This window comes from Arthrobacter crystallopoietes (assembly GCF_017603825.1).
GTDB classification, from domain to species: domain Bacteria; phylum Actinomycetota; class Actinomycetes; order Actinomycetales; family Micrococcaceae; genus Crystallibacter; species Crystallibacter crystallopoietes_B.
Genome location: NZ_CP072014.1, coordinates 2,336,394 through 2,392,572, shown reverse-complemented (window position 1 = coordinate 2,392,572; position 56,179 = coordinate 2,336,394). Strand labels below are relative to the sequence as shown.

Below are 56,179 nucleotides of genomic sequence, written 5' to 3'. Positions count from 1 at the left end.
TGCTGGTGCTGCTGGCCGCAACGACCACCGTGATCGTCGTTGCGGTCCGGAGCGAATGGGACGAACTCGTGGTCGCCACCACGACCGGTCTCGACGAACTGCAGGCCTTCCTGCTGACCGGACCGCTGCCCATCGACCAGGCCCAGATCAATGACGCACGCGAGGCGCTGATCGATTTTGCCACCAGCCAGCAGGTCCGCTCCGGCGCCCTAACTGGCATCTCGGCGGTCACCGAATTTATCGCGGGCGCCACGCTGATGGTGGTGGTGCTGTTCTTCTTCCTCAAGGACGGGCAGAAGATCTGGAACTTCTTCCTGCGTCCGTTCAGCGGCCGACGTGCTGCCAAGCTGCGCCGGGCTGGCTCCCGCACCCTAGAGGTCTTGGGCGGCTATGTCCGCGGCACGGCCATCATCGCGCTGGTTGATGCAACGGCCATCGGCGTAGCCCTGCTCATCCTGCAAGTGCCGCTGGCCATACCGTTGGCCATGATTGTCTTCCTGGGCGCGTTCATCCCGTTGGTGGGTGCAACGGTTGCCGGGATCCTCGCCGCCCTGGTGGCACTGGTGGCCAATGGGCCGGTAGTGGCGCTGATCGTCGTCATCATTGTGGTGGCGGTGAACCAACTGGAGGGCGACCTGCTGCAGCCGATCGTGATGGGCAACGCCCTGAAGCTGCACGCGCTGGTCATCCTGTTCGCGCTGACCGCCGGCACCATTCTCGCGGGTATTGTCGGCGCGGTGCTATCGGTGCCGCTGGCCGCCGTCATCTGGGCCATCCTGCAGGTCTGGACTGCGGAGGACCCGCGTCTTGAAGACCTGAATCCAGATCTTCCGCCCGCGGGGTCTGAACCGACGTGATCCCGGTGTGGCTGCAGGCGCTAGTTTGGGGAACGGTCGGCGGGGCCGCCTTGGTGGTTGGCTCCGCGATTTCCTGGAAGTGGCGGATTCCGGACAAGGTCGTGTCCACCATTATGGCCTTCGGCGCGGGAGTACTGATTGCCGCGCTGGCCTTTGAGCTTGTGGACGAGGCTGCCGAGACGGGCGGCCTCTGGCCCACTGTTGGCGGGTTCCTCGCAGGGGCGGTGCTGTTCGCGGCCGCCAACCTGCTGCTGGCGCGCCGGGGCGCCAAACACCGCAAACGCTCCGGCGGCCAGCAGCCCAACGAAGGCGAAAAGCCCGGCAGCGGCACGGCCATCGCCGTCGGCGCCCTGCTGGACGGGATCCCCGAATCCCTGGTCCTCGGGCTGGGCATGGTGGCCGCGGGATCCGTCAGCCCTGCCATGCTGGCCGCGGTCTTCATCTCCAACGTGCCCGAAGGCCTCTCCAGCTCGGCCGGCATGAAGAAGGCCGGTCGCAGCGCAGGCTACGTCTTCGGGGTCTGGGGCGGCATCGCCCTCCTGTGCGGGGTGGCTTCGCTGCTGGGGTTCGCGTTGCTGCAGGGGGCGCCCGAGGAACTGATCGCTTTCATCACCGCGCTGGCGGCCGGGGCGATCCTGGCGATGATCGCCGACACGATGATTCCCGAGGCCTTCGAGCAGCACCACATCCTGACCGGTCTCACGGCGTCGTTCGGCTTTGTCATCGCCTTCGCCATCCACAGCGCGGGAGGCTGAGGGCGCAGCGGCGCAGTCCTTATCAGCCGCCTTCAGGTTCTTCGCCGGCCAGCACCGGCGGAAGGCCGGCGAGCTTGCGGATGATCTGCAGGCCGGCGTCGCTTCCCGGCCAATGCCTGCCCAACGGCTCCGACCCCGCAGCACGGATGACCGAACGCAGCACAAGGCCAACCACGACGACGTCATCTGCGTAGCCTAGGACCGGGATGAAGTCGGGGACGATGTCGATCGGGGAAGCCAGATACAGCAGCAGCAGCAAGAGGCGCAGCCTTACGCCAGCCGGCAGGGTGCGGTCCTTGGCCAGCCCGTGAACGAGTCGGAGCAGATCAGGAAGCAACCGCAGTGCGTCCCGCAGGGCCACCGTTTCCGGGTTTCGCCGCGCATATCTCCACAGCAGGAACAGCAAGGCGACGTAGACCAGTAGGACTCCCCCGACGATTCCTACCAGGACTTCCCACCATTGCATGAACTCTCCCTTCGCTCGCCCAGTTGCATGATTTCACACCCTGAAGCCTGCAACCGGAGCGCTCCGTTGTGATTCCGTTACGGACAGGAATTCGCGGATTACGGAAGGGTTGCAGGTCCCAAGTGCCCCTGTCACCCAGGATCCACCAGCCGTAAGATTGTTGTTGTTGTCGGCAACGAAGCCGCCCGAAAGGAGCCATCCAAATGCGTCGAGGCTTTGGCCTGCCAACATTCCAAGGACAATCGGTATGACAGCAGTAGAAGCGTTCCCGTCAGAACACCTGCGCTGGCTCGGCTGCGCCGGAAGCTCCACGCCAGCCGCCCGGGAAGCGTCAGCAGCCGCCTCGGAGGACGACGCGCTGGCACGGACCATTGCCGAGCACGTCCACTGCGGGGAACCGATGAAGTTGGTCAGCGCGGCAGATCTGCCGATCACGGCCCCGCTCATGGTGCTAACCGCCGACACGGTGCTGCCGGAGCCCAGTGCAACAACATTCCGCACCTACCGTTGCAGCTGCGGTTTCACCCTCGACGCCGATCTCTGAGTCGCGAACCGCGAGCGCTTAGCCCACCACTCATATCCGGGGCAGGGCCCCTTCATAGCTGAAACATAGCTCCGCTTCCTACTGTGGATCCCAAGAGCACACAACGCATCGAGGGAGTGGCTGATCATGACCAGCACAGCAGACGAAGGCACCCGCAGGAACGCGGTTCCCGTTACACTCGTCATCCGGGCCTGGCAGGAAACCGGCCACAACGGTTTCCGGGCGCGCGTTATCCGTGGCCCACGCCGGGCCCGCCGTCCTGCGGTCGAAACAACCACCGATCCGGAGCAGGTAATGAAGTTGGCCCGCGAATGGCTGACCACCCTGCAGAATCCGCTGTGAGCGTCTCCATTGCCCGGTCTCTGCTAGGCAGCCGCGCCTACCGAAGCCGGCGGCATCGCGCGTCCGGAGTCGGCAGCAGCGAGGGCTGCCCCGGCGGCCAGGACACAGTCGACTACGGGAAGGCCTAGCCGCCGGTTCAGTTCCTTTCCGATGCCCATACTCGTGAATCCGGTACAGGCCAGCAGAATCACATCCGCCCCGGCATCCGCCAGCCTGCGGCCGGCGTCGAGACTTTCGAAAACTCCGGTCGGCGTTAGCAGCTCTGTACTGAAGTTGACGCTCTGCGGTGATTCAACCGCGATGAGGCGGGAGCCCAGGACGGAGGCCACGGCTTCGGGCGCCTCCAGGGTTATACCGAGGACGCCAATGCGAGCGCCCAGGGCCATTGCCGCCGCGGCACCCGCTGCCCCGGCTCCAACTACCGGCACGTCCACCGCCAGCCGAGCTTCCGCCAGGCCAGGGTCTGCAGCACAGCTGATAATTATGCCGTCGACCTCGGGAGCAAGCTCCCTGGCCAAGGCAACCACTTTGGGGGCGGCGCGGACGCAGGATTCGGCGTCGTGCACCGCCTCGGGCTGGAACGGGACGGCGCGGGAGACCACGGCAAAGGGAAAGGCCGATTGCAGGATCTGGCCGTGGATCTGAAGCAGCCGCCGAGCATCGGTGGATAAAGTGCGAATCAATCCAACACGTTTCATTCTGACTCCCTGTCCCCGGTTGCTTGTCACTTGCCATGCTGCCCGCTGGACGTTGCCGCGACATTTCGCCGAGGTAATTTTTCACGTTCTTCAGAAAAATCCAATCCGTGGTGCGGGTCACTCCGAAGACCATGTATGCGCTCCACAACGGGAGCGTTGCAACCCGCATTCTGGAGGATCCTTTCGTGAACAAGAAGATGCGTTTGATGACCATTCCCGCCCTGGCCCTCGGCGCCGTCGCCCTGGCCGGCTCCCCCGCCATGGCCCACGGCGATTCCGACCATTACCAGGCCAACCTCGGCTCCCTCAACGGCAGCAGCGCCACCGGCAGCGTCATGGTCGACGTCACCGGCAACCAGGCCCACGTCAAGATGGACGTTTCCGGATTGGCCGAAACCTTCAACGACGCCCCCTACCCGCACGTCCAGCACATCCACATCGCCGCCCAGGGCACCTGCCCCGGCCCGGAAGCAGACACCGACGGCGACGGCGTGGTCTCCACCACCGAAGGCCACCCGTTTTACGGCCACATTGGAACCACGCTGGCCACCTCGGGCGACACCAGCCCCGACGCCGGGCTGACCCTGGAGGTCGGCGGCCAGGGCGGCGCCTACACCTACGACCGCACGTTCGAACTCAACGCGGACACCATCGCCGCGCTTGAGGCGGGCACCGCCGTCGTCGTTGTCCATGGCCTGGATCCGGCAACCCTGAGCGCGGAGGCGCAGGAGAAGATGAGCGACCTCGTTCCCGGGCTGCCATTGGCCGCGACTTCGCCGGCAGCCTGCGGCACGCTCGCTGCCTCCCAGATGGGCGCAATGCCCGACGGCGCCCCGGACACGGGCGTGGAAGTCACCGAGAACAACACCACCGAAATGCTCGCCCTCGGCGGCGGCCTGGTTCTGGCCGCGGCGGCGGGCGGAACGTGGATTGTCCGCCGCAGCATGGCCAAGTCCTAGGCACGGCAGGACAGCAACCCAGCCATGACGATTGGTAGAACAGGCCGCCGCGGACCAGCACTGCTGGCCGCGGCGGCCGCCCTGCTCCTGACCGCCTGCGGCACCTCGCCGCCCTCCAGCCCAACACCAACAACCCAAACAACGACGGCGGCGCCCTCCCCCAGTTCCGCCGCTGCCTCCGGTACTTTGCCTGGTTCCAGCTCCACCTCCACCCCTGTTCCCCGTGCGGAGACAAGCGCGGCCGCACCCGAGCCCGCAGCCGCGCCGGTTTCGATGGAGATCGGGAAGATCGGTGTCTTCTCGGAACTGCTGCACCTGGGTTTGCAAGAGAATGGAACGCTGGAAGTTCCGCCGGAGGATGCCGGCGCTCCGGCCGGCTGGTACAACGGCTCCCCCGCCCCCGGGGACCCCGGACCTGCCGTGCTGCTGGGCCACGTGAACTCGCTTAGCCAGACCGCGGGTGTCTTCGCCCGGCTGCCGGAACTGGCCAAGGGCGACAGCATCCGCGTCGAGCGCGAAGACGGCACCAGCGTTGTCTTCACCGTGGACCGCGGCGAGCAGTACCAGAAGAACCAGTTCCCTACGCTCGAGGTCTACGGCAACACGGAGGGACCGGAACTGCGACTGATCACCTGCGACGGCTACAACCCGGACACCGGCATCTTCGAAGACAACTACGTGGTCTACGCGTCGCTCGCGGAGGACCAATGACTGCAGGGTGTCAGTGGCCCGTTTGTCAGGTATCTGTCAGCGGTCGTCGGCAGACGTTATGACCACGTGGCCGCGCATGGCCAGCCAATGGAAGAGCCCGCCAAGGACCGCGCCGAAAACCCAGGCAAAACCGCTAAGCTGCGCCAGTTGCGGCAGCCATACCGTCAGGATGGAGAAGACGCCGGCGATGGCGAAGGCCACCACTGCCCGCCGGTTCCAGCCGCGGGTGAAGTGGTAGATCCCCTTCGGGTCCGCGGAGTAAAGGTCGTTCAGGTTCAACCGTTGCTTCCGCACTATGTAGTAGTCGGCGATGATGATGCCGTAGAGCGGTGCGAGCACCGCTCCCAGTGTGTCAACAAACCGCGGCAGGCCGATGTTCGCGATGACGGCCACCCAGAGCGCACCTATGACAAAGCCAGCAGCCGCGGTGATCATGCCTGCCGTACGGAACGAGATCTTGGCTGGGTTGATGTTGGACAGCGAGTATGACGGCGGAATGAAGTTTGCGACGACATTGATGCCCAGCGTCGCGAGGAGGAAGGTCACCGCCGCCAAAACCGTCAACGGGACGTTGTCCACGAGCCCGACGATGTCGGCAGGATTGGTCAGCGGGTTGCCCTCGCCGTCCTGGTAGAGGAGGTAGGCGCCGGCTGTAATGAACACCGACAGGAAGGTGAAGAGCGCCAAGCTCAGCGGCAGGCCGGTGAAGTTGCCAAACCGCATGGCCCGTTCGTTGCGGACGTTGCGCGCGAAGTCACCGAAGTTAATGACGACGGCGGCGAAGTAGGCAATCATCGTGCCCACCACTCCTGCGAACGCGGCCACGGCTGCCCACCCGGTCACATCGTCGTTGGAAAAGAGTGTGCCCACAGCTTGCGGCAGACCGGACCCAACCTGCACCCAGATCGCAACCAGCAGTGCGATCATCACCACGTAGACACCTGGGCCGACAATGTTGAGGAAATTTGCAATCCGGTCGATGCCGCCCAGGAAGAGTGCAACCTGCAGCACGGAGGCGAGCACGTAGGACGCCCAGGCGACCCAATTCATGCCCAGAAACTCTGCGCCTCCAGGGCTGCCCAGGATGGCATTAAGCGCCAAGGCGATGGCGGTGGACGCGAAGTAGGTTTGCGCCCCGTACCAGAACACAGCGACAACTGCCCTGATGATCGCCGGGAACTGCGCGCCTCGCACGCCCATGGAGGCGCGCGCGAGGACAGGATAAGGAAAGCCGTATTTGACGCTGGGCCGTCCGCTGAGATCGACGAGGAGCTTCACGATGAAACCGGCAAGGAGGATGGCAGCAAAGACAAACCAGCCATTGATGCCCGCGGTAATAAACAGGCTTGCGGCCAAGGTGTACCCGGCAAGGCTTTGGATGTCGTTGGACCAGACATTGAAGATGGCAAACCAGCCCCAGGTTCGCTGCGATGCCGGCAGCGGGGCAAGATCCTCGTTGTACAGGGAAGGATCGGCGTTGCGGACCGCCAGATCGGAATCGCCCAAGTCGTTGTTCCAAGCACTCATGGCTATCACTTCCCCGCCCCGGGAACCGAGACGTAAACCGTATCGTGGAAATCTATTTCCGTAAAAAGAAACTTTATGACCTGCATCACACTTTCGTCAATGGTGGAACCGCGCGTTTTCGGAAAGGCATGGATGACCCTGGCGCCAGATTTGAGGCCCTCATCAAGACGGTCTAGAAGCGCGCGGCTATACCGCCGGGCTCCTGGCAGCACACCCCGGCCTGAGCAGTGCGCGACAAGAACCTGTCCGGCTTCCTGTTATCCGGATCTAATGAGCAGCGGCCGGATGAGCCCGGTGACGTCCGAGGGAAGGGCGGCACCGAACTCGGTCCGCATGCGGGAGCTGAATTCACGGTAGGCGCCCAGGGCGCCGGCGTGGTTGCCTTCTTCCAGATGGGCGCGCAGGACCAGCCGGATCGCATTCGCGTGCAGGGGCTCTATCCGCAGCGCTGCATGGGCCGCTTCCATGGTGCCGGGCGCATCGCCGCGTGAGAGCATGTCTTCGGCCACGGTTTCCAACGCTGCCAGGCGCTGGCGGCGCCACTGTTCCTGCTCGTAAAGGACCCAATCGTCGTACCACCCCGGCAGCAGTTCACCCCGGGCCAGCAGCTCCACCCGGCACCGACCACCTGCTGCGGTAGTACCGGACATAGCGCGGCGCAGTTCCTGCACATCGATGTGCAGATCCTCAGTGAGTTCGAGCCGACCGTTGTCCCGGGTGAGCAGGCCAGGCAGTTGGCGGGAAATGGTCCAGATCGTTTCGCGCAGGTTTCCCGATGCCTGGGTATCGGCGCTGTCCGGCCACAGGGTGCCGGCCAGGTACGGTCGGGGCCGTGGCCCGAGCAGGGCCAATGCCGCTATCAGCCGCTGCTGGCGCAGGCCCATCTTGAGGTCCAGGTCGCCGCGGTGCAGCCGCCACCCGTCGATGAGCTGCAGCCTCCATGTGTTTTCGTCCATCACGTCCCCTCAGTAATAAGCACCGGCCCCCCGGCTGCTGGAGGAGACATATCCGAAGCGACGAAAGTCGCCAGATACGGAAAAACGTATCGACAGGGGCTTGGAAAAACATCAGGAGGCAGCGGCCGGTTTCACGGATCCGTGGGGAGGCGTCCCGTCGGCGCTGAGGACCAGCCACTCTGGTACCGAGGTGGTCAAGACTCCGGAGTCCGGTGGAACGAGCCCCCAACCCCGCCGGACTTCGGCCCTTATTCCGCTTGGGTTCCTCCAGAGTCAGCATTCGGCCGCTGGATCTTGGCAGACTAGAGCGCGGCTCGATAACTTGGCGGAGTCCCAGATTCGAAGGCGCAGGTATTCCTCTTCAACACGAGGACACTCAGGGACCGGGGAATCAATTCTGGTACTCCCGGCTACGAGGGTCTTAGGGGCCGCCCAGGCTCCGCCCGAGGTCGATGTCGCCCAGGTCAAGAACGGCACCGATCAGCAGCAGGAGAAGGCTCAACCACACTCCACCCATGGCCACCTGGTCAGGTGCTCCCCAGCCGCCGCCTGATTCTCCTGAATACCCGTCGACTCCTGCCCGCAGTCGACGGCGTGCACGCCATACTGCGAAGACCGCGAACAGGACAAAGGCCACACCCCACCAGGCCCAGCCTGGCATGGCCGCCACTGCCCCTAACACGACCGCTCCCCAGCGACAGTATCGTTCTGCATGCATCCCCTCATGGTGTGCCTCCCCTTTGGCGCGTGATGTCCATCCGTAGTAACGTCATCCGCGTTATTTAACCGTTACTCCACCACCCCACGCCTCCGCGCGGACCGTGCCGCACTGCGGCCCGCGAACACCGGCCCGTCCATGTTCCCGACATGCGGCTGGAGACGAGGCGGCCCGAGTACAAGACTGCGGCTGCCGCCATCGGCATTTTCTGCGTCCTCGGCGTGCCCTTTGAACTGGAAGAGGGGCCCGCGCCGCCTTGGACGTCTATTCCGATTTTCCAATGGGGTGATTCGCAGGCGCTGGCACCTTGGCCCTATCGAAATCACAGCTTTGGGAGCGCACTTTTTGCAGGGAACCAGGCAAGCAACGGGCCTCTGGCGGTGTCTTTTCCCGGACACGCGAAATGGCCTGAAGCCAGGCCTCCCCAAGCCAACTCGCTTCAAGCCATTTCTGCCGCGGATCTCGGGTGTTCCCACCCCGGCCGCGTGTACGGCCGCCCCCAAGGAAGACGCTGCCGACGGAACCGGACCGCTCTCCCGGCCGCTTCCGACGTAACCATTCTGGCCTCCCCCCGTGGAGGAGCACCACAGCAACCATGCCCCAGTCATCGATTACTGGGGTGCATCGTGGCATCCGTTGAGGTGCTTTACTCTGCAGTCCCCGCGATAACGGTGGAAGTACGGCGAACATCACGACAATCCACGACGGCGGCAATAGCGCGGGCAATCTTGGCGCCGCCCTGGACCGACGGCTCTATGGGGTTGGCGTAGTCCCCGTCCTGATTGCAAATCAGGCGGAGGTCAATCAGTGACAGTCCGCGGGCGAAAGCTGCCCGCGTGATGCAGTCGTTGAAGAAGGCCGCGGCCGTCCTGATGATCCGGTAATCGGGCCCCGAGGCGGGAGTGTCATAGATGGTGCAGACCGCAGCGGGCAGCCCGGTAGCCGCGACTGCTTCCGCCATGGCCTCGTAATCCGAGGCGAACCGGTCCTGCGCATCACCGAACCATCGAAGAACTTCCGCGACAGAACTCGCAGGAGACTGCAGCAGGTAGGCAAAGCCCAGCGCGTCGTTTCCGCCGGCACTGATCACGAGATGGGTCGCGTCGCGCGGCAGGGAACGAAGCTGCCGCGGCACGCCTGCGATGACGTCCCCATCGATTGCCAGGAGTGTGGCCTTCCACGCTGGCGGAAGTTCCCCGCGGAGTTGATGAACGACGTCGGGACCGCCGCCGACATATGCCTTGTTGTCCAAGATGGAGTCGCCGAGCAGCACCACGTGGCCGGTTGAAGCTTGCAAGGGATTCGGTTGTTCCTAGTTGTGGCCGGCCTTGGTGGTGCCGAACATGAGGGTCTGACGGCCGATGTCGTAGTACACGGTCTCCGCAGTGGAGAGGAGATCCTGCAGGTTGTCGGCGTCGTCGGCATCAGGCATCCGCAGATCTTCGCTCATGGCGCCACTTTGCCATGAACCGGCCACGGTGAATAGAGGAGGAGCTGAATCCTCAAGCACAAACTGTCAGACCCGGAAACTAGTGTCGAAAATAGTTTCAGCAAATATGGACCATGTATAGATAGAACTGCAGGGATGATTTTGTGGCTGACATGAAGCTAGCGCAGTACGCGAAGAAGGTTGGGATTGGCTATCGTGCTGCGTGGAACCGATACAAAGCGGGGCGGATCGAGGGCGCCTGGCAGGACGAGCACGGAACCATCCACGTTCCCGATCCCGCGTCATCCCTTGCCCCTAAAGCCGCCGTCTACGCACGGTTCTCTTCACACACCCGGAAAGCGGACTTGGAGCGGCAGGCGCAGCGCATGACCTACTACGCGCCGGCACGTGGGCTTCAGGTGGTCTCGGTGACAAAGGAAGTGGCGAGCGGTGTCAACGACTCCCGCCCCAAACTGGCGAAGCTCCTAACATCTGACGATTGGGGCACCCTCGTTGTCGAGCACCGGGACCGGCTCACGCGTATCGGGTTCAATTGGTTTGAAGTTCTCCGCTCCCAGCAGGGGCGCCGCATCGACGTTGCAAATCTCGCGCAGGAGCAGACCTCAGACCTGATGGACGGCTTCTTGTCCATCATCTACTCCTTCACCGCACGCCTGTACGGGCTTCGCGGGGCCAGGAACCGCAGCACGAAGCTGATGGCCGCGCTCGAAGACGAGGGTGCCGGCAAATGACCGAAGCGACTGACCTGCCCAGGGAAGCCACGAAGGTGCGGGCTTATCCGCTCCAAGCGTTTGCCAACGCCGGCAAACTCTCACGCGTCCACGCGCTGCTGGGACCGTGGCGGCTCGCTCTCGGAGGCATGCAGTCCCAGCTATACCGGCAACTCCTCGACGGCAAACCCTTGATGAAACGGATGCCGACGAAAGTTACGGACCTGAGCTTCACGACGGAACTTTCGGCCCGGCAGGTCAAGTCCATATACAACCAGACCTTTCAGGCAATGAACTCGTGGACCGGCCTCGTTAAGAACGCCGTCCGCGAGCTCATCAGCGGCTCCCGACTCGACGACGAGACGCAGACCGTGCTCTACCGGGTGAACGCCCGCACGGCATGGTTCACGAAGGAGCTCAGCCTCCCGATACTGGTCAACACCGAAACGGGCGAAATCCGGCACAGTGACGGCAAGCCCGGCAGAGGCTGGGCCGCGGCGGAACTTCCGGTGCCTGCCGAACTACTCAAGCTCTCCCGCCATATGGTCAAGCAGGTCAGCAAGCATGCTGTTTCGTTGCCGAACCTGTCCCGGGTGAACACGATGCTCATGGACGGCACCATAGCCCAGGTGGAGTCCTCGAAGGACAGCTCATTCGATTACTGGCTCCGCATCTCCACGATGAAGAAGGGCGACGTCGCCCGCATACCGCTCAGAGCCCACCGGCATTTCCATCACGCACCGGGCGAGGTGTCCGACTTTGTGCAGCTCAACGTCCGCAAGGACGGCTCCCTTCAGTTCGTCCTTCAGAAGAAGTCTCCGGTCGCGCAGCCGCGCCCGCACGGCGTCCACCTCGGCCTCGACTGGGGCATGAAGAGCTTGTTCGCGACCAGCGACGGCCGCCTATTCGGCGTCGGCGCCATGCCGCATCTCAGGGAGCTGGACCGGCAGGCGCTGGAACTCGCCAAGAGCCTTCAGGGGCAGGGAATCCGCCTCAAGACGAATCGCCGGTACCGGAATCTCCAGCAACGTATGCGCGAATACATCACCAACGAGGTCAACCGCATCCTGAACAAGCTCGCCAAAGACGACATTCAAGGCTTGGTCGTGGAGAAACTCGACGCCATGGACGGCGGCATGAGCCGGGACATGAACCGTCTCATCACCCGCTTCGGCCGCGCCGCCGTCAAGAAAAAGCTCGCAACTTTGACCGAGGACACGGGTCTCGACGTAGTTGAGGTCAACGCCGCGTACACCTCGAAGGAATGTTCCTCCTGCGGTCTCGTCCACGACGGGAACCGCAGTGGACTGAAGTTTCATTGCCGCTTCTGCGGCAGGAAAACACACGCCGACATCGACGGTGCACGGGTCGTTTTGTCAAGACGTTCTTGGCAGGTTCAGGGCGACGCGAAGACCAAGTCACAGCGTGGGACTGTCCGCCGAAGGCTGGACGGTGCGTTTGAAGCCCGTTGGGGTTGCGCGCCGCCTACCGCAGGCTCGACGGGGAGCCGGATTCCCGGTTCCCGACGCCGCTCCGCAGTGCGGCTAGCCACGGCCCCTTCCTAGGGGCTAGTGCGAATACGTGAAAACGTGGAGAGGGTTCCATGAATTCACGAACTGTCATGGTCCTGCTCCTTAGGCTGAGTTCCGGACGGTCCCCCAAGGTGCTAAGTGTGCTTACCAGTTTCCATCATCGGCCAGCCGCTTTCAAGCCTCGTCCCGCGCGTCTTCGTGCAGCTTGATCGTGCCGGGCTCCCCGGCCCAGCTTTAGGTTCCGCAGAAGGTCCGGTAGGGGCCGAAGCTCTCCGGCGCGGCGGAGGCGTAACGCTCGAGGCCAGGGCGCTCCTCGAAAGGCGCGGACACCGCGGCCAGGAGCTGGCTGAACGGCTCCATGTCGCCGTCGCCAGCGGCGGCAAGGGCCTCCTCGACGAGGTGGTTGCGGGGAATGTAGACCGGGTTGGTCCGGTCCATGAGATCTGCGTCCGGGTCGAGGGCGCGCCAACGCTTGGTCCAGGCATCCAACGCTGCCGGACTCAATAACATGGAGCGCGCGGGCCCGTCGTCGCCGCGGGCCGCCTTTGCGAGGCTCCGGAAGAAGGACGTATAGTCCACCTGGGCTTCCTGCAGCAGGACGAAGAGCTCGTTTGTAAGGGACGAGGCGGCTTCATCGTCGAGACTGTCGGGCAGACCGAGTTTGGCTTTCATGCCGGTCAACCAGGCGGCGCTGTACTGACCGTGGAAGGCGCCAAGCGATTCCTGTGCGAGGGCGACGGCCTGCTCCTGGTCCTCGTGGAGGAGCGGCAGGAGAACCTCTGCGAGGCGGGCTAAGTTCCACTCCGCCACCAGCGGCTGGTTGCCGTAGGCGTAGCGCCCGGTTTCGTCGATCGAGCTGTAAACCGTGGCCGGGTCGAAAGCGTCCATGAAGGCACACGGCCCGTAGTCGATGGTCTCCCCCGAGATGGTCATGTTGTCCGTATTCATGACACCGTGGATGAAACCAACCAGCATCCATCGGGCCACCAGCGACGCCTGGGCAGCCACGACTGCTTGGAACAGGGCGAGGTAGGGGTTCTCGGCCTCTGCTGCAGCGGGATGGTGGCGTGCGATCGCATGATCGGCCAGACGGCGCAGCAGGTCGTCGTCGTTCATTGCCCGAACGTATTGGAAGTTGCCCACGCGCAGGTGGCTGCTTGCCACGCGGGTGAGCACGGCTCCCTGCAGCAGGGTCTCCCGGCGCACCGGGCGCCCCGTCGAGACCACGGCGAGGGACCGGGTGGTGGGGATACCGAGGGCGTGCATCGCCTCGCTGACCACGTACTCGCGCAGCATTGGACCGACCGCGGCCAGGCCGTCGCCACCGCGGGCGAACGGCGTGCGTCCGGAGCCTTTGAGGTGGATGTCCCGAAGGCCTCCGTCGGCGTCGGCGATCTCACCGAGCAGGAGGGCGCGTCCGTCGCCCAGACGCGGCGAGTAGAAGCCGAACTGGTGGCCGGCGTAGCCCTGCGCCACCGGGGTGGCACCCTCCGGGACTGTGTTGCCGATCAGCAGGCGCAGGCCCTCGGCGTTCCGCAAGGATGCAGGGTCGAAGCCCAGCTCCGCGGCCAGCGGCTCGTTGAGCACGAGCAACTGCGGGTCGGGAACTTCCTCCGCCTGCCAAGGAACGGCCAGCTCCGCGAACTCGCGGGCGAACTGGCCGTCAAAGGTGACATTTGACTGGGCTTCGACACTCATCTATCCAGAATACCTTCGGCTCTATGGCGTGTTTCCGCGCGTTTGGTTCCGGTTTTTCAGTGCTTGAGCAGCCCCTCGAAGATGCGCTTGGGCCGCTGCATTTCCCCGTGCTTCGCCCCGAGGACGATAACAGTTCCGGCGAAGACCGGGATGGTCCACTGAAGCGCCTTCAGCTGCTTCTGGGCGGCCTTCAGCTCAGCTGAGGCCGTGGGTGCCGGCTCTGTTGCGCCTTCGGCCCCTTCGCCTGCCAGCTGCTCGACCTTCTTGCCAAGAATGCCGGCATAAAGCGTTACCACGGCGCCGAGCAGTGTGACAGCGGTCTTGACCACCGTGAGCCGGGTGGCGCCTTCCTGTTTGGCCATACGTCCCTTGTTCTCCCACATCAGCGGCAATCCCGCCATGAGGTGGGAGGCAAATGCGGCAGTCTGCACCGGCGCCCACTTCTTCCAGCCAAGGCTGGACAGGCGGGTCCGCTCGGCAGGGTTTTGTGCTTTGGCTGTAGCTCCGTTGAGTCCGATGGCCCCCATCAGGGATCCTCCGAACCAAGTGGCTGCGGTGAGATCGTGGACCGATCGTGCAAAGAGATTTCCGGACATGATTTGGGCTCCTATGGGTGTGGCTGGACGTGGCTGGGTTAGTGGTGGCCGGCCTTGGTGGTACCGAACATCAGCGTGCGCCGGCCGATGTCGTAGTACACGGTCTCTGCAGTTGAAAGCAGATCCTGCAGGTTGTCGGCGTCGTCGGCGTCGATGGTCAACACTTCTTCCCAGGCACCCTCATCCAGAACAAGCTGCAGGGTCCAGGTGCCGGGATTGCCCGGGTCGCCGGCCACCCAGGTGAACTGGTAGTGGCTGAGCTGGCGAACCCTGATGCTGTCATCGGTGATGGGTTGTTTTGGTGTGGGTGACACTGTTCCGCTCCTTCTCTGGCAAAACTCGATTGGAAACCCCAGAGATGCTAAGTGTGCTTACTACGTTCCATGCTGGAGGGACCGTTTTCAAGGCCTGGACCCGGATTGGTGGAAATCCGGCGAGCGCTGCACGAGAGGCCGGAAGCACAACGAAGCCCCCGGAAGGGATTCGGGAGGTCGCAAATCCGTTTCGATGAACGGTAAGGTGCGAAAGCGCATCAGCCTTGCCTCCGGAATCCCGTCGAGGGGCTCCGTGGAAATATTGTCACGCCGTCGTCCAGTGCTGTCAATGGGCCATGTTGCGCCGTGAATTCAAGGTAATGATGCAGCTCCTGTCTGCCCCGTGGTCCATTTTTCGAGCTAGCCGTTCCGAACGTTGCCCCTGTGGTGAAGACTAAAGATATGCGCAGCTTTGGTGTCGAGGAAGAGCTGCTTCTGGTGGACGCAAAGACCGGAGCGCTCGCCCCTGTCTCCGAGCAATTGCTCGGGGACAATCACCAAGCGGGTCCATCCATGCCAGGGACGGCGGATTCGCCGATTGCCTACACCGGCGCGCTTGCCCCGGAACTGAAGCAGGAACAGCTTGAAGCCGTGTCGGCACCGTACAAGGACCTGAGGAAGCTGGCGGCAGGCCTGAGGGCAGGCAGGGCGGAGGCCGATCGGCAGGCCAAACGGTTCGGCGCCCGGGCTGTTGCACTCGGTACCTATCCACTGCAGGCTTCCACCCAGCTGGTGCGCCGTCCGCGCTATCAAGCGATGGAAGGCCGCTATGGGATGACCCTGCGCGAGCAGCTCACCTGCGGTTTCCATATCCACGTTGGCGTCGCGTCCGACGACGAAGCCGTTGCGGTTCTTGACCGGATCCGGGTCTGGCTACCCGTCCTGCTTGCCCTGAGCGGAAACTCCCCATACTGGCAGGGCGCCGACAGCGGCTACGCCAGCTTCCGGTACCAGGTCTGGAAACGCTGGCCCACCGCTGGCCCCACGGAACTTTTCGGGTCTGCGTCCGCCTACCACAGCCTTGTGCGGGTTCTCCTGGACTGCGATGTACTGCTCGACGAGGGAATGGTCTACTTCGATGCCCGCCTCAGCAGACGCCAGCCCACCGTGGAAATTCGCGTCGCCGACGTCTGCCTCGAAGCAGACCACGCCGCGGCGCTGGCCGGCATATGCCGGGCCCTTGTCGAGACGGCGGCACGGGAGTGGCTTGACGGCCGGCCACCGCTGGCCGTTCCGACAGAACTGCTGCGGCTCGCGTCATGGCGGGCAAGCAAGTCCGCCGTCGCCGACGATCTGATCCATCCGCTAAGGAACGGGCGCTGCCCTGCACGAGCCGCCGTCGGCGCTTTGCTCAAGTACGTGGGACCGGTCTTGGCCGAAACCGGAGACCTGGAACCGGTCAAGCATATGGCCAGCCGGATTGTCCGCACCGGAACAGGCGCAGACCGCCAGCGGGCTGTCTTCGCCCGCCACAGCAAGCTCACCGACGTCGTCTTTGACGCCGTCCGACGCACACATCTGCCTGTCGCTTATCTCTGACCTGCGTCTACGCAATAGCCCGGAAAAGATCCGGCCGCCGACTCTGGAGAGTAACCGGGAAAGTGCCCATAATGTGAGGAAAAAGCACAACCCGCGGCCAGGTGCTGAACACCCGGACCACGCCAAGGAAGAAGAGTTCGATGCCGTTATCGGACGATGAGCGCAAGCGTCTCCGCGAGCTCGAAGAAGAGCTCGCAGCGCAAGACCCGCATCTGGCCCAAAAGCTGGGTACCCCGGGACTATCCAACAGATCGGGCGCGCGAAGGGTTTACGGTCTGCTGGTCACAATCGCCGGTCTTGCTTTGGTCATCCTAGGTATCAGCCTGCAGCTCACGATAGTAGGTGTCATGGGGTTCTTGGCCTCAGGGGCGGGTGCATACATCTTCCTCGACAGCTTCAGTCCACACTGGCCGTCGCCAGGCCAAAAGACCCGTGTTTAGGGGCCGTCCTCAATTGCGAGGAGCCACCGTGCGGGCGAGAAATTCCGTTGTCGTTATTACCGGAGCTTCCTCTGGAATAGGGCGTGCCACGGCTCTCCGCTTCGCCGGCAAGGGCGCAAAAGTTGATGGAACCGACGCAGGCGCAAGGGTCCGGCGTCATTGTGAACGTCTCATCGGTCGTAGGGACAATCGCCGCTCCGGGTGACTATTGGAATTAATGCGCGCGGATGTCTTGACCGTTTCATGATTTGGGCGTGAAATAAATGAACCTCCGCTAGCGGCTAAGCAACTGCCACGGCACCCCTCCTGCAGCGGCCCCACACGGCAACGATTGTTCAACGCCGCTCAGGTCAGCATCGAGGAATCATCATGATCCAGCCAAGCTACTCGGCTTCGCGCCTCCTGACAACCTTTGAAATCCATTGCCCCGCCTGCGACAACACCAGCCAACATCTGCTGCTGGAGCCCTCCACTCTTCGGGCGGCCAGGGGCGGTAAGTCCGGCGCCCTGGTCTGCGCCGGATGCGGGGCATCGCAAAACCTCACGAAACCGGAAATGCAGCGCGCGATGGAATATTCTGCGTCAAACCGGTATGCGTCATGACCATCGGAGAAGAAGTTCGAACCGACCACCGGTCGGCCCCGGGGACAAACCTGTCACACAGCGGCGGGCCACTCGCCGTCGTAATTCCGCAGTCCTGCACGTACCAGCACTTCGATGTCCATGGGCGTTTCCTGGTGACCTCGATGGAGCTTTGGGACGACAGCGTCATCGTTCACGTCCATTGCCCGACGGCGAAGGAAGCCGCGGCTCTGTCCGGCATCATGCTGGAGGACAATGCCGGCACCTGTTACCAATGCGCTTCGAAAGACACGGTTGGCCGTAGCGCATTGTTGACCTTTGCCCCGGCCGCACCGGCAGGAATCAGAACCCTGGCGCTGCGGGCCCAGCACCCTGGTTCAGGTTCCCCGTCCTCCGGCTTTGTTGCTGCCGTCCGCCTCGACGCTGCTCTGCCAAGGGGCGGACGGTTCCGTAGGTTGTGATAGCTGCAGAACATCTTCGGATGCAGTTCCGCCGATACTCAGCTAATGGATCCAGAGCATCGAGACACCTGAGCCCAATTCGGACAGCACGGCAGCGGTCAGGACCTGCTGGTCTGCTTCGTTCACGTGTCCAATTCCGCCGGCGCTGTTGGCTGTGCCGCCCTCGGACGCGCAGGCCGGAGCTTCGGCTGACTCTTCTGCCCTTCAATTAGAAACCGTCCAACGGGTGTCCCCGGAAAAGATTCCCGTTCAGAAGCAAGCAGGGCTACACAGCAGAAAAACTCCGCGTTAAAATACCAATAGTTGAGCGCATCTGACTCAACTATTGGTAGGGAGTGAGTAAAAGGAGTTGGTGACAATGGCCAGGTTTGATCCGTTCCAGGAAATGGACCGCCTGTCCCAGGCACTGTTCGGCAACCGGCAGGGCCCGCAGATGATGCCGATGGACCTGTACCGCGAAGGCGACCACTACGTCCTCAACGCCGACATGCCGGGCATCGACCCGAACTCGGTCGATGTCGACGTCGACGGGCAGCTGCTGAGCATCCGCGCCCAGCGCACGCTAAAGGACAGCGGCGACACGCAATGGATGCTCAAGGAACGCCAGGGCGGTTCCTTCCTGCGCCAGCTCACGCTGGGCCAGGACATCGACATCGACGGCATTGCCGCGCATTACGACAACGGGGTACTGAGCGTGACCATCCCGGTCAGCGAAGCAACCAAACGCCGCAAGATCGAAATCGCCGGAAGTCACCGGCAGGAAGCCATCGAGGAGTCGGGTAAACAGGAGAAGTCCGAAACCTAAGACGAACACCCCGCAATCGCGGAGCAGACAGGAAGGAAGGGTGCCGCCATCGCGGCACCCTTCCCATGCCGGCACCAACCCAATTCCGGTACAGCGGGAGTTTTCATCACGAAAGCGTCATGGGCTTTCAAGGCGGCTGCGCTGGCGCAGCTGGCCCTGGGCTGACCCGTCCCAGGTCAGCGCCGGGCAGGAGGGAAGGTCAGCAGGCAGAATAATGCATATTTCTCCCTCATCCTGATCACCACGGGCCTCGGCCGGCCCAGCTTGCTCTACCGTGCGGACAGCGGAAGCGTCGATGTGTTTGGCGGTGCTCAGATCCACGGTGACGCCCATACCGTCGACCAGCGCTCGGAGCCGGCGGATGATCGGCAGCAGCGCCAAACAATTCTCTTCCGTCAGGCAGCCTGTCACGGCCAACGTGGCAGTGGAGGGGTTGGTGTCAATTTTGACCAGCAGGCGCAGTTTGTGGGCCATGGCAGCTCCGGCAGGATAGTTCGTTCCAGCCCACTGCCGGACCTTCCTAGAAGAATACTGAACCCGCATTCCGTCGGCAACAGTCCCCTCAAGTTTCCCCTACTCCACCCCTGCCTCGTCACTGTTAAGCCCAGCCGGACATAGGGTGTGCGGAAGCATGTAGAGGCCGGCTGATGGCCAACCTGGGCAAAGTCCTTGACCGGGCCGGTGCGGCCTGTGAAGCTGGCGGCAATCCAACCATCCTTCCGAGGCGGCACTCATGAGAGCAATGGTGTACCGCGGTCCATACAAGGTCCGCGTTGAAGAGAAGGACATACCCCCGATCGAGCACCCGAACGACGCGATTGTACGGGTAACGCACGCGGCCATCTGCGGATCCGACCTGCATCTCTACCACGGCATGATGCCGGACACGCGGGTAGGCATGACCTTTGGCCACGAGTTTATCGGCGTCGTCGAGGAGGTCGGCCCATCGGTGCAGAACCTCAAGCGCGGCGACAGGGTGATGGTGCCGTTCAACGTCTACTGCGGGTCCTGCTACTTCTGTGCGCGGGGCCTGTATTCCAACTGCCACAACGTCAACCCCAATGCGACGGCGGTAGGCGCTATCTATGGCTACTCCCACACCTGCGGTGGTTACGACGGCGGCCAGGCGGAGTTCGTGCGGGTGCCCTTTGCCGACGTCGGGCCTTCCATCATGCCGGAGTGGATGGATCCGGAGGACGCACTGCTGCTGACCGATGCCCTCGCCACCGGTTATTTCGGTGCCCAGCTCGGGGACATCGTCGAAGGCGACACGGTGGTGGTGTTCGGAGCGGGTCCGGTTGGACTGTTCGCGGCGAAGTCGTCATGGCTGATGGGGGCGGGGCGCGTGATCGTCATCGATCATCTGGACTACCGGCTGGAAAAGGCTCGCACCTTCGCCCACGCCGAGACCTACAACTTCGCCGAGTACAACGACATCGTGGTCCAAATGAAGAAAATTACCGATTATCTCGGCGCTGACGTGGCGATCGATGCCGTTGGCGCCGAAGCAGACGGTAACTTCACCCAGCATGTCACCGCCGCGAAGTTCAAACTGCAGGGCGGCTCCCCCGTGGCACTGAATTGGGCGATCGATTCTGTGCGCAAGGGCGGGACTATTTCGGTGATGGGTGCGTATGGCCCGATGTTCAGCGCCGTGAAGTTCGGCGACGCACTGAACAAGGGCTTGACCCTGCGGATGAACCAGTGTCCGGTAAAACGCCAGTGGCCGCGGCTGTTCGAGCACATCAAGAACGGCTACCTCAAACCCAGCGACATTATCACTCACCGCATTCCGCTGGAGCACATAGCGGAGGGATATCACATCTTCTCCGCGAAGCTCGATGACTGCATCAAGCCGGTCATCGTCCCGGACGCAAGCTGAGGAAGGGCCAGGAAATGCCGTACAGAGCAGAGAAGCCGGAGCGCCGGCTGTCCAGCAACGATCTCCGGGCACGAATCCCCGGATGGGGCGCGGACTTGGATCCCAAGGACCGCCCGGCAGTGCCCAAGGAGCGGTTTGACCCGGGCGCCACCGGAGCACGCTGGGACTTCCCGGAACGCCAGGAGGAGAAGTGGCCGCGGGAGCGCTCCATCGAGCACCAGTTCCTCACGCCTGTCTTCGGGACCTCTGCACCCCCCAAGGGGCTCTCAGGCGCGATGCGCAAATACTCCTACAAAAAGTACAGCGAGGGACGCGCGGCGCATTGGCTGCTCCTGCTCGCCGCCGACCGGGTCGATGCGTGGGAGAGCCACCTGCGATCCTTCGCCAGCTTGCGTCCGGATAATCCGATCACCGAAACCGGCGTGCGCAGCGAATTCACGCACCGGGGATTGTCCTCACGGTTCGGGAGAAAACGCGCGGATGTAAACCATGAGTGGCTGGACCCAATCATCGTGGGCGCCCCTTGGGCCGCAGCAGCCGCCATCGCCGCCGTCGCGTTCAGGGCCTTAGCGAGACGCCGCGCCTGAAGCATTCCGCCGCAGCTTCTCCGGGGCCACTCGCTCGTGCCCCTTGTGAACGATGAACAGGACTGCCACCCTGTTGTATACGGGCTAAGCGAAACAGGATCCATCGCAGGAGCAGAACATGGACGCCAAGGAAACAGCGAAGAAGTTTTCGGCGGTCGTGGCCTTGAGCGCGCTTTTCCTCGTGGGGTGCGACGACACGGACCAAGAGGAAACACCGCAGGACGTAGTGGAAACCACTGAGTCTCCTGCGCCAGGTATCCCCAGCGGACCCACGGATCCCGCCATGCCGGGTGGATCACCCGCTCCGGTCCTGCCCGGTGACGAGCAGGAAACGCCCTAATGCCGCAGGACGCCCAGACTCCAGGCCTCGCCGCCGCCTTCCGCGCCGCATTCGCCGCCCATCCCGCAGGTGTAGCAATTGTCACCGCTGCCGGACCAGATGGGCCGGCAGGAATTACCGCGTCCTCTGTGATTTCCGTGTCTGCGGAACCTCCGGTGCTTGCGCTTTCCATCATGCCAAGCAGCGAATCCGGAGCCGCCCTGCTGGCAGCCGAAACGCTTGCCGTCCACCTGCTCACTACCGCCAACCGCAGGCTTGCCGAACTTTTCGCCCGTCCGGGTTCCCACCGTTTCGGGTTCAACATGGACTGGTACACCGCGCCGACGGGCGAACCGATCATCCGCGGCGTCGGCACGGTGCTCCGCTGCAAGCCCCTTGACCGGATGCCGGCCGGAACCGGCATTGTCCTCGCTGCTCAGGTGCTGCAGATTCTCGACGGCGGCTCGATCGCCCAGCCGCTGGTCTACCAGCGGCAGACCTATTACGCCCTGGACACCTGGTCCGCCCTGCGCAGCAGGGCCTGAGGCTGAGGGACACGGCGCCAACTTGGAGGCACGGTGCACGCTCCTGGGCGTCCGATTCCGTCAGAGCGCTCCGGCCAGCTGTCCGTACAGGAAGACCGCGGCCAGAACTGCGACGGCGCCGGCGCCGAACTTCCATGCCCGCGAGCCGGGTTTCAGGATGCTCCAGGCGACCAGCAACGGTGCGGCAACCAGGATCAGCGCTGCACTGAGTGTGAGGACTCCGCCGAGCGGATCCGGCTCCGAACATTCCAGGAAGCAGCCGCTGAAACTGACCATCGCGATGAATGCCAGAATGGCGGCCGGGTAGCCGACGATGAGCCAGCCGAGCAGCACGGCCAGCACCGCGGAGATGATCCGGGTGCGCCGCGTGTTCGAGTCCAGCACTCCTCCTGGCACGGACGCAGTCTACCGCCGGCTTCTGCGCGGGCTGGCTATTGTCTGTCCGTCTCTCCGCCCCTACGCTGAAGCCAACGACAGGAGTTCACATGGAGTTCGCCATTGTCATGATCATCCTCGTAGTGGCCGCTGTCGTGTGGTTGCTACTGGCAACCCGTGCAAACGGCCGGGCAGCCAAGCGTGTCCGGCGGGGCCGCCGCGCCGATGCCGGCTGGGTCGGGCCCGGAGCGTATACAGCAGGAACCTTCGGAGGACATATCGACTCCGGCGGCAGCGCCGGCTGCGACTCTGGCGGCGGCGGCGCGTAGAAACCGGCCGCCGGATCAGCTAGTTCCCGGTTCGAACCGGTAGCCCATCCCTGCCTCGGTGAGCAGGTAGCGCGGTCTCGCCGGGTCCGGTTCAAGCTTGCGGCGCAATTGCGCGATGTAAACCCGCAGATACTGTGTTTCCTTCGTGTAGGCGGGTCCCCACACATGGGTCAGGACCTGCTGCTGGGAGATCAGCCTGCCGGGATTGCGCGCCAGCAGTTCCAGAATGTTCCACTCGATCGGCGTCAGCCGGACCGCCTCGCCGTTGCGGGTAACGCGCTTGTCGATCAGGCTGATCTCGAAGTCCGCGGTTTCCACGGTGGGGCTCTCCGGTGCCCCTCCCACCCGGCGCGTAGCCGCACGGACGCGCGCCAGCAGCTCGTTCAGGTCGAAGGGTTTGGTGACGTAATCGTCGGCCCCGGCGTCCAGCGCGTCCACCTTCTCGTCCGATGCATGCCGCGCGGAAAGAATGATGATCGGTACGTCCGTCCAGCCGCGCAGGCCACGGATGACGTCGATGCCGTCCATGTCCGGCAGACCCAGATCCAAAATAACGACGTCGACAGCATGCTTGGCTGCCTGGTCCAGCGCGGAGGCGCCGTCCGCCGCCGGGAGTGTCTGATACCCCCGGGCGTTGAGGTTGATCTGCAGGGCGCGAAGGATCTGCGGCTCGTCGTCGACGATGAGCACGTTGGTCATGGGGCTCCTTCTGCCGTGCCGGCCGGGCGCTGTGCTGGGCCCATTCTGTCAGGAAGACCCGGTTGTGCCGCCCTGCCGCCAGTTCCTCAGCCCAACTGGGTGCTCAGTGCCACCATGTGCGGGACCGGATCAATGAACGGATCAGGAACGCCAGCATGCTGCCACCCACGGCTACCACCAGCAGGATCTGCCACAATTCCACTTCCATCACGGGAACTCCATCTGTTGGGACGGGCTGCCTCACCGGAAGCGGTAGTTCCCCGCCGTGCGCATGTCCCGTCCCTTCAAGTCAACGCTCAGGTCCACTGCCTGAAGCTAATGTTGATGATTTCCTCACGGCACAGGGTCGGTTCTTTACGTATTTCCAACGCCTGTGGCCAGTAGCCGACGTGGGCAGGGAGCAGGTCGCGTACTCACCGCCCCCGCATTCCCGAACCTCAGACCCCGGTCGAGAGCGGCAGCTGGATGACCATGGTCAGCCCGCCGCCTGGCGTGTTCTCGGCCAGTAGCCTGCCGCCCATGGCCTCGGTGAAGCCCTTGGCCACGGCCAGGCCGAGCCCGATTCCGGTGCCGGCGGGTGCGTCGTCGAGCCGTTGGAACGGCCGGAACATGTTGATGACTTGTTCCGCCGGCACGCCCTGTCCGGCGTCGATAATCCGCAGTTCGCTGGCCGGGCGCCCCTCGACGGTGGCACTGCCCATCCCGCCGATCAGGCCGGTGATCCGCACGTCCGAGCCGCGGGCGTACTTGAGCGCGTTTTCCACGATGTTGGCGATGACGCGCTCGAGCATGCCCTGGTCCGCGTCGACCGGGGGCATGTTGTCCGGCAGGTCGACCAGCACGTGCTCGGCCGGCAGTCCGCGCAGGGCGTCGGCGACGGCGTCCTGCCAATGGACCGGGCGGATCAGCGGCGCCATCGAGTCTCCGGTGATCCGCGACATGTCCAGCAGATTGCCCACCAGCGAGTCCAGCCGGTCCGTGTAGTCCTCGATGGTGGCGAGCAGTTCCGCCTCCTCCTCGGGCGGGAACTGGACGGCGTCCTGACGCAGGCTGCTCACCGCCAGCTTGATGCCCGCCAGCGGGGTGCGCAGATCGTGCGAGACCGCCCGGAGGATGGAAGTGCGCATCTGGTTTCCCTCCGCGAGGCGCTGGACGTCACGGCGGCTGGCCATCAGCTGGTCGCGTTGCAGCATGGCCAGCAGGTGGGCGCCGAACGCTGTCAGCAGCCGCCGCTCCCGCTGGTTCAGGATCCGCCCGGTCAGCGCGAGGGTCCGGGTGGCGTCGATACGTTCCAGGTTGTCCGCGTCCTGCAGTTTCGAAGGCACAGCGCCGGCACTGTGCACCGGGTGCCAGGCGTCCGGTTCGCCGTCGTTATCCTTGCGGATGTAAAGCCCGGCGCCGTCGCTCTGGAAATGTTCGCGGACCCGTTCGAGGAATTCCGGCACACTCTCCTGGGTGGCCACCGCATTGCGGCTCAGCTCCCCCAGCGCCGCCGCCTCGGCCCCGGCCGCGGACGCCTCCCGGCTGCGCCGCGCCGAAAGCCCGACGACGAGCGACACTGCCACCGCAACGGCGAGGAAGACCAGCAGCGTGAGAATGTTCTCCGGGTCCCGGATGTCCATGCTGCCCACGGGTTGGACGGCGAAGTAGTTCACCATCACGCTGCTCAGGACCGCGGTAATGACGGCGGGCCAGAGTCCACCCAGCAGCGCGACGGCGATGGTGCCGGTTAGCTGGATGAGCAGATCGGTGGCGAAATGGTCATGCGGCCAATGTCCCAGCAGGTACTGCAGGGCGGGTGGCAGGAGCACGGCCAGGACGAAGCCGGCAACCAGCCGCAGCCGGCCCAAATCATTCGGTCGGCGGGCCGGCCTGTAGCTACCGCCGTGTTCCTGCGCGACCAGATGCACGTCGATGTCCCCGGCAATCCGGACGAGCCTGGCGCCGGTCCCCCGGCTGAACCTGCTGCCCCGATTGAACAGATTGGCCCGGTTGAAAACGCTGGCCATGGCGACTCCGCGGGTCCCGCCCCCGCGCGGCACCCCCACCACAATCTGGGTGGCGTTGATGCTGCGGGCAAAGTCGAGCAAGGTCTGCGCCGGATCGCCGCCGCCGACCGTGTGGTAGGTGCCTCCGAGCTCGGTGACCAGCTTGCGTTGCAGGTCCAGTTCCTTGGGCGATTCGGTTCCCGCCCTGCCCGTCGTGCGGACATGGACGGCGTGCAGTTCGCCGCCTGCCCTTCCGGCCACGATCCGTGCCGCCCGGTGGAGAAGGGCCTGCCCCTCGGGGCCGCCGCTGAGCCCGACGAGCACGCATTCGCGCTCCGGCACCATGTCCGTCATGCGCCCATTCTTCCCGACCGGACCGCGCGCCGTCGACGCGGCTTCATCCGTGGACAGCCCGCGGCGCCGTCGTCGTATTTTTGATGATTTCTTAACGCCCTGGGACGCCGGATTCCGGCCTTTTCGGCGTTGTACAGTTGTAGGATTTTGCACCGGATCCCCACCGGATCCGGACCAGAAAGAGGCATCACGGTGGCCACCTCCACTCAGTACTCCATCCCCGCAAGCGTTCCCCGGCCGGGCTCGCAGCACAAGCCGGCCCATGGCGTCTCACGCTGGCTGACGGCGCACGCTGTCCAGCCGGTCGGGCCGGCGGGCCGCGAGACCCACGGTACCCAGCAGCCGTGGTGGAAGGTCATGTGCCTGACCGGTGTGGATTACTTCTCCACACTGTCCTACCTGCCGGCGATCGCGGCCCTGGCCGCGGGCGTGCTCTCGCCGCTGGCCACGCTGCTGATCGTGGCCCTGACGCTGCTGGGCATGCTCCCGATGTACCGCCGGGTGGCGAAGGCGAGCCCGCACGGGCAGGGTTCCGTGGCGATGCTCGAGCACCTGCTACCGTTCTGGCGGGGCAAGATTTTTGTGCTGATCCTGCTGGGCTTCGTCGCCACCTCGTGGATCATCACCATCACGCTCTCCTCGGCCGACGCGACCGTCCACCTGCTGGAAAACCCCTACGCGCCCGATGCCATCCGCGGCCATCCTGTCCCCGTGACGATTATCCTGCTGCTCATCCTCGGCGGGGTGTTCCTGCTCGGCTTCACCGAGGCCGTGGCCGTGGCCATCCCGCTGGTGGCCGTCTTCCTGGGGCTCAATGCCGTCGTTATCGGCGCCGGCGTGATCGAGGTCTTCACGACGCCGGGCGTGCTCGCCGGCTGGACGGATGCCCTTACCACGGCACCGGGCGGCCTCGGCGGGCTGGTGCTCCCGGCGCTGCTGGCCTTTCCGCTGCTGGTCCTGGGGCTCTCCGGCTTCGAAACCGGCGTCAGCATGATGCCCCTGGTCGCGGCGAAGGGCCGGACACCCGCGGAGCGGCTTGCCTCCCGTGTCCGCAATACCCGGAAACTCCTCACGGCCGCCGCCGTCATCATGAGCGTGTACCTGCTGGGCAGCAGCTTCGTCACCACTCTGCTGATCCCCGCCGACGCCTTCGCAGAGGGTGGCGAGGCCAATGGCCGCGCCCTGGCCTACCTGGCGCACGAGCGGTTCGGCGACGGCTTCGGCACCGCGTACGACATCAGCAGCATCCTGATCCTGTGGTTCGCCGGCGCCTCGGCCATGGCCGGCCTGATCAATATCGTCCCCCGCTATCTGCCCTCCTACGGCATGGCCCCCGAGTGGAGCCGCGCGGTGCGGCCGGTGGTCCTGGTCTACACGGGCGTGAGCATCCTGATCACCATCGTTTTCAACGCGGACGTCGATGCCCAGGCCGGCGCCTACGCCACGGGGATCCTGGCCATGATGGTCTCGGCGTCGGTCGCCGTCGCTATTTCCACCGTACGACGGCGCCAAAGACGGGCGGGGCTGGCCTTCACGGTGCTGTCCGCGGTCCTGCTGTATGCCCTGATCGCCAACATTATTGAAAAGCCGGACGGACTGATGATCTCCGCGTTCTTCATTGGCGGCATCATCGCGGTGTCGCTGGTTTCCCGGGTCACCCGGACCACCGAGCTGCGCGCCGACCGGATCGAGTTCGATGAAACGGCCCGGCGGTTCATCACGGATTCGCTGGCGCACGACAACCGGCTGAACCTGATCGCGCACAAGCCGCACGTAGCCACCGAGCAGGAGTACGCGATGAAGGAAGCCGCCCAGCGCAGCATCAACCCGGTGCCGGGAAGCGCGGACGTGCTGTTCCTGGAGATCGAAGTCAGCGACCCGTCAACCTTCAGCGACGCGCTCCACGTCAGGGGCGCCGATGTCGGCGGCCACCGCATCCTGCGCGTGAAGAGCCCCGCCGCGCCCAATGCCATCGCCGCCATCCTGCTGGCCCTGCGCGATGCCACCGGGGTGCGGCCACACGCCTACTTCGAGTGGTCGGAAGGCAATCCGCTCACCCACTTGATGCGCTACCTGCTGCTCGGACAGGGCGACACGGCGCCGGTGGTGCGCGAGATCATCCGCGAGAACGAGCCGGATCCGGACCGCCGTCCGGCCATCCACGCCGGCTGACTACTGACGCGCTCATAGCCCCTCACGGTCCAGAATACGATCCCGGGCGCGGAGAACGCGTAGACGTCGAGGGCGTGCACAAAAATACAAGCCGGTACTAAATGACAGGGGCAGGCCCATCCCTCGTGCGGCCGGAAGCAGCGCCGCGGGCTTCCGAAATGAAGGCTCCAAAAGTGTTGGCATACCCATATGTGACATGTACCATTTTACAGACAGTGAGACAGCACACAATCAACTGCCACTACCTTCATCCCCCAGGAGCCTTCATGAGCTTACCTCCGCCCGCCGACCAAACCCTCGACACTGTATCGGTGAGGGAACGACCACCGACAGCCCCGCCGTCAGGACTTAAACGAGTGGTAGCGGCCGCGATGGCCGGCACTGTTGCCGAATGGTACGAATTCTTCCTCTATGGCACAGCGTCCGCGCTTGTATTCGGCACCCACTTCTTCCGCCAGACGGGCAATCCAGTGGACGGCATCATCGCAGCCTTCGCACTGTACGCCGTTGGTTTCGCAGCGCGGCCGATCGGCGGCCTGGTCTTCGGCCACTTCGGCGACAGGCTTGGCCGGAAGGCACTGCTGCAGCTAAGCCTCATCGTCGTCGGCGTCACCACTTTCCTGATGGGTTGCCTGCCCACCTTCGACGTGATCGGTTACTGGGCGCCCACCCTGCTGGTCACGCTCCGTCTGATTCAAGGCTTTGCGTTCGGCGGAGAGTGGGGCGGAGCCATCATCCTGGTGAGCGAGCACAGCCCGGATAACCGTCGCGGTTTCTGGGCCAGCTGGCCGCAGGCCGGCGTACCGGCAGGAAACCTGGTGGCGACGCTGGTCCTGCTGGGCCTCTCCACCGGGCTCTCCGAGGAAGCCTTCCTCTCCTGGGGCTGGCGCGTTGCCTTCTGGTTCTCCGCCGTCGTAGTCCTGATCGGATATTGGATCCGCACCAAGGTGGATGACGCGCCCATCTTCAAGGAGGCGCAGGCGCGCCAGGCAGAACTGCAGGAATCCCAGCCGGGCGTGGGCCATGTCTTGCGTTATCACTGGCGGGCGGTCCTGATCGGGATCGGCGCCCGGTTCGCCGAGAACATTCTGTACTACATCGTCGTCACGTTTTCGATCACCTACCTCAAGCTCGTCGTCGAGATGGATACCAGCAAGATCCTGCTGCTCATGCTTGGTGCGCACGCGCTGCATTTCTTCCTGATTCCGCTCGTCGGATACCTCTCCGACCTCATCGGACGCAAACCCGTTTACCTGACCGGCGCGGTCCTCACCGCCTTCTGGGGGTTCGTCGGATTTCCCATGATGGATACGGGCAATGCCTGGATCATCATGCTGGCCATCAGCATGGGGCTGGCAATCGAATCCCTCACTTACGCCCCGTACTCGGCACTGATGGCGGAAATGTTCCCTACCAATGTCCGCTATACGGCGCTTTCGCTCTGCTATCAGTTCGCCCCGATTCTGGCAGGCTCCCTCGCCCCGCTGATCGCGATCACCTTGCTGGAGCGCTTCGACTCATCCATCCCGATCTCCTTGTATCTGGTTGCCGCCGCAGCGTTATCCATCGTGGCTGTTTCTTTCGCCAAGGAGACACGAGGCAAGTCGCTGCGGGACGTCGATGCCGAGGCGGCAGCCCGCACCGCACGGACACAGAACGTCTAACAACGCAGTTGCCCGAACAATCAAAGGAAACATATGGAAACCCTCGTCGCCATTAGCGATGGACTGTGGAATCCCATGGCCTACTTCGCGCTCGCCGTCGGCCTGTTCTTCACCGTCATCACCAACGCCGCCCAGTTCCGGCTGCTGCCTGACACGGTGCGCCAGATATTCAAGCCAAAAGCCGACGACGGCGGCATCTCGCCTTTACAAGCCCTGCTTTTGACCATCTCGAGCAGGGTGGGCGTCGGCAACATCGCCGGTGTTGGCACCGCCGTCGCTGCCGGTGGTCCGGGCGCTCTGCTGTGGATGGTGGTGTGCGCACTGCTCGGTTCGGCAAGTGCATTCGCCGAGTCCACCCTCGCCCAGGTCTTCAAACGCAAAATCAACGGCGAGCACCGGGGCGGCATGCCCTTCTACGTTAGATACGGGCTCCGCATCAAGTGGCTGGCCGCGTTGCTGGCCGTCATGACCATGCTCGGTTACGGCTTCCTTTTCCCAGGCGTTCAGTCCAACAACATCGCCTCCAGCCTGGAACACGCGTTCAACATCCCCACCTGGATCACGGCGGTGGGCGTCAGCGTTCTGCTCGGGTTCGTGGTGATCGGCGGCACCAAGCGCGTGGTCGGCGCAGCCCAGTTCATGGTCCCGATCATGGCCGTCGGCTATATCCTCACAGCGGTCATCGTGGTCCTGTTCAACATCGATCAGTTGCTCCCCACTCTGGGACTCATTGTCTCCAGTGCCTTCGGCATGAACGAGGTGTTCGGCGGCATCGCCGGCGCCGCGGTTGCCTGGGGCGTGCGGCGCGCAGTCTTCTCCAACGTAGCCGGAGTCGGCGAAGGCACGTACGGCTCCGCGGCGGCATCCGTCAGCCACCCGGCCAAGCAGGGGCTCGTCCAGTCCTTCTCCATCTTCATCGACACCGTAGTCGTCTGCTTTGCCACCGGCATCATGATCGTCATGACCGGCTCCTACAACGTGTTCGCGGACAACGGGGACTCGATTGTCTCCAATCTGCCCGGTGTGGAGGCAGGCTCCGCCTACACGCAAGAGGCGGTGAACGCGGTACTGCCGGGCTTCGGCCCTGGCTTCGTCGCCATCGCCCTCTTCTTCTTTGCCTTCACGACGCTGGTGGCGTTCTTCTACATTGCCCACACCAACCTGGTCTTTCTTGCCGGACGAGAGCTCGGCCCCGCGCTGAGCTGGGCACTCAAGCTGGGAATGATCGGCATCACGTTCTATGGGGCCGTGGAATCCGCCTCGGTTATGTGGACGATTGGCGATATCGGTTACGCCTCCCTTGGATGGGTAAACATGGCCTGCATCCTGATGTTGAGTCCATTGGTCCGGAAGGTCATCAAAGACTACGACCGCCAGCGCAAGCTGGGCCTTGACCCAGTGTTCGACCCCCGCCCGCTGGGCATCACCGGCGCCGAATTCTGGGAGCCCGCCACGCACGCCCCTATCGCCTCGACTGAAACCAGCGGGTCCGCGGGAGACGATGCCGGTGCCGGCGTCGAAAACAGCAGTCGCCGCTGACACCACCCCCTTGATTACAAGGGAAACGACCGCGCGCATTGAACAGTGCAATGTCACATGTTATAGTTAGTGGCATGGATCACGGATCCACACACTTACCTCACGACCACAACGCATTCCCCTTCGAAAGGAACCACCATGACTGAGACCAAAAAACCCTGGCACGGAGTTCTCGTCGCCTCTGCGCTGCAGTTCAAGGACGACCTGAGCGTTGACTACGATGCCTTCGCCGAACACGTAAAGTTCCTGGCCGACAATGGCTGCGACGGCATCGCGCCCAACGGTTCGCTGGGCGAGTACCAGACCCTCACTGCCGAGGAGCGGGCCCGCGTCATCACCACCGCGGTGGAAGCGGCCCCCGAGGGCTTCACCGTCATGGCCGGCGTCGGCGCATACGGAGCCCTTGAGTCCCAGCGCTGGGCCGAACAGGCAGCTGAGGCCGGCGCCCAGTCGCTCATGCTCCTTCCGCCGAACACTTACCGCGCCACCGAGGACGAGGTAGTCGACCATTACCGCCGTGTGGCCCAGGTCGGGCTGCCGATCGTCGCCTACAACAACCCCATCGACACCAAGGTGGACCTGACCCCACGGCTGATCGCACGCCTCCATGGCGAGGGCTTCATCGTCGGCGTCAAGGAGTTCACCGGTGATCCGCGCCGCGCGTACGAAATCAAGGAGCTGGCTCCGGAGATGGACCTGCTCATCGGTACCGACGACACGGTGCTGGAAATGGGTATTGCCGGAGCGGTCGGCTGGGTAGCCGGGTACCCGAACGCGATCCCGCAGTCCACGGTTGAGCTCTACAAGCTCTCCACCTCGGGCAACGTTGCGGATCTGGAACGCGCCCGCGACATCTACGTTGATCTGCACAAGCTCCTGCGCTGGGACACCAAGACCGAGTTCGTGCAGTCCATCAAGCTATCCATGGACGTCGTCGGGCTCAAGGGCGGCGCTTGCCGTCCCCCGCGCGGCCCGCTGACCCCGGCTGACCACGAACAGGTCATCCAGGACACCAAGGACGTTCTGGCCAAGGGCTACAAGTAAACTCCACCGCGTAAGGGGTCCTCCGGAGCATCCGCACCTGCGTGTTCCGGAGGATCTCAGGCTCCGCCACCCACCTCAATCAGAAAGCGAACCAGCATGAGGACAAACCGCGTGTTCCACGCCGTCGACTCGCACACCGAGGGCATGCCAACCCGTGTAATCACCGGCGGTATCGGCACCCTTCCCGGCGCTACGATGGCTGAACGCCGGCTGTGGTTTATGGAGAACTCCGACTGGATCCGGACACTTTTGATGACCGAGCCGCGCGGGCACGCGTCCATGAGCGGGGCCATCCTGCAGCCGCCGACCCGTCCGGATGCGGACTACGGTGTCCTCTACATAGAAGTGTCCGGACTGCTGCCGATGTGCGGACACGGAACCATCGGTGTGGCAACGGTCTTGGTGGAAACGGGCATGGTCGAGGTGGTCGAACCTGTCACCACCGTCCGGCTGGACACCCCGGCAGGCCTAGTTATTGCGGAAGTAGCTGTCAAGGACGGACAGGCGGAATCGGTGACTATCCGTAATGTTCCGTCCTTCGTGGACCGGTTGGACGCCAAGGTGGAAGTTCCCGGTTTCGGCATGGTGGGCTACGATCTTGCCTTCGGCGGCAACTTCTACGCCATCGTCGATCTGGAGGAGCTCGGCCTGCCGTTCGAACGGGAACGCAAAGACGACCTGCTCAAAGCCGGTCTGGCGATCATGGATGCGATCAACACGACGGCGGAGCCAGTCCACCCCGAACGGCAGGATATTCGCGGCTGTCACCACGTTTACCTCAAAGCACCCGGGTCCACTGCCGAACATTCCCGCCATGCCATGGCCATCCACCCAGGTTGGTTCGACCGCTCCCCCTGCGGCACCGGCACCAGCGCCCGCATGGCACAACTCCACGCCCGCGGCGAACTGAACCTGCACACCGACTTCATCAACGAGTCCTACATCGGATCCCGGTTCATCGGACGCCTGGTGGAGGAAACAACCGTGGGCGGACGCCCCGCCGTCGTCCCCACGGTGACCGGCCGCGCCTGGATCACCGGCACCGCCCAGTATTTCCTGGACCCCACCGACCCGTTCCCGGAAGGATTCCTGCTATGAGCCTGCCTTATTTCGACGCCGCAGCGGTCCGCGCCGCAGTTCCCTTCGAGCGGGCTGTGCGGGCCATCGAGGAGGGACTGCTGGACGGCGTGGACCCGGAGCAGGACAGCAAGCGCCTGTTCAGCCCGGCTCCTGACGGCGAATTCCTGATCATGCCCACCGAAGGCGGCGGACGCTTCAGCGGTGTCAAGGTGGCAACCATCGCGCCTGCCAATCCCGCACGCGGGCTGGAGAAGATCCAGGGCGTCTACGTCCTGTTCGACTCAGCAACCCTGGCACCGGTAGCCATGATGGACGGCGCCGAACTGACGGCCATCCGCACTCCCGCCACAACGCTGGCCGCGGTCAAGCACATTGCCGCAGCAGCACCCGCCGGCGAAGGCTTCGGCACCGCACCGCAAATAGCGGTCTTCGGCGCCGGTGTCCAGGCGCTGAACCACATTCGGGCGGCCCGCGCCGTCTTCGCGGACGCAACCTTCGCGGTCGTCGGCAAACGTCCGCAGCGGGTGGCGGAGCTGGTAGCAACGCTCGCGGCCGAAGGAATCAGTGTCTCGGACGCTTCCGGTGACCCGCAGGCAGCAGTGGCCGGCGCCGACATCGTACTTTGTGTCACATCCTCGCCCGAACCGCTTTTCGACGGCCGGTTGCCACGCGACGGCGCAATCATCGCCTCGGTGGGCCAGCACGGGCTGGATGCCCGGGAAGTCGACGCCGCGCTGGTGCTCCGCAGCGACATCGTGGTGGAGGGCCGCGCATCCTCGTGGCGCGAGAGCGGCGATCTCATCCCTGCCCGGAGCGTGGCGGAATGGCAGCGGATAGGACCGCCCAATCTGCGCGATCTGATCCGCGGAAAACTGGTCCGGCGCCCCGGCACTTGCTGCCTCTACACAGGCGTGGGGATGGCTTGGGAGGACTTGGTTACGGCCGCGGTGGTGTATGAAGAAGGCAGTAAGTCATGCCGCTAGGCACCGCCGCTGCCCTTGGAGGAACCGTCATGGACGCCACTGCCCGCTCCGCCCTTGCCCCGCTCTCCCGCACCCTGAACCTGCGCGAATCCGTCACGGAGAAACTACGGACCGCCATCATCACCGGCGAGTTGGCGGAGGGCGAAGTCGTCTCCGCCCCTGTCTTGGGCGTTGCCCTGGGCGTGTCCGCCACACCGGTGCGGGAAGCAATGATGGATCTGGCCCGCGAGGGACTGGTCGAGACAGTCAAGAACAAGGGCTTCCGGGTTACCGCCGTTACCGACAAGGAACTCGACGACATCACCGAAATCCGCCTGCTGATCGAGCCGCCCACCGTGGCACGTGTAGTGGGCTCGGTCCCGGAGCAGGGATTCACCGAGCTGCAACGGCTGGCGGATGAATGCCTGGCGGCCGCGAAGGCTGAGGATCTCAACGGCTACCTGGCCAAGGACCGGGAGTTCCACGCCCTGATCCTCGCCTACTCCGAAAACCGCCAGCTGGCCGAGCTGGCCACCTCCCTGCGCCGCCGCACGCGGATGTACGGGCTGCAGGCGCTGGTGCGGGAAAACAAGCTGGCTGACTCGGCACGGGAGCACCATGAGCTGCTCGAGTTGATGCGGGCCGGCGACGCCGAAGCGAGCCGTGTCCTGATGGACCGGCACATTGGCCATGCCCGTGGCCTCTGGGCCCGCGGCACCGACGAAGAACCACCACACAGAAGCGAGTAACGCATGAATCCAGCCAGCGACGTCCTTGTCGTCGGCGCCGGCGTTGTCGGCTCCGCGATCGCCTACTTCGCCACCCTTGAAGGCCTGTCCGTCACCGTACTTGAACGGGGCCTCCCCGCCAGCGGCACCTCCTCGGCCTGCGAAGGCAACATCCTGGTTTCGGACAAGGAACCCGGCCCGGAGCTTGAACTGACCAAGTATTCGCTTGGAGTCTGGAAGCAGGACCTTGCCGAGCACGCCGACCTCTGGGAGTTCGAGGGCAAGGGCGGCATCATCGTCGCCTCCCGCGAATCCAGCCTGGCCTCGCTCAACCGGCTCACCGCCGCACAGCGCAGCTACGGAGTCGACGCCCGGGAACTGAGCACGGATCAGTTGCGGGACCTTGAGCCGAACATCTCCCCCGGCGCCCTCGGCGCCGCCTACTATCCCGAGGACAGCCAGGTCCAGCCCATGCTCGCCGCCGCACACCTGCTGCGCCTGGCCCGGGCCAACGGCGCCCGGTTCTTCCCGAATACCAAGGTCACCGGCTTCTTGAACGACGGCGGAAAGGTCACCGGAGTGCGCACAAGCGCCGGGAACTTCGCCGCCGGCGCGGTGGCCAATGCCACGGGCACCTGGGCTGCCGACCTAGCCTCGCTGGCCGGCGTGAACGTTCCGGTCAAACCGCGCCGCGGCTTTGTCATGGTCACTGAACCGCTACCGCCGATGATCCACCACAAGGTCTACGCCGCCGAGTACGTCGACAACGTGGGCAGCTCGGACGCCGGCCTCCAGTCTTCACCAGTGGTAGAGGGAACCCCCGCCGGCAGCATCCTGATCGGCTCCAGTCGTGAACGCGTCGGATTCGACAGCACCGTCAGCGTACCCGCGCTGCGGGCCATGGCAGAGAACGCCACCGCGCTGTTCCCCTTCCTCAACAAGGTGAAGATCCTGCGCCACTACCACGGCTTCCGCCCGTACTGCCCGGATCACCTTCCGGTTATCGGCCACGACGAACGGACGCCCGGGCTCTGGCACGCCTCCGGCCACGAAGGAGCCGGCATCGGGCTCTCCGTAGGCACGGGCAAACTGATGGCCCAAGCCCTGGCCGGCAAGGAACCCGAATTGTCCTTGGCCCCGTTCGCACCCCACCGTTTCGGCGGCTTCCAGTCCGGCTCCACGACTATCCAGGAGGCCTGCGCATGAGTCACAAAATCAACGCAACCTTCAACAACCGCCCGCTCACCGCCGAGGACGGAACCACCGTCGGCGCCGCCCTGATGGCCAACGGGGTCACCTCATGGCGCAACACGCGCAAGGAGGGCAAGCCGCGTGGCCTGTTCTGCGGCATCGGAGTCTGCTTCGACTGCCTGGTGGAGGTCGACGGCGAGCCCAACCAACGCGCCTGCATGGTGCGGCTCACCGATGGCATGCGCGTCAACGGGGCAGTGACCGATACCGCGGAGAAGGAAGCATGAGCAGCATCGAACACTACGACGTCGCTATCATCGGCGCTGGTCCCGCAGGGCTGGCCGCGGCCGCTACCGCCGCAGAACACGGCGCGCGGGTTGTCTGCATTGACGCAAACGACCAGCCCGGCGGCCAGTTCTGGCGGCACCGCCCCGAGGAGACTCATCCTGCGGACGATGGCTCCCTGCACCACGATTGGAAGACTTACCTCCGGCTGCGGGAACGGTTCGATGCAGCCTTGGGCGGCAGCCTTCGCTTCTATGCCGGCCGCCATGTATGGATGGCCCAGCGCGAAGAGAGCGGCTTCACGCTGCGCACCACCGCCAGCGCCCAAGCAGGCCGAGCAGCGCCCGGTCCGCAAACTGTCCGCGCCACCCGGTTGGTGGTCTGCGCCGGAGGCTACGACCGGCAACTGCCCGTACCCGGCTGGGACCTGCCCGGTGTGATGGCCGCCGGCGGCATCCAGGCGTTCATCAAAGCCAACGGGATGCTGCCCGGAAAGCGTTTCGTAGTTGCCGGGACCGGTCCTTTCCTGCTGCCTGTGGCCGCGAACCTCGCCGATGCCGGCGGCGCTGTCGCTGCAGTGTGCGAGTCCGCCGACCTCACGGGTTGGTTCCCGCATCTGGCCACAGCTGCCCGCGTTCCGGCCAAAGCTCTCGAGGGAGCGGCATACGCGAAGTCCTTTCTTAAGCACCGGATCCCGTACCGCACGCGAACCGTCGTCACCGAAGTTCTCGGAAGCGACCGGGTGCAGGCCGTCCGCACCGCAAAGGTCGATTCCCGTGGCCGGACGGTTCCTGGCAGCGAGCGCTTGATCGAGGACGTGGACGCGGTGGGCTTCGGCTGGGGTTTCACGGCCCAGCTGGAGCTGCCGGTTGCCCTCGGCGCCGAAACCCGCGTCGACGACGACGGCTCGCTGGTCGGCGTCGTCGATGCGCAGCAGCATTCCAGCGTGCCCGGACTCTACCTCGCCGGTGAAGTCTCCGGCGTCGGTGGCGCGGCGCTGGCCGTCGTCGAAGGCCTGATCGCCGGACGTGCCGCGGCGGCGGCCACGGCCGCGCGACCATCCGCGGCAGAATCGTCGGCGGCGGATCCGCGACTTGTCCGAAAAGCGGCGACATACCGGGCCTTCGCCCGCGCCATGCACCTGGCCCATCCGGTTCCCGCCGGTTGGCAGGACTGGCTGCGGCCCGACACCACCGTCTGCCGTTGCGAAGAAGTCACCGCCGGTGACATCGCCGCAGCCAAGAAGCATCTGTGCGCCACCGATGCGCGGACCATGAAATCCATGACCCGCACCGGCATGGGTTGGTGCCAGGGCAAGGTTTGCGGTTTCGCCGTCTCCTGCCTCGCCGGCGCGGAAGGCGCGTCCGCGGAGTCGTTGCAGTCCGTTGCCAAACGCCCCGTCGGCGTGCCCGTCACCCTGTCAGAACTGCTCACGCTTGAGGACGAGCAAGTCCTCGAAATCACCACAGACCACTAGGAGAATCGATGACCGCCACCACGGCAACCGTCCCCGAAACCACCACCCCCGACCAACTCGAGTCAGTCTTGGCCGCCGCCCAGGCCGCTTCCCGCACCTGGGGAGCGTGGCTCCCGGCCGAACGTGCCACCGCGCTGGAGTCCGTGGCCGACGCGTTGGATGCCGCCACCGGGGAGCTGGTTCCCACGGCCATGGCCGAAACGAACCTGCCCGAGGGCCGCCTTACCGGAGAACTGAAGCGCACCACCTTCCAGCTCCGCCTTTTCGCCGAAGTCCTGCGCGATGGCGGCTACCTCGACGCGCGAATCGACCACGCGGATCCGGACTGGCCGATGGGCGCTCCGCGTCCTGACCTGCGTCGCGTCCTTGAACCGGTCGGTCCGGTGCTGGTCTTCGCCGCCAGCAACTTCCCGTTCGCGTTCTCCGTGGCCGGCGGCGATACCGCTTCCGCCCTTGCCGCGGGAAACGCCGTCGTACTCAAAGCACACTCTGGCCATCTGAAACTGTCCCGCCAGACCGGGGACGTTGTTACTGCAGCCCTCGCCGCGGCAGGTGCACCGGAGGGCATCTTCGCCGTTGTCTTCGGCACGGACGCCGGCCGCGAGGCGCTGAAGGACCCACGCGTCAAGGCTGCAGGATTCACCGGCTCCATCCCCGGCGGCCGCGCCCTGTTCGACATCGCCAATGCCCGGCCGGAACCCATCCCGTTCTACGGCGAGCTTGGCAGCAATAACCCAGTCTTCGTTACTGAAGCGGCCGCCGCGGTCAACGGCACGGACATCGTCAACGGTTTCATCGCCTCCTTCACTGCGGGCGCGGGACAGTTCTGCACCAAGCCCGGCACCATCCTTGTCCCCGCCGGCTCCGGCATCACCGAAGCCCTGCGCCAGAGCGTTCTGCCGGCGGCGGCCAAGCTGCTCAACGCCCGTATCCAGAGCGGCTACGAGGAAGTCCTGGGCCGGCTCGGCTCCGACAGCCGGCTGTCCGTCCTGGTCCAAGGGCCGGACCCGTTGGCCGATCCGCCCAGCCCCACCCTGCTGCACACAACCGCTGAGGCCATGCTCGCTGCCCCGCACGAACTGCAGCAGGAATGCTTCGGCCCCACCGCCGTGGTCGTGGAGTACGACGACGAGACGCAGCTTGAGCAGCTGGCGGAAACATTCGAGGGCCAATTGACCGCAACGGTCTTTGGTACCGAGGACGACCGGGTTGCCGGCCTCATCAGTGTGCTCGCGCGCAAGGCTGGCCGGGTGCTCTGGAACCAGTGGCCCACCGGCGTCTCCGTCACCTACGCCCAACAGCACGGCGGGCCTTACCCGGCTACTACCGCTTCCGGCTCCACCTCAGTCGGCACGGCTGCCATTGGCCGCTTCCTCCGCCCGGTCGCATACCAGGGCATGCCCCAGCATCTGCTGCCCGAGGCCCTGCAGGAAGAGAATCCGCTGGGCATTCCGCGCCTGGTGAACGGTAAGCGGGCCTAGCTTCCACGCGTTGTCCCACAGCGACGCCGGCGCTCACCACTTTGGTGAGCGCCGGCGTCGTACTTTGCTTGCCAATCCCAATCGGCGAAGGCTTCTCGTAGAGCTGTGCCTGGATGTAGCCGGTCCTGGACTGCGTCACTATCAAACAGGGACTCGAACTGGTTCACAGCTTTCGTGCGGTGCCGATGTTGATCTCCGTTTTCAGTTCTGCGACCGGTCGGCCCGCGGCACGCTCCCGAAGCATACCCGTTAACACTTGGAGCGCATCGGTTCGTTGATCGTCGGTCAGACCCGCAGCCATTCCTGCCCCGATCGGATTGCTCGACGCGGCAGTCTTCCACAGGCTCGCCGCGGATTCTATCTGCATGTCCCAGCTGACCGTTTCCACAGCAACTTCGGCGAACCCGGCCTCGCTGAGCTTGCCGCGGAACACCTCTGGATCCGCCAGCTGGAATGGCAGTGGCGGCGGATCCACTGGCAGCGCCGGAGCCTGTGGAACTGCAGCCCGGATGGCACCCATGAAGAACCCGATAAACTCAGCCTTCTGCAGCCGCCCGAAGGCCACGACGATCGCCTGTCCGCCCGGTTTGGTTACCCGCCGCAGTTCGGCGAGACCGGCCAGGACGTCGGGGAACAGGGAAACTCCATGCTGCGACGCAACAACGTCGAATACGCCGTCTGGAAGATCGAGGGCGCAGCCATCCATCACCCGGGCCTCTAGGTTCGACATCCCCTCTGAGTGGGCACGGGCCGTGAGGCATTCGATCATTACCGGCGAAATGTCGGTAGCAAGGACCTCGGCCCCCAGACGGGCGGCAGGGATACTCAGGGCACCGCTGCCGGCCGCGACGTCGAGGAACTTGACGCCCGGACCGATGTCTGCCCGGCGGAGCACTTCTTCGCCGAACCGGACGCTCTGAGGTGTCATAAACTCATCAAACGCGGGCGCAATCCTGTCCCATGCTTCCCGGATCGATGGCTTGGCATCGGCCGGCTGCATTGATGTGGTGTCAGTCATTTTCGGCTCCTTGTCGTTTTGGTCCGTCACGCAGGTTCCAGCGCCGCACGCAGAGCATCAATAAAGGCGGTCGGCTGTTCGAAGGCCGGATCGTCGCGGCAGTCTTCGATCACGTGCAGCGCCCAGCCGTAACGGGCAGCGGCCTCTTCAACTGTCTTGAGCCGCACCTGCAGGTCATGGCGACCGTGGATCAGGGTTGTCGGAACATCGATCCGGACCAGGTCCGCCGGCGGAATCGGCCGCATGCCCAAACCCGTTATCTGCCGGCGTGCTGACGCCTGGACGCTCGCTGTACGGACCCGGTCGAGCGCGTAGTCCATCAAAGGCTCCCAGCTGTCGCCGGTCTGCCGCCGGATCTGCTCTCCGTCCAGGAAACACTTGGAGAAGAACCGATCCCGGCTTTTGGCGGTGGGCCGGGCCATGAAGCCCATCATGGGTATGGCAAAGCTCGGTGAGGGTCGATACCAGCCCAGACCCACAGTATCCACCAGCACGAGATTGGCGATGCGATGACCATGATTAGCCACATACCGGGCAGCGAGTGCACCGCCCACCGTGTGTCCTACCAGCGTGGGCGCGGAATCACAGGTCTGGTCGATGAGTTCACCGAGCCATGCCAGCACACCCTCCGCGTCCAGCGGGATCCCGTCGACGATTTCCGATGCGCCTTGCCCGGGCAGATCCGGTATGACCAGATGATGCGTCTTCATGAGTTCGGGTATCACCCGGATCCACACAGCGGCGAACTCCCCGGCACTGTGCAACAGCACGATGGGTGGGCCGTCGCCGCCTTCCAACACGGCAGTGGAGACGCCATTGAGCGTCCGAATCTTTTCTACCAGCGGGATCGCGGCAAGCACGCGCTCCCGGGTTCGCGTCCCTTCATTGCTGTTCACTGTACTCACCTGTTTCTGCTCAATCCGTTCCTTACGATTGAGCATCCCATCGGGCGTGCGGTGCCGCATCGGGAATTCAGACCATCCGAACCGACCGATGGTAATGGGCAATTTTGTGTAGGGCACGGGGCGAGGGCAGTTGGTAGCCGGTTGGAAGTTGGCGTGGCGCGCCGGCTAGGTGAGGTCGTTGTCGTAGGCGTACGCTGCGGCTGCAGTGCGTGATGACAGATCGAGTTTGGTCAGGATATTGCTGATGTGGCGGGAGACGGTCTTTTCACTGATGACCAAGGTATTCGCGATCTCGCGGTTGGTCACGCCGGTGGCTACGAGCCGGAGCACCTCTATTTCCCTGGCACTCAGTCCTCCGGCGGTACGCGCCGACGAACGTCTCGAGACTTCTGCGATCTCCATCAGGTCCGGTGCCGCCCCTAGCTTCTCAAAGACCTGCGCCCCCGCGTCGAGTTCCATTTCTGCAGTGTCATGGTCTCCCAACGCGTGGAAGGCCCGGGCCATGAGGATACGGAGCCGTGCCCCTTCATAGGGAGCGTCCACCTCTTGCCATGCCAACCACGCCGCGCGCATGGTGGTGCAAGCAGACGTGTAATCGCCTTCGCTGACGAGAATCGAGCCACGTACTGATCCGACCATGGCCTGTAAGTACGGGGAGTCGAACCGTACGGCAATCCCCTGCAGATCCTCTGCAGCCGACTTTGCCCCATCGGAATCGCCCGCTGCGAGAGCGATCTCGACGTACGCTGCTAGGATTTTCGCCCGCTCGACCGGCCGCTCAGCAGCATCCGAGGCCACCCGGCGAATCGCCGCATATGCGTCTTGTACATGCCCTTGGGCCAGCCGCAGCAGGGCCAGACCCGGATGCATATTGTGCCCGTAGGCAGCGGCCTCGCGGTAAGCTGCCTCGGCCTCGGCGTACTTGCCCCGCAGACGGAGGATCTCCGCCTGCTGGTATTGGGCCATCCCCATAACGGGGTTCTCAGGCTGTGCCGAAAGATGCTCGCAGGCGCGATGTATCTCGGTCATCGCGTCCTCCCATTGGCCGTGCAACTGCATGATCTCCGAGCGGTGCACCAGACACTGGCCGCGGTATGGCCTGAGGCCTTGCTGCTTGGAGCACCATTCACTCAAAGCTGCTGTCCATTCCTGGGCACGGCCCAAGTCGAAGATGTCCCGGCAGGCCAGTATCACGGCGCAGTACACGATTCCGGCAGCGATCGGAGTAACATCGCCGGTGGTCACACACAACATTGCCTCATCCAGCATGGCAACGCCTCGTGCCGCCTCCCCCATCGCGACCAGCGCCTGGCCAAGGCCGAGCCGGCTGAGAGCTGTGAGATCGGCGTCGTCGAACTCATTGGCTATGGCCACCAGCTTGTCGAAGGTCTCGTAGGCGCTTGCAGGGTCTGCCTCCAAGGCCTGCAAGCCAGCCGGAATCATCAAGTACCCCTGCTCGACAGAGCCCGGCAGCCTTTCGTCGACCAGCCGCTGAGCCCGGCCGAGCCACCCTCCGCCCCGGGCATGCTGGCCGCGAAGAAGCAACGTGATCCCGAGCCAAAACGCGCACCGTACGGATCTTTCGATCCCGCCCTGTCCGAGGTACGCCTGGTAGGCACGCTCCAGATCCGCGACGGCGGCCTCGTCCCGGCCGGTGAGGTATGCGGCTATCCCGAGGCGTTCAAGATCGGCGGCCTCCAGCGAGCATGCTCCGTCCGCCTCCGACAAGAACTGGTACGCGTCGTCCCAGGCATACTCCAGACAAGCTGCGCGGCCCTGCTCGATCGATTCGGTGATGGCCATAGTTGCCTTTCGTCGAGGGCTCCATTTTACGTCCGGGGTGAGTACGCTGTGGAGGGACAGCCAGCACCCACCGCTCAGCCAGGAGGACATCGTGCGGCGGATCATCAACTCGACCTATATTTCGCTCGACGGGGTCATCAAGAATCCCCAGACCTGGCCGACCCTCGAAGGGCACGACGACGCCGGCTCGGATCTTCAGCTTCAGCTGCTGCAACAGTGCGACGCCGTCCTGCTGGGGAAAGAGACCTTCGAGAGCTTCGCCTCCGTGTGGGAGGGTCAATCGGGAGATCCCTATACCGACCAGATCAACCGCATGACAAAGTACGTTGTCTCGTCGACGCTGGCCGAGCCGAGCTGGGAGAACAGCACTGTCATCACCGGTGATCCCGCCGTCGAGGTCCGGCGGATCAAGGGGCAGCCCGGCAAGGACATTGTGACCTATGGCTTCGGCCGGCTGGGGCGGGCGCTGATGGAACACGGCTTGCTGGACGAGATCCGGCTATGGGTCCACCCGTTCTTCATCGGCGGGACAGACACGAACAGCCTGCTGTTCGGACATAGTCCCGCCGCGCGCCTGGACCTTGTGAACACTCAAGCCCTCAACAACGGCATCGTCGTCCTGTCTTACACAGTTCGCCATAGGCCTGGCAGCTGACCGCGCCCAAATCAGCTAACGGCGTTCCCGGCACCAGCAGACATCGCAGCGCGTTCAGCCTACGCTGGCAACAGCATGATCTCGGATGGCTCATCTGCGTGTGAGGGAGTTGATGTGAAGATACTGCTGCTCACAGCGGGGACGCCCGGCGAGGGGGCACCCTTCGTTGTTCTGGCGCGCCGGCGGCGGACTCCGGACACGCAGGCGCCTGCTCGCCGGCGCAACTGGCCAGCAAAGCAATGCGGCCGGGAAGAGCTCTTCCGTCGCAGATGCGCCGCTTGTAGGCTGGGCAGCGGAGAGCCGGGAAGCCTGGTCGGCACGCGGGAATTTGCCTGCGGAACGCCGGCTCGCTCGTGGCCGCGTTTGCACTGCGCGGAAGGGGACTGGTCATGTGTACCGAGTCAATTGTTGAAACTGTCGCACTCGTGAAGGATTTCGGTCGTGTCCGGGCCTTGGACGGCCTTGGATTTTCGGTTGCCCAAGGCGAGGTCCACGGGTTCCTAGGTCCCAACGGGGCAGGGAAATCCACTACGCTGCGAGTACTGCTGGGCCATATCCGTGCCACCTCGGGAGAAGTTCGGGTCTTTGGCCTGGACCCCTGGGCACATGCCGTGCAGACCCATCGGGACATCGCCTATGTTCCGGGGGATGTGAATCTGTGGCCGAATCTCAGCGGCGGCGAAGTGATCGATCTGCTGACCGGGCTACGCGGAGGCGCCGACGAGCATCTGCGCCGGCAGCTCATTGACGAGTTTGAGTTCGATCCCCGCCGCAAAGCCCGAACCTATTCGAGGGGCAACAGGCAGAAGGCCGCACTCATTGCCGCTTTCGCAAGGCCGGCCCGCCTCTACGTGCTGGACGAACCGAGCGGGGGCCTGGACCCGGTCATGGACACGGTCTTCCGCGGGCAGATCCGGCGTGTCCGCGCTGAAGGAGCAACAGTCCTGCTCTCGAGCCATATCCTGGGCGAGGTCGAGCAGTTGTGCGATAGGGTCACGATCATCCGCAAAGGAACGGTTGTGGAAACAGGTTCGCTGGCGGACCTGCGCCATCTGCGACGCACACATGTGCGTGCCACCGGTGTCAGGGAACCGGGAGCCGTCACCTCGCGTCCGGAACTACACGATCTGCGCGTCGAGGGTACAACGATTGAATTCGATGCCGAAGCAACAGATCTTGACGGTGTCCTGACCAGTCTTGCCGAGGCCGGCATTGGAGGTCTTGAAGTTGCGCCGCCATCACTGGAATCACTGTTTCTGCGCCACTACAGCCGCCTGGACGGACAGGCACGCTGATGGGCGCGACCCTGCGTCTGGCCGTGGCTCAGGCCAGACGGGACCGCTGGCAGCTGTGTATCTGGGTTCTGGGCATCTCCGTTCTGGGACTCGCTGCGGCCACCGCGGTGGGCAGCGAATTCGGCGCCGAGGCCGAGCGCGCGGGCATCATCGCCGTGGCAGCTGCCAATCCGGCCTTCCTGTTTCTGCGCGGGCTGCCCGATGGGACCGGAATCGGGGCGGTCGTGTTTTTCCAGGGCTATGCTTTCACGGCAGTGCTTGCCGGATTGATGAGCACTTTCCTGGTCATCCGGCACACCCGAAGCGAGGAGGAACTCGGGCGGGCGGAACTGTTGGGCTCCTCCCCCATCGCCAGAAGCGCTCCACTGGCCGCGACCCTGCTGCTGGGCGTTGCCGCCAACGTGCTGTTGTCGGTGTTCACCGCCGCGGGTTTCGTCGCTGGCGGGCTTCCCGCCGCGGGTTCTGCTGTCGCCGGGCTTGCGGTCGGCGCCGCAGGCTTCTTCTTCGTTGCCGCGGCGGCGGTACTCGCGCAATTCCTGCCATCCGGCCGCGGGGCGAACGGGGCCGCGGCCGCCCTTGTCGGGCTGGCGTACCTCCTCAGGGGAATTGGCGATGCGCTCGGAACGGCAGAGTCCGATCTGATGAGGGTCACCAGCGCCTGGCCGTCCTTGCTCTCACCCATCGGGTGGGGCCAGCGTTCGCGCCCGTTCACTACTGCCGACCCGCTACCGCTGCTGGTCCCGGCCGTGGCGGCTGCCGTCCTGGCGGTACTGGCTCTCCGGATTCGGCAACGGCGGGATCTCGGGGCCAGCCTCCTGCCAGACCGGGCAGGGCGGGCACGCAGCAGCGCGGCGGGCCGGTCACTGGTTGGCCTGGCGTGGCGGCTGCAGCGCGCGACTCTTGCCGGGTGGGCTTTGGGCGGGGCAGCTTTGGGGACGGTCGCTGGGGCGCTCGGACCGGTAGTTTCGGACACAGTGGCCGGCAATCCTTCACTGGCTGAGCTCATCGCCCGGCTGGTGCCGGGAAGCCGTGCGGACGTGGTAGATGTCTTCGCTGCCGCGCTGCTGGGTATTGCCGGTGTCCTTGGCGCTGCAGCCGGGGTGCAGGCAACGCTGCGGATGCGTGCCGAGGAAGCAGAGACACGGGCAGAACTGCTGCTCGCGGCACCGAAGTCACGCGCCCGCTGGCTGGCCGCGAATCTGGCCGTTGCTGCCTTTTCGGTCACGACTGTATCCGCCGCGGCCGGCATAGCCGCGTCAGTCGCGCTGGAAGCCACGGGAACCAGAGGCAACGGGGGAACCATGGTTCTGGCTGCCCTGGCCCATGTGCCCGCGGCACTCGTATTCACCGCGGTAGTTGCCCTGATCTTCGCCGTTGTGCCACGGCTGACCGTTCCGCTGGGTTGGGGACTGGTCGCGGCCGGCCTGGTTCTCGGCCAGTTCGGGGAACTGCTCCGGCTGCCCGCGTGGCTGCAAAACCTCAGTCCCTTCCGGCATTCCCCGGCGCTGCCTGTCGAAGACCTGGACGTTACCGCCATCAGGGCAGCACTCCTTCTTACCGGAGCCGCGGCGGTCTTGGCCGCCGTAGCCACCGGCCTGCTCAACAGACGCGATTTCACAGACTAAACAACATGTGTCGGCCGTGCCAATCGGCGGTCCCATGGACGCTGCTGCCGGTCCGCGGTCTGTCTGATGCCCACGGCACTTCTTGATGATTTCTTAACGCCTCCACCTGCTGTTTTACGCTGTTTTGCCCCCACCATCGGAGTAGTGTGATCAATCGCGTCAGAAACTGCATTAGAAAGAAGAATTACCTTGGGTGGTTTAACCCAGTTCCTTGTTCCGGAAGGCCCGCCACCGTGGTGGAACCCGTCGTCCCATGTGATGCGGTACCTGCTCCTCGGCCGAAGCGATACCACACCCGTGATGCGGGCGATTGTCCACCAAAACGAACCCGACCCACAGCGACGACCCGGGACCCACATTGGTTGAGCCCCGCAACAGGCCCCCAGGAGCCAAGACCACAACGCCTGGCCGAGTCGGCAGAACCTTTGGGCGCACCCTCGACCGGTTAAAGCCCAGGGCGGACACCGGTGCAGCACTCCTGCAACGGGTACGTCCGCGGCATCCGGCGCAGGTCATAGCCCTCGGCTTTGTCGGCGCGATCCTGGCCGGCACCGCAGTGCTAATGTTGCCGATGTCCAGGCAGGGCCCAGGCGGCGCCACGTTCCTTGAAGCGCTGTTCACGGCGACCTCTGCGGTCTGCGTGACCGGGCTAATCGTCGTGGACACGCCGGTCTACTGGACAACGTTCGGGCACGTCGTGATCATGGTGCTGATCCAGCTGGGCGGTTTCGGGGTGATGTCCTTCGGGGCGCTGCTGGGCGTGCTGATGGCCGGGCGGCTGGGACTGCGCGCGCGAATTTCGGCGGCGGCAGAGACCAAGAGCGCTGGCTTCGGCGACGTCCGGCGCGTGCTGCTCGGTGTCCTGAAGATCAGCCTGATCACCGAAACCGTGCTGGCCGTGATACTCACCCTGCGCTTCATCACCGGATACGGTTACCCGCCCGGCGAGGCCCTCTGGCACGGTGTGTTCCACTCGGTGTCTTCGTTCAACAACGCAGGTTTCGCGCTGTATTCGGACAGCTTGATGGGCTTCGTCGCGGATCCGTGGATCTGTCTGCCGATCGCCGCGGCGGTTATCGTTGGAGGGCTCGGCTTCCCGGTTCTGTTCGAGCTGGCGCGTCACTACCGGCGTCCGATCCACTGGTCCATGAACACAAAGCTGGTGCTGATGGGCTCGGCGATCCTATTGGCCGGAGGGTCGGTCTTCATCACCGCGGTGGAGTGGACGAACCGGGCGACGCTCGGCGCACTGGATCCAGGCACGCGGGTTCTGGCCGGGTTTTTCCAATCCGTCATAACCCGCACAGCAGGTTTCAACAGCATCGACATCGGCCAGATGAACCCGGTGTCTTGGCTTGGCATAGACATCATGATGTTCATCGGCGGCGGCCCGGCGGGTACGGCGGGCGGCCTGAAGATCACCACCTTCGCCGTGCTCTACTTCATCCTCTACACCGAGATCCGGGGCGAAGCCGCTGTAAACATCTTCGGCAAGCGGCTCTCCCGTTCGGTGCACCGCCAGGCCATGACCGTGGTGCTGCTGGCCATCGCCTTGGTCGTCACAGCCACCATGGCCCTGATGTTTCTCTCCGACGCCGGCATGGAGAAACTGCTGTTCGAAGCCGTCTCCGCATTCGCCACCGTGGGCCTGTCCACCGGCATCACCGCCTCGCTGCCGCCGGCCGGACAGGTCATCCTGATCATCCTGATGTTCGTCGGCCGACTCGGCCCGGTCACGCTGGCCTCCGCGCTGGCGCTGCGCTCACGGCCGATCCTGTACGAATTCCCGAAAGAAAGGCCCCTCATTGGCTAGGATCCCCTTCCCCGCACGATCCTTCGACCGGATCGCCGAGGCGGACTCCGTCGTCGTTATCGGTTTGGGCCGCTTCGGCGGCTCGCTGGCCCTGGAGCTTGAGTCCCTGGGCACCCAGGTCCTGGGCATCGACGACAGCGAAGAGACCGTCCAGTCCTTCAATGGGCTGCTCACCCACGTTGTCCGCGCCGACGCAACCAAAGACGAAGTGCTGCGGCAGCTCTCCGTGCCCGAGTTCGACCGCGCCGTGGTGGGGATCGGCACCGATGTGGAGGCCAGCATCCTCACCACATCCCGGCTCCTGAAATTCGCCAAACCCGGAATCTGGGCCAAAGCCATCAGCGAACCGCACGCCGAGATCCTCGAACAACTCGGGGTGCACCATGTGATTCGGCCCGAGCACGACATGGGCCGCCGGGTGGCGCACCTCGTCCGGGGAGCGATGCTGGACTATGTCGAGTTCGAAGACAATTTCGTCATGATCCGCACCACCCCGCCGGCTGTGGCACAGGACCGCCCACTGGAGGTACTGCAGCTTCGCTCAAAATACGACATCACCGTGGTCGCTGTTAAGCGCAAGGGCGGACAATGGGAACACACAACCCCGCAGACCGTGCTCTACGACGACGACCAAGTCATCGTCCAGGGAGCAAAGGACAAAGCCGAAGCATTCAGCGCCCTCGTCTGATATCGGCGACCACCTGTTAGGGGTTCTTCCCCTGGCCTGCCTGGGACCAGGCCCTACTTCCCGTCCAGTTCCCCCTCGGCCAGCCGCTGCACCACGGCGGTGAGCACGTGCAGGCCGGCGACGATGTCCTCATCCCGGGTGTACTCGTGCTCGTTGTGCGAGATGCCCTCCACCGACGGGACGAACAGCATGACCGTGGGGACGATGTCCTTCATGTTGGTGGAATCGTGCCCGGCCAGGGTCTTGACCCGTCCGTACGGCAGCCCCAAGTCCACGGCAACCTTCTCCGAGAGTTCCACGCCCTCCGGCTGGTACGGGGTGACCGGCCAGCAGTGCGAGGAGGTCTTCTCCACGGAGACGTTGGCCAGCCGCTCGATCTCGGCCATCCGGTCATGGAGCAGCTGATCCGCCTGGGCCAGCACTTCCTCGTCCGCCGAGCGCAGGTCCAGCAGCAGCGTCACCTTCGAGGGCACGACGACGGGCGAGTTGGGGTAGACGTCCAGCTGGCCCACCGAGGTGTGGAGGACCCCGGGGAACCGGTCCGCGATCTCCCGGGCGGCAACCACCAGCATCGAGGCACCGAGCAGCGCGTCCCGGCGGTCGGCGATCACTGTGGATCCGGTGTGCGCCTGCTCGCCGTGCACCACCAGTTGGTACTTGTTGGCGGCCCAGTTCGAATCGACCACGCCGATAGTGACGCCCTCGCGCTCCATGCTGCGGCCCTGCTCGATATGGATTTCCGCGCAGTAGGCGGCTTCAGGCCCGCCGCCGGTGCCAAGGCAGCCGATGGACTCCAGCGCCTCCCCTACCGTGACGCCGGCCGGGTCCGCCGTCGTTAGCGCATCCTCGAGCGCAAGCTTTCCGGTGTAAACGGAGCTGCCCATCATCGAGGGCTTGAAGCGGGCGCCTTCCTCGTTGAACCAATTGACGACGGCGAGGTTGTACTGCGGCTTCGACGTCCCGTTTTCGCTGTGGGCGGCGACCCGGATGGCGGCGTGGGCCGCGGCGAGGACACCGTACGCGCCGTCGTACCGGCCTGCCGTCGGCTGCGAATCGAGGTGTGAACCGACCAGGACGTAGGGCGCGCCGGGGACCAGTTCGAGCAGGCCGAACTGGTTGCCGATCCGGTCGAACTCCACGCGGAAGCCGTGCTGTTCGAGCAGCCGGGTCAGCCAGGTACGCTGTTCGCCGTCGGCCGCACTGCCGGCCAGCCGGTGCACGCCGCCGTTCGCGGTGGCGCCGAACGTGCACAGGGTAGCGAAGTCTTCAATGAACTTCGCGTCGTCGCCGGTGAAGGCTGCCGGGTTGGGTTCAACGATGGTGGCACTCATGGTTTCTCCTCTGGAAAGCTGTTCGGGCGAAAGTTGCGCGGGGTCAGGAATCCGTCCGCGGGGCGCGGGTTGCGGGGTCCTGCAGGACGTGCAGGACGGCGGGCTTGCCGCTGGACACCGCGCGGCGGAAGGCTGCCTGGAAGTCTTCGGTGCGTTCCACCCGCTCGCCGTGGCCGCCGTAGGTTTCGGCCCAGGCGGCGAAGTCCGGGTTGGTCAGGTGGGTGCCCGAGGGCCGGCCGGGGTATTCCCGTTCCTGGTGTTCGCGGATGGTGGCGAAACACTGGTTGTCCACCACGATGGCGATGAACCTGCCGCCGTAACCCACCGCTGTCGCGATTTCCTGGCCGTTCATCATGAAGCAGCCGTCGCCGGCAACCGAGACCACCTGGCGTTCGGGGAAGATCAGGCTGGCGGCCACGGCTGCGGGAATCCCCATGCCCATGGCGCCGTTGCGCGGCGCGGCCAGCGAGTTGGCGGCGGTGTGCTGCAGGTAGCGTCCCGGCCACAGGGCGTGGTTGCCGGCACCGTACGTGATGACGGCGTCCTGCTCCAGTTCGGCGCGGAGGATTTCCATGCACACGCCCATGTCGACGCCGATCCCGCCGACGGGCCGTGGCGTGGAGTAGCTTTCGTAGTCGGCACGGGCGTCCGCAAGCCAGTTGGGCTGCGGCGCCGTGGTGTAGTTCCGGACGGCGAGCGCCAGGCTGAAGGCGGTCACGTCCGCGACGATGTGCTGGTCCAGCCGGCCGTGGTGGCCCAGCGTATCGCCGGGCATGACCAGCACGGTATCGGCGGAGAGGCCGCGGCTGTAGCCGTCGCTGAGCACGTCGCCGCGCGGGCAGCCGACCAGCACCAGCAGGTCAGCCTCGTCGAGCCGGCGCGCGTTGGCGTCGCTGCGGGCATAACCGAGGTAGCCGATGTAGGAGTTGCCGCCGTCCAGCACGTGCGGCACGGCGTCATAGGCGCGCCAGTCCGCGGCGACCGGCACGCCGTGCGCTGCGGCCCAGCGGGCCAGAGCTTCGCCTGACTCCTGCGTCCAGCCCTCCCCGCCAACCACGATCAGCGGCCGCTGCGCCTGGGCAAAGCGGCCCAGTGCTTCCAGATCCGCTGGAGCGGGAGCAGTCCTGGCCAGGGCACGCGGAACAACCGGGGCGCCGCGCTGCACGGCATGGGTCAGCACATCCTCGGGCAGGCCGATCACCACCGGCCCGGGCCGTCCGCTGAGGGAAGTGTGGATGGCGTCACCGACGACAGCGGCGGCCGAGGCTGCGTCGTCGAGGACCACCACCTTCTTGGCGGTGCTGCCGAACCAGGCGGTGATGTCGAACTCCTGGAACGCTTGGCGGCCGCGGTCCGCCACCGGGATCAGCCCGACGAAGAGGATCATCGGGGTGGCGTCCTGGTACGCGGTATGCACAGCGATCAGAGCGTTGGCGGCCCCCGGTCCGCGGGTCACCATGGCCACGCCCGGCAGGTCCGTCAGACGGCCCTCCGCGACGGCCATAAATCCGGCGCCGCCCTCATGCCGGGTGACCACGGTGTTGATGGACGAATCGTGCAGCCCGTCGAGGACGTCCAGGAAGCTCTCCCCCGGCACCCCATAGACCCGGCGGACGCCGGCGACCTCCAGTTGGGCAACGATCAGGTGCCCGGCGGAGACCGCGTGCGTCTCGGCGGCCATCCTGGTCTCGGTCATTACGCTCACTACTAATCGTCCTCCACAGGTCTTGGTTGTCCAGGTACTCGCCGCAGTGGCCCTACACAGCTGTGTGCAGAAGCCGGCGCTCTGGCCGTTGGTCTGTTCCCATGATGGCAGTCGCCCGGACGGCGGGAACTAGCAATAGCCAACGCGTTATTTCCCCTACACTGTGCTCATGCACACACCCCCTGGCAGCGCTGCCCGTTCTCCCGAAACCGGAACCGCGTCATCCGCAACCGGCGCCGACGATGCCCGCTGGGTGCAGCTGGTGGGAGGCCTGAAGGACAAACTGCCCAGGATGCAGGAGACGTTCGTGGAGCGGGTGCGGGCTATTCCCGAGTACTCCGGGCACGCCGTTTCCGGCCACGATCTGCAGACCGCGGCCGCCAAAGCGATCGAGCTGACGCTGGACGCGATGGCGGGCAAAGAGCACTACCCGCGGCTGCTGGAATTCGCCACCGATCTGGGCAACCGCCGCGCGCGCCAGGGCCTCCCGGCCGAGGCCCTCATCTCCGCCGTCCGCATGGACTTCCCCATCATCTGGGCCACGCTGCTGGAAATTTCGGACAACGACGACGCCGCCCTGCTGGTCAACCGGGCCGAGGAAGTCTGGCGGGTGGTAGACGATTACGCCACGGCCACCCACTCCAGTTACCTGGCCGCGCGCGTGAGCATGGCGCAAGAGGAAGCCGGTGTCCGGCAGGAATTCATCTCAGCTCTCTTCGGTGCCCAGGGCCGCCTGCCCGAAACCCGCGATCGGTTTGCGAAGGCCTTCAACCTGAAGCCGGACGTGCCCTATGCCATCGCCGCCGCAAAGGGGCAGCCGGCGGCCGAGCTCCGGAAGGTGGCTTCCACGCCCAACCGCAGCCAATCCATGTTCCTGCACCAGGCCGAGGAGTACACCTACCTGTTCTGGCCGGTACCGCGCGGCGGCGGTTCGCCTGGCTCCCTTGGTGCGGGGATCTCTGCGATTCCGTGCGGCCTCGCTACGGCGGACGCCGGCCTGGTGGATCTGGCCGCGTTCGGCCGGATCGCCGCCGCTCTGTCGGATCTCGCCACACCGGACGACCAGGCGCCCATCACCGTTGAGCGGCACTGGATCCGGCTGGCCCGTGCGCGGATGGATGCGCTCGGCGTGCAACTGGGCGCCGGGCTGGACGGCCAGTTGTCTGTAGCCCGGCCGGACGAACTGGAGCGGCTGCGCGAAACCGTCTCCACCTTTCTGGCCAACGGCAGCGTCAGCGCCACGGCGGACCAGCTCTACTGCCACCGCAACACCATCCTGAACCGGATGCGCCGCTTCAAAGAGCTGACCGGGATCGACCTGATGGTTCCGGTACAGGCCGCGCGTGCCGTCATCGCTTGGGCCTGATCGAGCAGGTAAGGAAAGTGCCATTGTCACCAGTACAAGCTTGAAAGCGACGGATCGGATCTGGCACTGGACGCAGACTGCGTGTGGATCGATCCTTGAAGAACCACCTACAAGGGGACATCAAGAGCTACTAATTTCTAAGGGCACGACATGAGCGATCAAGATGTTGTCAACGGAATCAAAGCAAAGCACCGTGCGATGTGGGCGCTGGGCGACTATCCCACGGTCGCCACGGAAGTCGTACCGGCGCTGGGCCCGGAACTCGTCGTGGCGAGCGCTATTCGCCCTGGCGAGCGGGTGCTGGACATCGCCGCAGGCTCGGGCAACGCTGCCCTTCCTGCAGCCCGGATCGGCGCCCGCGTTACGGCATCCGACCTGACACCTGTGCTGCTGGACGCCGGCCGCCGGCAAGCGGAAGGTGACGGCCTGACCTTGGAATGGCGGGAGGCCGACGCCGAGAACCTGCCGTTCGACGACGGTTCCTTCGACGTCGCGATCTCCTGCGTGGGGATCATGTTCACTCCCAACCATCAGGCCAGCGCCGACGAACTCGTCCGCGTGCTCCGGCCCGGAGGCAGAATCGGGCTGATCAACTGGACGCCCGAGGGCTTCATCGGCCAAATGTTCAAGACCATGAAGCCGTACGCTCCGCCGCCCCCTCCGGGCGCACAGCCGCCGCCGCTGTGGGGTAACGAGGAGCATGTGCGGGAACTGCTGGGCGACCGGGTGACAGACGTCGTTGCGAAACGGGAGAAGCTGATGGTCGACCGGTTCGCCACTCCGGAAGAGTTCCGCGAATTCTTCAAGACCTGCTACGGCCCCACCATCACCGCGTACCGCAACATCGCCGACAGCCCGGAGCGGGTGCGGGCGCTGGATGACGAGCTCGCCGGACTGGCCCGCGCCAACCTTGGCAACGGCAGGATGGAATGGGAGTACCTGCTGTTCACGGCTGTCAAGAAGTGAACGGGAGCCAACAAACGTGATCCCTGTGGAAGGTGAGCGCGCCGCCCAAAGTGGGCGGCGCGCCGTCGTCGTTGGCTGAAAGGAAGTAGTCGGCAGGAAGGGAAGGGCAAGGCTGGAGCCGGTGTGCATGTGCCTAATGTGCGGCCGCTAATCGTGTGTGGATCTTTCTTGTGACGCACGCCACGCCGCAGGGATAGTGGTTGCACAACCAGTTTGTTCCGCACCGCAGGGCGAACATCAGAGCCGCCCTGCACGCCTTCATCCCTTCCTCATTGGAGCTTACGAATGTCTTCTGCAACGACGCGAAGCGCTTCGACAAGTGCACGACTCGATCGCGCAAAGATGCGCAAAATTTCCACTGCCAGTGTCATCGGTACCACCGTCGAATGGTACGACCTCTTCCTCTTCGGAACGGCGTCCGCGCTGGTGTTCAACCGGATCTTCTTCCCCGAGCTCGACGGCGCCATCGGCACCATCCTCTCCTTCCTCACCTTCGCGTCCGCCTACCTCGCCCGCATGGTCGGCGCCATCCTCTTCGGCCACTTCGGTGACCGGGTGGGCCGCAAGTCCATGCTGCTGATCTCGCTGATCGCGATGGGCGCGGCCACCTTCGCCATCGGACTGGTACCGGACTATGCCACCATCGGCATCGCCGCTCCCCTGCTGCTGCTGACCCTGCGCCTGATCCAGGGCCTTGCCCTCGGCGGCGAATGGGGTGGCGCGGTCCTCATGACCGTGGAGCATGCGCCGGAAAACAAGCGCGGCTTCTACGGCTCCATGGTCCAGATCGGTGTGCCCGTGGGTACCCTGATTGCCAACGTGGCCTTCCTGCTGGTGGCCGCCAACCTGTCCGAGGCCGACCTGCTCAGCTGGGGCTGGCGCGTACCGTTCCTGCTCTCCGCCATCCTGGTGGGCGTGGGCATCTACATCCGGCTTAACATCGAAGAGACCCCGTCTTTCCAGAAGGTCCGCGAAACCGGCGCCAAGGCGAAGATCCCGTTTGCCGACCTGATGCGCAAGTACTGGAAGCAGGTCATCCTCGGCGGCGTCGCCACCCTGTCCACCGGCAGCACGTTCACCCTGCTGGTCGCCTCCGGAGTCAACTACGGCACCACCGAACTGGGACACTCCAGCGACACGATGCTCTGGGCCGTCATGTTCGCCTGCGTCTTGGCCTTCATCGCCATCCCGTTCTTCGGCCGGCTTTCCGACCGGGTGGGCCGCAAGCCGATCATCTTCGCCGGTGTGGCCGCCGAGGCGCTGCTGGCCTTCCCGATGTTCTGGCTGATGGACACCGGATCCGTGCCGCTGATGTTCGTGGGCTACGGCCTGATGATGCTCGCGTTCTCCGCCAACTATGGCCCGATCGCCACCTTCCTGGCCGAGCTGTTCGGCTCCAAGGTGCGTTACTCCGGCCTGTCCGTGTCCTACATGCTCTCCGGCCTGCTGGGCTCGGCCGCCACCCCGGCCATCACGGTGGCCCTGCTCGCCGCCACCGGGCAGAGCTCCTCGATCGCCTGGTACGTGATGGGCGCCGCCGCGCTGTCCCTGATCGCGCTGTACCTGCTGACCGAAACCCGGTACGGCAACATCGACGCGGTGGAGGCAGCCCCGTCCAGCGATAGCGCGGGCGGCCCGGCCAGCGGTG

At 64.7% G+C, this 56,179-nt stretch carries 56 protein-coding genes (2 of these 56 only partly in view); 37 read left to right on the top strand and 19 right to left on the bottom strand.

Annotated elements, in window-relative coordinates; all coding sequences use genetic code 11:
• Both J5251_RS11080 and J5251_RS11075 read left to right on the top strand, forming a co-directional pair.
• A protein-coding gene (locus tag J5251_RS11080) for an AI-2E family transporter (protein ID WP_208573989.1) crosses the window boundary here: on the top strand, positions 1–857 show its 3' portion. 271 nt of this gene lie to the left of the window's left edge; only the last 857 of its 1,128 coding nucleotides appear in the window; its start codon lies beyond the left edge, outside the window; the stop codon is at positions 855–857.
• Positions 857–1,612 (top strand): ZIP family metal transporter, encoded by a 756-nt coding sequence (locus tag J5251_RS11075; RefSeq protein ID WP_208576136.1) that lies wholly within the window; start codon positions 857–859, stop codon positions 1,610–1,612. Before J5251_RS11080 ends, J5251_RS11075 begins: the two co-directional genes overlap by 1 nt.
• A gap of 22 nt (positions 1,613–1,634) precedes the next feature.
• Here J5251_RS11075 and J5251_RS11070 read toward each other — a convergent pair whose 3' ends face one another.
• The gene (locus J5251_RS11070) at positions 1,635–2,078 is read right to left on the bottom strand and encodes a DUF1232 domain-containing protein (protein WP_208573988.1); all 444 of its coding nucleotides are present in this window, start codon (positions 2,076–2,078) and stop codon (positions 1,635–1,637) included.
• Between the two features lie 247 nt (positions 2,079–2,325).
• Between J5251_RS11070 and J5251_RS11065 the strand changes: the two genes are divergently transcribed.
• Together J5251_RS11065 and J5251_RS11060 are read left to right on the top strand one after the other, a co-directional pair.
• Positions 2,326–2,622: a hypothetical protein gene (locus J5251_RS11065; RefSeq protein ID WP_208573987.1), complete on the top strand. Its 297-nt coding sequence runs from the start codon at positions 2,326–2,328 to the stop codon at positions 2,620–2,622.
• 126 nt (positions 2,623–2,748) lie between these two features.
• A complete protein-coding gene (locus J5251_RS11060) occupies positions 2,749–2,964 on the top strand; it encodes a hypothetical protein (protein WP_208573986.1) in 216 nt (71 codons plus the stop codon).
• A gap of 23 nt (positions 2,965–2,987) precedes the next feature.
• Here J5251_RS11060 and J5251_RS11055 read toward each other — a convergent pair whose 3' ends face one another.
• Complete coding sequence (locus J5251_RS11055; protein ID WP_208573985.1) at positions 2,988–3,662, bottom strand: aspartate/glutamate racemase family protein; 675 nt, start codon at positions 3,660–3,662, stop codon at positions 2,988–2,990.
• A gap of 185 nt (positions 3,663–3,847) precedes the next feature.
• Between J5251_RS11055 and J5251_RS11050 the strand changes: the two genes are divergently transcribed.
• Together J5251_RS11050 and J5251_RS11045 are read left to right on the top strand one after the other, a co-directional pair.
• A complete protein-coding gene (locus tag J5251_RS11050; RefSeq protein WP_244250630.1) occupies positions 3,848–4,621 on the top strand; it encodes a hypothetical protein in 774 nt (257 codons plus the stop codon).
• 24 nt (positions 4,622–4,645) lie between these two features.
• Complete coding sequence (locus tag J5251_RS11045) at positions 4,646–5,332, top strand: class F sortase (protein ID WP_208573984.1); 687 nt, start codon at positions 4,646–4,648, stop codon at positions 5,330–5,332.
• A gap of 36 nt (positions 5,333–5,368) precedes the next feature.
• On the opposite strand, the gene J5251_RS11040 is transcribed toward J5251_RS11045, so the two are convergent.
• The 5 genes from J5251_RS11040 to J5251_RS11020 form a co-directional block, all read right to left on the bottom strand.
• Positions 5,369–6,859: an NCS1 family nucleobase:cation symporter-1 gene (locus J5251_RS11040; protein ID WP_208573983.1), complete on the bottom strand. Its 1,491-nt coding sequence runs from the start codon at positions 6,857–6,859 to the stop codon at positions 5,369–5,371.
• Between the two features lie 257 nt (positions 6,860–7,116).
• Complete coding sequence (locus J5251_RS11035) at positions 7,117–7,815, bottom strand: AfsR/SARP family transcriptional regulator (RefSeq protein WP_139005300.1); 699 nt, start codon at positions 7,813–7,815, stop codon at positions 7,117–7,119.
• A gap of 421 nt (positions 7,816–8,236) precedes the next feature.
• A complete protein-coding gene (locus J5251_RS11030) occupies positions 8,237–8,497 on the bottom strand; it encodes a hypothetical protein (RefSeq protein ID WP_208573982.1) in 261 nt (86 codons plus the stop codon).
• A 682-nt stretch (positions 8,498–9,179) separates the two neighbouring features.
• Positions 9,180–9,830, bottom strand: coding sequence for an SGNH/GDSL hydrolase family protein (locus J5251_RS11025; RefSeq protein ID WP_208573981.1), 651 nt, complete (start codon positions 9,828–9,830; stop codon positions 9,180–9,182).
• A 15-nt stretch (positions 9,831–9,845) separates the two neighbouring features.
• Positions 9,846–9,983 carry a hypothetical protein gene (locus J5251_RS11020; protein WP_208573980.1) on the bottom strand — a complete coding sequence of 46 codons (138 nt, stop codon included), beginning with the start codon at positions 9,981–9,983 and terminating at the stop codon, positions 9,846–9,848.
• 152 nt (positions 9,984–10,135) lie between these two features.
• Between J5251_RS11020 and J5251_RS11015 the strand changes: the two genes are divergently transcribed.
• Complete coding sequence (locus J5251_RS11015; protein ID WP_208576134.1) at positions 10,136–10,714, top strand: IS607 family transposase; 579 nt, start codon at positions 10,136–10,138, stop codon at positions 10,712–10,714.
• Complete coding sequence (locus tag J5251_RS11010; protein ID WP_208573979.1) at positions 10,711–12,258, top strand: zinc ribbon domain-containing protein; 1,548 nt, start codon at positions 10,711–10,713, stop codon at positions 12,256–12,258. Before J5251_RS11015 ends, J5251_RS11010 begins: the two co-directional genes overlap by 4 nt.
• A 201-nt stretch (positions 12,259–12,459) precedes the next feature.
• Here J5251_RS11010 and J5251_RS11005 read toward each other — a convergent pair whose 3' ends face one another.
• From J5251_RS11005 to J5251_RS10995, 3 genes are read right to left on the bottom strand one after another with little or no spacing between them, the layout of a single operon-like run.
• Positions 12,460–13,923, bottom strand: coding sequence for a protein adenylyltransferase SelO (locus J5251_RS11005; protein ID WP_208573978.1), 1,464 nt, complete (start codon positions 13,921–13,923; stop codon positions 12,460–12,462).
• A gap of 56 nt (positions 13,924–13,979) precedes the next feature.
• Positions 13,980–14,519: a hypothetical protein gene (locus J5251_RS11000; RefSeq protein WP_208573977.1), complete on the bottom strand. Its 540-nt coding sequence runs from the start codon at positions 14,517–14,519 to the stop codon at positions 13,980–13,982.
• Between the two features lie 38 nt (positions 14,520–14,557).
• Entirely contained in the window at positions 14,558–14,833 is a 276-nt protein-coding gene (locus tag J5251_RS10995) for a hypothetical protein (RefSeq protein ID WP_139005292.1), read from the bottom strand.
• 402 nt (positions 14,834–15,235) lie between these two features.
• Between J5251_RS10995 and J5251_RS10990 the strand changes: the two genes are divergently transcribed.
• From J5251_RS10990 to J5251_RS10970, 5 genes are all read left to right on the top strand, one after another.
• Complete coding sequence (locus J5251_RS10990) at positions 15,236–16,372, top strand: glutamate--cysteine ligase (RefSeq protein WP_208573976.1); 1,137 nt, start codon at positions 15,236–15,238, stop codon at positions 16,370–16,372.
• Between the two features lie 140 nt (positions 16,373–16,512).
• Complete coding sequence (locus J5251_RS20655; protein WP_208573975.1) at positions 16,513–16,812, top strand: DUF3040 domain-containing protein; 300 nt, start codon at positions 16,513–16,515, stop codon at positions 16,810–16,812.
• Complete coding sequence (locus J5251_RS20610) at positions 16,715–17,017, top strand: SDR family NAD(P)-dependent oxidoreductase (RefSeq protein ID WP_348272914.1); 303 nt, start codon at positions 16,715–16,717, stop codon at positions 17,015–17,017. Before J5251_RS20655 ends, J5251_RS20610 begins: the two co-directional genes overlap by 98 nt.
• A gap of 394 nt (positions 17,018–17,411) precedes the next feature.
• Positions 17,412–17,855 (top strand): hypothetical protein, encoded by a 444-nt coding sequence (locus tag J5251_RS10975; RefSeq protein WP_208573973.1) that lies wholly within the window; start codon positions 17,412–17,414, stop codon positions 17,853–17,855.
• 358 nt (positions 17,856–18,213) lie between these two features.
• A complete protein-coding gene (locus J5251_RS10970; protein WP_139005290.1) occupies positions 18,214–18,660 on the top strand; it encodes an Hsp20/alpha crystallin family protein in 447 nt (148 codons plus the stop codon).
• 117 nt (positions 18,661–18,777) lie between these two features.
• Here the strand turns inward: J5251_RS10970 and J5251_RS10965 are convergent, their stop codons facing one another.
• On the bottom strand, positions 18,778–19,134 hold the full coding sequence (locus J5251_RS10965; protein ID WP_208573972.1) for a hypothetical protein: 357 nt from the start codon (positions 19,132–19,134) through the stop codon (positions 18,778–18,780).
• 259 nt (positions 19,135–19,393) lie between these two features.
• On the opposite strand from J5251_RS10965, the gene J5251_RS10960 reads away from it, so the two are divergent.
• From J5251_RS10960 to J5251_RS10945, 4 genes are all read left to right on the top strand, one after another.
• On the top strand, positions 19,394–20,542 hold the full coding sequence (locus J5251_RS10960; RefSeq protein WP_208573971.1) for a zinc-dependent alcohol dehydrogenase: 1,149 nt from the start codon (positions 19,394–19,396) through the stop codon (positions 20,540–20,542).
• A 14-nt stretch (positions 20,543–20,556) separates the two neighbouring features.
• A complete protein-coding gene (locus J5251_RS10955) occupies positions 20,557–21,129 on the top strand; it encodes a hypothetical protein (RefSeq protein ID WP_208573970.1) in 573 nt (190 codons plus the stop codon).
• A gap of 118 nt (positions 21,130–21,247) precedes the next feature.
• Positions 21,248–21,469 carry a hypothetical protein gene (locus J5251_RS10950; RefSeq protein ID WP_208573969.1) on the top strand — a complete coding sequence of 74 codons (222 nt, stop codon included), beginning with the start codon at positions 21,248–21,250 and terminating at the stop codon, positions 21,467–21,469.
• Positions 21,469–21,993, top strand: coding sequence for a flavin reductase family protein (locus J5251_RS10945; RefSeq protein ID WP_208573968.1), 525 nt, complete (start codon positions 21,469–21,471; stop codon positions 21,991–21,993). The genes J5251_RS10950 and J5251_RS10945 overlap by 1 nt, the downstream gene beginning before the upstream one ends.
• A 60-nt stretch (positions 21,994–22,053) precedes the next feature.
• On the opposite strand, the gene J5251_RS10940 is transcribed toward J5251_RS10945, so the two are convergent.
• A complete protein-coding gene (locus J5251_RS10940) occupies positions 22,054–22,389 on the bottom strand; it encodes a hypothetical protein (protein ID WP_208573967.1) in 336 nt (111 codons plus the stop codon).
• A gap of 89 nt (positions 22,390–22,478) precedes the next feature.
• Between J5251_RS10940 and J5251_RS10935 the strand changes: the two genes are divergently transcribed.
• Positions 22,479–22,697, top strand: a complete 219-nt coding sequence (locus J5251_RS10935; RefSeq protein ID WP_208573966.1) for a hypothetical protein — start codon at positions 22,479–22,481, stop codon at positions 22,695–22,697.
• Positions 22,698–22,712: 15 nt separating this feature from the next.
• Here J5251_RS10935 and J5251_RS10930 read toward each other — a convergent pair whose 3' ends face one another.
• Both J5251_RS10930 and J5251_RS10925 read right to left on the bottom strand, forming a co-directional pair.
• On the bottom strand, positions 22,713–23,396 hold the full coding sequence (locus tag J5251_RS10930) for a response regulator (protein ID WP_139005282.1): 684 nt from the start codon (positions 23,394–23,396) through the stop codon (positions 22,713–22,715).
• 437 nt (positions 23,397–23,833) lie between these two features.
• Positions 23,834–25,738 carry a DUF4118 domain-containing protein gene (locus J5251_RS10925; protein WP_208573965.1) on the bottom strand — a complete coding sequence of 635 codons (1,905 nt, stop codon included), beginning with the start codon at positions 25,736–25,738 and terminating at the stop codon, positions 23,834–23,836.
• Between the two features lie 192 nt (positions 25,739–25,930).
• On the opposite strand from J5251_RS10925, the gene J5251_RS10920 reads away from it, so the two are divergent.
• From J5251_RS10920 to J5251_RS10870, 11 genes are all read left to right on the top strand, one after another.
• Positions 25,931–27,910 carry an APC family permease gene (locus J5251_RS10920; RefSeq protein WP_208573964.1) on the top strand — a complete coding sequence of 660 codons (1,980 nt, stop codon included), beginning with the start codon at positions 25,931–25,933 and terminating at the stop codon, positions 27,908–27,910.
• A gap of 266 nt (positions 27,911–28,176) precedes the next feature.
• Positions 28,177–29,574, top strand: coding sequence for a fosfomycin efflux MFS transporter AbaF (gene abaF / locus J5251_RS10915; protein ID WP_208573963.1), 1,398 nt, complete (start codon positions 28,177–28,179; stop codon positions 29,572–29,574).
• A 33-nt stretch (positions 29,575–29,607) separates the two neighbouring features.
• The gene (locus J5251_RS10910) at positions 29,608–31,113 is read left to right on the top strand and encodes an alanine/glycine:cation symporter family protein (protein WP_208573962.1); all 1,506 of its coding nucleotides are present in this window, start codon (positions 29,608–29,610) and stop codon (positions 31,111–31,113) included.
• Positions 31,114–31,251: 138 nt separating this feature from the next.
• Complete coding sequence (locus tag J5251_RS10905) at positions 31,252–32,157, top strand: dihydrodipicolinate synthase family protein (protein ID WP_208573961.1); 906 nt, start codon at positions 31,252–31,254, stop codon at positions 32,155–32,157.
• A 96-nt stretch (positions 32,158–32,253) separates the two neighbouring features.
• Positions 32,254–33,255 carry a proline racemase family protein gene (locus J5251_RS10900; RefSeq protein ID WP_208573960.1) on the top strand — a complete coding sequence of 334 codons (1,002 nt, stop codon included), beginning with the start codon at positions 32,254–32,256 and terminating at the stop codon, positions 33,253–33,255.
• Positions 33,252–34,220: an ornithine cyclodeaminase family protein gene (locus J5251_RS10895; RefSeq protein ID WP_208573959.1), complete on the top strand. Its 969-nt coding sequence runs from the start codon at positions 33,252–33,254 to the stop codon at positions 34,218–34,220. The genes J5251_RS10900 and J5251_RS10895 overlap by 4 nt, the downstream gene beginning before the upstream one ends.
• A gap of 29 nt (positions 34,221–34,249) precedes the next feature.
• On the top strand, positions 34,250–34,948 hold the full coding sequence (locus J5251_RS10890; RefSeq protein WP_139005274.1) for a GntR family transcriptional regulator: 699 nt from the start codon (positions 34,250–34,252) through the stop codon (positions 34,946–34,948).
• Between the two features lie 3 nt (positions 34,949–34,951).
• Positions 34,952–36,133, top strand: a complete 1,182-nt coding sequence (locus J5251_RS10885; RefSeq protein ID WP_139005273.1) for an NAD(P)/FAD-dependent oxidoreductase — start codon at positions 34,952–34,954, stop codon at positions 36,131–36,133.
• Positions 36,130–36,405 carry a (2Fe-2S)-binding protein gene (locus J5251_RS10880; RefSeq protein ID WP_139005272.1) on the top strand — a complete coding sequence of 92 codons (276 nt, stop codon included), beginning with the start codon at positions 36,130–36,132 and terminating at the stop codon, positions 36,403–36,405. Before J5251_RS10885 ends, J5251_RS10880 begins: the two co-directional genes overlap by 4 nt.
• A complete protein-coding gene (locus tag J5251_RS10875; RefSeq protein ID WP_208573958.1) occupies positions 36,402–37,880 on the top strand; it encodes an NAD(P)/FAD-dependent oxidoreductase in 1,479 nt (492 codons plus the stop codon). The genes J5251_RS10880 and J5251_RS10875 overlap by 4 nt, the downstream gene beginning before the upstream one ends.
• Before the next feature lie 8 nt (positions 37,881–37,888).
• Positions 37,889–39,361 carry an aldehyde dehydrogenase (NADP(+)) gene (locus J5251_RS10870; protein ID WP_139005270.1) on the top strand — a complete coding sequence of 491 codons (1,473 nt, stop codon included), beginning with the start codon at positions 37,889–37,891 and terminating at the stop codon, positions 39,359–39,361.
• Between the two features lie 163 nt (positions 39,362–39,524).
• Here the strand turns inward: J5251_RS10870 and J5251_RS10865 are convergent, their stop codons facing one another.
• The 3 genes from J5251_RS10865 to J5251_RS10855 form a co-directional block, all read right to left on the bottom strand.
• Positions 39,525–40,379 carry a class I SAM-dependent methyltransferase gene (locus J5251_RS10865; protein ID WP_208573957.1) on the bottom strand — a complete coding sequence of 285 codons (855 nt, stop codon included), beginning with the start codon at positions 40,377–40,379 and terminating at the stop codon, positions 39,525–39,527.
• 26 nt (positions 40,380–40,405) lie between these two features.
• Positions 40,406–41,275, bottom strand: coding sequence for an alpha/beta fold hydrolase (locus J5251_RS10860; protein WP_208573956.1), 870 nt, complete (start codon positions 41,273–41,275; stop codon positions 40,406–40,408).
• Between the two features lie 174 nt (positions 41,276–41,449).
• The gene (locus J5251_RS10855) at positions 41,450–43,087 is read right to left on the bottom strand and encodes a LuxR family transcriptional regulator (protein WP_208573955.1); all 1,638 of its coding nucleotides are present in this window, start codon (positions 43,085–43,087) and stop codon (positions 41,450–41,452) included.
• Between the two features lie 37 nt (positions 43,088–43,124).
• Here J5251_RS10855 and J5251_RS10850 point away from each other — a divergent pair, with 37 nt between their 5' ends.
• The 5 genes from J5251_RS10850 to J5251_RS10830 all read left to right on the top strand — a co-directional run bounded on the left by J5251_RS10850 (position 43,125) and on the right by J5251_RS10830 (position 49,163).
• Positions 43,125–43,742 (top strand): dihydrofolate reductase family protein, encoded by a 618-nt coding sequence (locus tag J5251_RS10850; protein ID WP_208573954.1) that lies wholly within the window; start codon positions 43,125–43,127, stop codon positions 43,740–43,742.
• A 389-nt stretch (positions 43,743–44,131) separates the two neighbouring features.
• Positions 44,132–45,037 (top strand): ABC transporter ATP-binding protein, encoded by a 906-nt coding sequence (locus J5251_RS10845; protein WP_208573953.1) that lies wholly within the window; start codon positions 44,132–44,134, stop codon positions 45,035–45,037.
• The gene (locus J5251_RS10840; RefSeq protein WP_208573952.1) at positions 45,037–46,662 is read left to right on the top strand and encodes an ABC transporter permease; all 1,626 of its coding nucleotides are present in this window, start codon (positions 45,037–45,039) and stop codon (positions 46,660–46,662) included. The genes J5251_RS10845 and J5251_RS10840 overlap by 1 nt, the downstream gene beginning before the upstream one ends.
• Before the next feature lie 478 nt (positions 46,663–47,140).
• The gene (locus J5251_RS10835; RefSeq protein WP_208576133.1) at positions 47,141–48,475 is read left to right on the top strand and encodes a TrkH family potassium uptake protein; all 1,335 of its coding nucleotides are present in this window, start codon (positions 47,141–47,143) and stop codon (positions 48,473–48,475) included.
• Positions 48,468–49,163 (top strand): potassium channel family protein, encoded by a 696-nt coding sequence (locus J5251_RS10830; RefSeq protein ID WP_171059355.1) that lies wholly within the window; start codon positions 48,468–48,470, stop codon positions 49,161–49,163. The genes J5251_RS10835 and J5251_RS10830 overlap by 8 nt, the downstream gene beginning before the upstream one ends.
• A 53-nt stretch (positions 49,164–49,216) precedes the next feature.
• On the opposite strand, the gene J5251_RS10825 is transcribed toward J5251_RS10830, so the two are convergent.
• A complete protein-coding gene (locus J5251_RS10825) occupies positions 49,217–50,494 on the bottom strand; it encodes a M20 family metallo-hydrolase (RefSeq protein ID WP_208573951.1) in 1,278 nt (425 codons plus the stop codon).
• Between the two features lie 43 nt (positions 50,495–50,537).
• Complete coding sequence (locus J5251_RS10820) at positions 50,538–52,190, bottom strand: thiamine pyrophosphate-dependent enzyme (protein ID WP_208576132.1); 1,653 nt, start codon at positions 52,188–52,190, stop codon at positions 50,538–50,540.
• A gap of 178 nt (positions 52,191–52,368) precedes the next feature.
• On the opposite strand from J5251_RS10820, the gene J5251_RS10815 reads away from it, so the two are divergent.
• The 3 genes from J5251_RS10815 to J5251_RS10805 all read left to right on the top strand — a co-directional run.
• Positions 52,369–53,565, top strand: coding sequence for a PucR family transcriptional regulator (locus J5251_RS10815; protein ID WP_208573950.1), 1,197 nt, complete (start codon positions 52,369–52,371; stop codon positions 53,563–53,565).
• 150 nt (positions 53,566–53,715) lie between these two features.
• On the top strand, positions 53,716–54,531 hold the full coding sequence (locus J5251_RS10810; RefSeq protein ID WP_208573949.1) for a class I SAM-dependent methyltransferase: 816 nt from the start codon (positions 53,716–53,718) through the stop codon (positions 54,529–54,531).
• 342 nt (positions 54,532–54,873) lie between these two features.
• Positions 54,874–56,179, top strand: partial view of an MFS transporter gene (locus J5251_RS10805; RefSeq protein ID WP_208573948.1) — the 5' portion only. It continues 59 nt past the right edge of the window; 1,306 of the gene's 1,365 nt are visible here — the first part of the coding sequence; the start codon lies at positions 54,874–54,876; its stop codon lies beyond the right edge, outside the window.

Coding starts and splice junctions, on each gene's coding strand:
- J5251_RS11070 (WP_208573988.1), bottom strand. CDS start 2,078: ATGCAATGGTGGGAAGTCCTGGTAGGAATCGTCGGGGGAGTCCTACTG.
- J5251_RS11065 (WP_208573987.1), top strand. CDS start 2,326: ATGACAGCAGTAGAAGCGTTCCCGTCAGAACACCTGCGCTGGCTCGGC.
- J5251_RS11060 (WP_208573986.1), top strand. CDS start 2,749: ATGACCAGCACAGCAGACGAAGGCACCCGCAGGAACGCGGTTCCCGTT.
- J5251_RS11055 (WP_208573985.1), bottom strand. CDS start 3,662: ATGAAACGTGTTGGATTGATTCGCACTTTATCCACCGATGCTCGGCGG.
- J5251_RS11045 (WP_208573984.1), top strand. CDS start 4,646: ATGACGATTGGTAGAACAGGCCGCCGCGGACCAGCACTGCTGGCCGCG.
- J5251_RS11040 (WP_208573983.1), bottom strand. CDS start 6,859: ATGAGTGCTTGGAACAACGACTTGGGCGATTCCGATCTGGCGGTCCGC.
- J5251_RS11035 (WP_139005300.1), bottom strand. CDS start 7,815: ATGGACGAAAACACATGGAGGCTGCAGCTCATCGACGGGTGGCGGCTG.
- J5251_RS11020 (WP_208573980.1), bottom strand. CDS start 9,983: ATGAGCGAAGATCTGCGGATGCCTGATGCCGACGACGCCGACAACCTG.
- J5251_RS11015 (WP_208576134.1), top strand. CDS start 10,136: ATGAAGCTAGCGCAGTACGCGAAGAAGGTTGGGATTGGCTATCGTGCT.
- J5251_RS11010 (WP_208573979.1), top strand. CDS start 10,711: ATGACCGAAGCGACTGACCTGCCCAGGGAAGCCACGAAGGTGCGGGCT.
- J5251_RS11005 (WP_208573978.1), bottom strand. CDS start 13,923: ATGAGTGTCGAAGCCCAGTCAAATGTCACCTTTGACGGCCAGTTCGCC.
- J5251_RS11000 (WP_208573977.1), bottom strand. CDS start 14,519: ATGTCCGGAAATCTCTTTGCACGATCGGTCCACGATCTCACCGCAGCC.
- J5251_RS10990 (WP_208573976.1), top strand. CDS start 15,236: ATGCGCAGCTTTGGTGTCGAGGAAGAGCTGCTTCTGGTGGACGCAAAG.
- J5251_RS20655 (WP_208573975.1), top strand. CDS start 16,513: ATGCCGTTATCGGACGATGAGCGCAAGCGTCTCCGCGAGCTCGAAGAA.
- J5251_RS10975 (WP_208573973.1), top strand. CDS start 17,412: ATGACCATCGGAGAAGAAGTTCGAACCGACCACCGGTCGGCCCCGGGG.
- J5251_RS10970 (WP_139005290.1), top strand. CDS start 18,214: ATGGCCAGGTTTGATCCGTTCCAGGAAATGGACCGCCTGTCCCAGGCA.
- J5251_RS10965 (WP_208573972.1), bottom strand. CDS start 19,134: ATGGCCCACAAACTGCGCCTGCTGGTCAAAATTGACACCAACCCCTCC.
- J5251_RS10960 (WP_208573971.1), top strand. CDS start 19,394: ATGAGAGCAATGGTGTACCGCGGTCCATACAAGGTCCGCGTTGAAGAG.
- J5251_RS10955 (WP_208573970.1), top strand. CDS start 20,557: ATGCCGTACAGAGCAGAGAAGCCGGAGCGCCGGCTGTCCAGCAACGAT.
- J5251_RS10950 (WP_208573969.1), top strand. CDS start 21,248: ATGGACGCCAAGGAAACAGCGAAGAAGTTTTCGGCGGTCGTGGCCTTG.
- J5251_RS10945 (WP_208573968.1), top strand. CDS start 21,469: ATGCCGCAGGACGCCCAGACTCCAGGCCTCGCCGCCGCCTTCCGCGCC.
- J5251_RS10935 (WP_208573966.1), top strand. CDS start 22,479: ATGGAGTTCGCCATTGTCATGATCATCCTCGTAGTGGCCGCTGTCGTG.
- J5251_RS10930 (WP_139005282.1), bottom strand. CDS start 23,396: ATGACCAACGTGCTCATCGTCGACGACGAGCCGCAGATCCTTCGCGCC.
- J5251_RS10925 (WP_208573965.1), bottom strand. CDS start 25,738: ATGACGGACATGGTGCCGGAGCGCGAATGCGTGCTCGTCGGGCTCAGC.
- abaF (WP_208573963.1), top strand. CDS start 28,177: ATGAGCTTACCTCCGCCCGCCGACCAAACCCTCGACACTGTATCGGTG.
- J5251_RS10910 (WP_208573962.1), top strand. CDS start 29,608: ATGGAAACCCTCGTCGCCATTAGCGATGGACTGTGGAATCCCATGGCC.
- J5251_RS10905 (WP_208573961.1), top strand. CDS start 31,252: ATGACTGAGACCAAAAAACCCTGGCACGGAGTTCTCGTCGCCTCTGCG.
- J5251_RS10900 (WP_208573960.1), top strand. CDS start 32,254: ATGAGGACAAACCGCGTGTTCCACGCCGTCGACTCGCACACCGAGGGC.
- J5251_RS10895 (WP_208573959.1), top strand. CDS start 33,252: ATGAGCCTGCCTTATTTCGACGCCGCAGCGGTCCGCGCCGCAGTTCCC.
- J5251_RS10890 (WP_139005274.1), top strand. CDS start 34,250: ATGGACGCCACTGCCCGCTCCGCCCTTGCCCCGCTCTCCCGCACCCTG.
- J5251_RS10885 (WP_139005273.1), top strand. CDS start 34,952: ATGAATCCAGCCAGCGACGTCCTTGTCGTCGGCGCCGGCGTTGTCGGC.
- J5251_RS10880 (WP_139005272.1), top strand. CDS start 36,130: ATGAGTCACAAAATCAACGCAACCTTCAACAACCGCCCGCTCACCGCC.
- J5251_RS10875 (WP_208573958.1), top strand. CDS start 36,402: ATGAGCAGCATCGAACACTACGACGTCGCTATCATCGGCGCTGGTCCC.
- J5251_RS10870 (WP_139005270.1), top strand. CDS start 37,889: ATGACCGCCACCACGGCAACCGTCCCCGAAACCACCACCCCCGACCAA.
- J5251_RS10865 (WP_208573957.1), bottom strand. CDS start 40,379: ATGACTGACACCACATCAATGCAGCCGGCCGATGCCAAGCCATCGATC.
- J5251_RS10855 (WP_208573955.1), bottom strand. CDS start 43,087: ATGGCCATCACCGAATCGATCGAGCAGGGCCGCGCAGCTTGTCTGGAG.
- J5251_RS10845 (WP_208573953.1), top strand. CDS start 44,132: ATGTGTACCGAGTCAATTGTTGAAACTGTCGCACTCGTGAAGGATTTC.
- J5251_RS10840 (WP_208573952.1), top strand. CDS start 45,037: ATGGGCGCGACCCTGCGTCTGGCCGTGGCTCAGGCCAGACGGGACCGC.
- J5251_RS10825 (WP_208573951.1), bottom strand. CDS start 50,494: ATGAGTGCCACCATCGTTGAACCCAACCCGGCAGCCTTCACCGGCGAC.
- J5251_RS10820 (WP_208576132.1), bottom strand. CDS start 52,190: ATGACCGAGACCAGGATGGCCGCCGAGACGCACGCGGTCTCCGCCGGG.
- J5251_RS10815 (WP_208573950.1), top strand. CDS start 52,369: ATGCACACACCCCCTGGCAGCGCTGCCCGTTCTCCCGAAACCGGAACC.
- J5251_RS10810 (WP_208573949.1), top strand. CDS start 53,716: ATGAGCGATCAAGATGTTGTCAACGGAATCAAAGCAAAGCACCGTGCG.